Raw genomic sequence first — 57671 nt, forward strand, 5'->3', positions numbered from 1 at the left:
GTCTTTAATTTTGATCTTCCTAATGTACCTGAAACTTATGTGCACAGGATTGGCCGAACAGGTCGTGCAGGAAACGACGGGGTTGCCATCTCCTTTTGTGCCGCCGATGAGCGCAAAGAACTTAAGGATATAGAAAAACTAGCTTCCATAAAGATCCCGGTAATTGATGAACATCCATTTCCCATGGACCTGAACGCACAACCTGCACCTGCTGCCCCTCAACAGAGAAACAGGAATAATAACAGGAACAGAGGAAGACGATAGTTTTTAAGTGGTCAGTGATCAGTGGTCAGTGATCAGAAAATGTTTTATATAATTAAAGAGTCTATTCCACAGGAATGGACTCTTTTTTTGATCCTAACTTTTACTACTAACTTCGTCCTTCTGGTTTCGTACTTCGGTTTACCTGGCCAGGTATCCTCCATCAATGGGGTAATAACTTCCTGTAGCGAATGAGGCTTTATCGCTGCCCAGCCAAAGGATCAATTCTGCGACCTCATTGCTTCTTCCCAGGCGACCTATAGGGTGCAGGGAGACCAAATGTTTTTTGATCTCGTCATCAAGTTGATCCAGAAGAGGAGTATCTATAAATCCGGGACCCACAGCATTTATTCTGATACCCTGAGAAGAATATTCCATGGCTGCTGTTTTTGTCATCCCAACCACGGCATGTTTGGCTGCTACATATCCTGCAGAGCCCTCAAAACCCACACTACCCAGGATAGATGCAATATTGACGATACTTCCATGTCCATGTTTCAGCATCGCCTCGATTTGATATTTCATGCCATAGAAAACGCTATGCATATTGATATCGATCACTCTATGCCAGCCTTCCAGGGACATTTCAGAAATTTTATTGGCTTCTCCGCCAATTCCGGCGTTGTTTACAGCAATATCCAGTTTTCCATAGGTTTTAACGGCATAATCGACAAGTGATTTGTTTTCGGCTGCCGAGGCAACATCTGCCTTAAAGAAGCTGGCGGTGCCGCCGGCTTTTTGGATCCGTTTAACGACTTCCTCCCCTGTTTGAGTATTTATATCTGATACTACCACTTTAGCTCCTTCTTTTCCAAAAAGAAGCGCTGCGGCCTCTCCAATTCCTGAGGCAGCACCTGTAATAATGACTACTTTATCTTTCATAATTAAAATATTTGCCCCTGTAAATTACCACAAAAGGAAATTTTCAAATATGACTAAAATCAGCTTAAACAGGAAATTGAATCTTTTTTGTTATTTTAGAAGGATATGAAAAGGAAGATTTCAGGAGTCACTATAGAGCTGCGAAAGGGAGATATCACCCGTCAGAAAGATTGCGAGGCAGTGGTCAATGCTGCCAATGCCCGGTTGCAAACCGGCGGCGGAGTGGCAGGAGCTATCCATAAAGCTGCGGGTCCACAGTTGGAAAAAGAAGCAGTGCCGCTGGGACCTCTTGAACCGGGAGAAGCAGTAATTACCGGAGCTTTTGAGCTTCCGAATAGATACGTGATCCACTGCCTGGGACCTGTTTACGGAAAAGACAAACCTGAAGCCGAATTACTCGCAAACTGTTATTCCAATGCGCTCGATCTTGCTGAAGAGCATCGCCTTCCCTCTATAGCTTTTCCTGCTATTTCCACCGGAATTTTTGGCTATCCCATAGAAGAGGCTGCCAGGGTTGCTATTACAACCATCATCGGGAAAATTACCGAAATAAAGCACCTCAAAAATATAGTTTTTGTGCTCTACAGCAGCAAAGATCTTGAAGTATACGAAAAGATCCTTGAACAGATCCTTCAGGGTAAAGAGTATTTGGGCTGATACTGTTGCCTGTTCCCGGTTGCCGGTTCTGAGTTCTCAGTTGATGGTTCTCCGTTGTCGGTTATCCGTCATTAGTAAGTACGGTTATTCTGATGAACCTTTAACCTTGAACTTTAGACCTTGAACCTTAAACTTTAAACCTTAACAATCATTTTTCCCACATTTCTGCCTTCAAAGAGCCCAATAAAAGCTTCAGGAAGTTTTTCAAAGCCATCTGCAATGGTTTCATCATATTCCAGGTTATCTTCCTGTAACCAGGCAGAAAGTTGCTGTAATGCCCTTCCGAAGTCCTTTACGTGATCCCTTACCAGAAATCCCTGCATCAAAGCAGTATTTTTTATAAGAAGACCTTCCGGCCGTGGTCCTGTTGGCACTTCGGTTTCATTATATAGAGAGATTGCACCACAGTTAATAATGCGGGCATCTTTATTTATATTCTGTAAAACAGCATCGAGGATCTCTCCCCCAACATTATCAAAATATACATCCACCCCGTCGGTACAAATTTCCCTGATGGCCTGAGCCATATCATCGGTCTTATTGTAATTGATTCCTTTGTCAAAACCGAATTTATCTTCGATATGATCAATTTTCTCATCGCTACCGGCAATTCCTACCACCATACATCCCTTAATCTTACCTATCTGCCCGACAATGCTTCCCACAGCCCCGGCAGCTCCCGAAACAACAAGCGTCTCTCCTGCCCTTAGTTTTCCGATCTTCTCAAGCCCCAGGTAAGCGGTAAGTCCCGTCAATCCCAGCACTCCAAGAAAAGCCGGTAATGGCGCCAGGTCACGGTCCACCCTATTCAAGCCAGTACCGTTGGAGATTTGTAACTCTTTCCATTTTAGCATTCCCGAAACAAATTCTCCTTTTTTGAAGTTGTGATTATGAGATTCCAACACTTCGGCCACGACCATAGATTCTACCGGTTGATTGAGTTCAAATGGCGGAATATAGGATTTTTCATTCCGCATTCTTCCGCGGAGATAAGGATCTACAGAAATATAAAGAGATTTAAGAAGAAGCTCACCTTCTTTTGGTTTTGGATCTTCTTCCTCAAGGAGTTCAAAATCAGATTTTGACGGTTTTCCTGCAGGACGATTTTTAAAAAGTATTGTTCTTGACATAACTGGTTTTGGTTTCCCTTAAGTTACACCTTCCGCAGAAATTCTGCAAACGGTTTTCCGAAACGCCCAGACAAAAAAAACCTCCTTAGTTTCCTAAGGAGGTTTTCATATTTAAAAGAATGACAGGATTATGATTTCCCTTCCATTCTGTCTTTAAGAGCCTGAAGCTCGGCATTCACATCACCAATAGTGGTTTTGTCCTGTGCCTGTTGAGCTGCTGCTTTCTTTTGAGCCTGCTTAACGATCTGCTGCTCTTCTTCCTTGTGAATGGCAGTGTGAGATGCTACCACTCTCTTGAATTCTTTGTTGAACTCAATGATCTGGAATTCTGCAGTTTCTCCCTGCTTCAATTTGCTTCCGTCTTCTTTTTCAAGGTGACGTTGCGGAACGAATGCAGTGATATCTTCGTTAAAGTCGATAGTCGCACCTTTGTCAACGATCTCTGTAATTGCAGCTGTGTGAGTAGTTCCTACAGCGAAGTCAGTTTCGTATTTATCCCATGGGTTAGATTCGGTTTGCTTATGACCAAGACTTAATTTACGGCCTTCAACATCAAGTTCAAGAACTACTACCTCAAGTTTATCACCTACGTTAGTAAATTCTGATGGATGCTTGATCTTCTTAGTCCATGAAAGGTCTGAGATATAAATAAGTCCGTCGATACCTTCTTCTAACTCAACGAATACTCCGAAGTTAGTGAAGTTACGAACGATACCGGTATGTCTTGAACCAACAGGATACTTAGAAGTGATATCAGTCCATGGATCTGGAGTCAATTGCTTGATACCAAGAGACATTTTTCTGTCTTCACGATCTAAAGTAAGGATTTGTGCTTCAACCTCATCTCCAACGTTTACGAAGTCCTGAGCTGAGCGCAGGTGAGTACTCCATGACATTTCAGAAACGTGGATAAGACCTTCAACACCTTCAGCAACTTCGATAAATGCACCGTAATCTGCGATTACAACTACTTTACCTTTTACTTTGTCACCAACTTTAAGGTTCTCGTCAAGAGCTTCCCATGGGTGTTTGCTAAGTTGCTTAAGACCTAACTGAATTCTTGTTTTAGCCTCATCAAAGTCAAGGATAACAACGTTCAGTTTTTGATCAAGTTCAACGATCTCATTTGGATGGTTGATTCTTGACCAGCTAAGATCGGTAATGTGGATAAGTCCATCAACACCTCCAAGGTCAACGAATACACCGTAAGAAGTGATGTTCTTAACAGTACCTTCAAGTACCTGACCTTTTTCAAGCTGCCCGATAATTTCTTTTTTCTGCTCTTCGATATCTGCTTCGATAAGCGCTTTGTGAGAAACAACAACGTTCTTGAATTCGTGGTTGATCTTAACCACTTTGAATTCCATTGTTTTTCCAACATATGCATCGTAATCCCTGATTGGTTTCACATCGATCTGTGAACCAGGAAGGAAAGCTTCAATTCCAAATACGTCTACGATCATACCACCTTTTGTACGGCACTTCACATATCCATTCACGATAAGGCTTTCATCATGTGCTTTGTTCACACGATCCCATGCTTTGATCACACGAGCCTTACGGTGAGAAAGGATCAACTGTCCTGTAGCATCTTCGCGTACATCGATCAATACTTCTACCTCATCTCCTACTTTAAGATCGGGGTTGTAACGGAACTCGTTAAGAGAAATTACACCTTCACTTTTCGCATTAATGTCGATGATCGCATCACGATCTGTCAGGTTGATCACTGTTCCGGTAACTACTTCATCATGTAAAGTGTCAACGAAATTTTCTGCTACAAGCTTCTCAAATTCTTCCAGCTTTTGATCGTCGATAGGATCAATTCCTTCTTCGTAGTTGTGCCAGTTGAATTCCTTTAAGAATTGCTCAGGATCTTGTTGCTGTACAGCCGCATCAGGTTGAGAGGCTGTCTCCATACCTGCTACTGGTTGAATTTCAGCGTTTTCAGAACCCTGAACTTCTTGATTTTTGTTTTCTTCAGCCATTGCTGATAATTAATTTGTATCCTGTATTCTTCCGGAAGATGTTTGCAATAAAAGAACACAGAAGTGTTTATAATATTGATTTTCAACCCTTTTAGTCTTCCGACCTATTGCTAAAAGGAGCGCAAAAATACAACTATTTTATTCAATTGTCAATAAACAATAAACAATTATCAGAAAAATGGTTGTCAGAAGTTGGCTGTTGCAGGTTGCAGGTTGCAAGTCGAAATGAAGGCGATGTCGGTCTAATTATTTTTATTTCTGAAGACTGAACCCTGTGAACTGGACTTTTAGTTCTGTCAGGCTGAGCCGGCGATAGCCGAATAGTCGAAGCCGGTTCGAATGTTCGATGTCCGATTTTTGTTGCCACTGAAGCCTGGAATTTTTCCCGCTGATCTCGCAGATAAGCGCAGATTTTCAAATCTTAATGTCAAATCTTCAAATCAGGAAAATTGGAATTTGGTGCTTGTGATTTGGAATTTGCAAATTGCTAATTGTTTATTGCTTCTTTGAAAAGCTCCAGGATCTTTTCGAACTGGCCGGCAAGGGTAAGGTGGGAATTATCTATTTCTTTAGCGTCTTCGGCTTTTACCAGGGGAGAGTCTTTTCTTGTGGTGTCTAAAAGGTCTCTTTCCTCCACATTTTCCAGCACCTCTTCAAAAGTGACATTTTCACCTCTCTCCTTTAGTTCTAAATAACGCCTTTGCGCACGTTCGTCGGCAGTGGCAGTCATAAATATTTTGAGTTCGGCATCAGGGAAAACGACAGTACCTATGTCCCGGCCGTCCATCACAATACCTTTGCCTTTACCCATTTCCTGTTGTTGTGCTACAAGCATCTCCCGAACTTCGGGAATTGCGGCTACCTTACTTACAAACTGTGAAACCTGCATTTGTCTTATCTCCTGCTCCACGTTCTCGTCATTGAGATACATTTCGCCAAAACCTTTGTCGGGATTGAAGATAAATTTCAGGGAAATGAGAGGCAATTCAGCAATAAGAGCATGAGGATCAAAATGACCTTCAGCAATAAATTCCCGTCTTAGCGCATAAAGTGTAACGGCCCTGTACATGGCTCCGGTATCTACATATACATAACCCAGTTCCTTTGCCAGCTGCTTGGCTACGGTACTTTTACCGGTTGATGAAAATCCGTCTATCGCTATGGTTATTCTTTTTGCCATGTAAATCCTTTCTGGTGTAGGAGTGCAAAAATAAGGAATCAAGTTGCACTTTACAGAACATACACCCAATAAAAAACCCCGGAAGGTTTTTCCGGGGTCTTTGTCTGTTATTCTACAATTATAGTTTCTTCGGATTCTTTACCTTTTCATCCAGGAGGGCCAGTTTTATGACTTCTCCCATTTCCTTCACATAGTGGAAGGTAAGACCTTTAAGGTACTCCTCCTTGATCTCTTCTATATCGCGTTTATTCTCTTCACACAAAATGATCTCTTTCACATGAGCACGTTTTGCAGCCAGGATCTTTTCTTTGATCCCGCCAACAGGCAGTACTTTTCCACGCAGGGTGATCTCCCCCGTCATTGCGATATTCTTTTTCACTTTTCTCTGTGTGAAAAGAGAAACCAGAGAAGTCAACATCGTGATCCCGGCACTTGGCCCGTCTTTAGGAGTAGCACCTTCGGGCACGTGAATGTGCACATTGTACTTTTCCATGATCTCCGGATCTATACCTAATTCTTCGGCATTACCTTTTATATACTCAAGAGCAATGGTGGCCGATTCTTTCATCACCTTTCCAAGGTTCCCGGTAATATTAAGAGAGCCCTTACCTTTTGAAAGTATGGATTCGATAAAGAGGATATCACCTCCCACCGATGTCCAGGCAAGTCCTGTTACCACTCCGGCAGTTTCATTGTCCTCATATTTATCCCTTTCCATTTTTGGACTTCCAAGGACTTCTAAAATATCTGCCTCTTTGATCTTAATATTGTATTTCTCCTCCATCGCAATATTTTTGGCAGCATAACGCACCATTTTTGCGATCTGCTTCTCGAGGCTACGTACTCCCGATTCACGGGTATACCCTTCAACAATTTTCTCAAGTTGCTTCTTACCTATTTTAAGATGCTCTTTGGTCAACCCGTGCTCTTTTAATTGCTTCGGAAGCAGATGTTGTCTGGCAATCTCCACTTTCTCTTCAATGGTATAACCGTTCACATTTATGATCTCCATCCTGTCTCTCAAGGCAGGCTGAATAGGGCTAAGGTTATTTGCCGTGGCAATAAACATCACCTTTGAGAGGTCGTAAGGCATTTCCAGGAAGTTATCGTGGAATTCACTGTTTTGTTCGGGATCCAACACCTCCAGTAAAGCTGAGGAAGGATCTCCCGAATGCCCTATACTCAATTTATCTATCTCATCCAGAACAAACACAGGATTACTGGTGCCTGCTTTCTTTATAGACTGAATAATCCTGCCGGGCATAGCCCCTATATAGGTTTTTCTGTGCCCTCTTATTTCGGCCTCATCTCTTAATCCTCCAAGGGAAACCCTAACATATTCCCTTCCTAAAGCTTCGGCAATAGAACGACCAAGACTGGTCTTACCAACTCCCGGAGGTCCGTACAAACACAGGATAGGTGACTTCATATCATTCCTGATCTTAAGTACAGCCAAATATTCAATGATCCTTTCCTTCACATCTTCAAGACCGTAGTGATCTCGATCCAGAATCCTTTGTGCGCGTTTTAGATCGAATTTATCCTTGCTGAATTCATCCCATGGCAATTCCAGGAAAAGGTCCAGGTAATTTCGCTGTATGGAATATTCGGCCACCTGCGGATTCATTCGCTGCATCTTGGCCAGTTCCTTATTGAAATGTTCCTTAATCTTCTCGTCCCATTTCTTTTTCTTGGCCCGGGCCCGCATCTCCTCTACTTCTCCTTCATGAGATACCCCTCCGAGTTCTTCCTGAATGGTCTTCATTTGCTGGTGTAAGAAATACTCCCGCTGTTGCTGACTCATATCGCTTTGTACCCTGCTCTGAATATCATTTTTGAGTTCCAGCTTGTGGTACTCCATATTCATAAATTTCAAGGTGGCAAGCGCACGGTCCTTTAAATCATTTGTTTCCAATAATTTCTGTTTTTCATCAACAGAAAGATTCATGTTGGAAGACACGAAATTGATAAGGAAGGAAGGACTTTCAATATTCTGAATTGCAAAAGAAGCTTCCGAAGGAATATTAGGACTATTCTTAATGATCTGTAAAGCCAGATCTTTTATGGATTCAATGATCGCGCTGAATTCATCATTATCCTTTGCAGGACGTGCTTCCGGCACCTCAATGATCTTCGCCTTTAAAAAAGGCTTTTCGGAAATCACCTCATTGATCTCGAAGCGTTTCTTCCCCTGAATAATAACAGTAGTGTTTCCATCTGGCATTTTAAGCACCCTAAGGATTCTCGCAACGACTCCAATCTTATTGATATCAGTCGCGGTAGGATTTTCAACTTTTTCATCCTTTTGAGAGACCACCCCAATAACTTTACTGCCGTTATTGGCTTCGTTGATCAACTTTATGGAAGCATCACGCCCGGCGGTAATAGGAATAACCACCCCGGGGAATAAAACGGTATTCCGCAGAGGGAGGATAGGTAAAACTTCGGGTAAATCTTCCTTGTTTATTTCTTCTTCATCTTCCGGAGTCATTAAGGGAATTAATTCTGCATCTTCATCGATTCCCTGAAATGACAGACTGTCAAGATCTGTATATTTTGTTCTGCCCATATCTAATTTTAAGTCAAACTGTCACTGCAGTTATTATATCTTTATATTTAAAGCTGCTTAACAGCACCTATTTATATTGAAAACTAAGCAGTTAATGCTTAATCTACGTGCATTATTTCAATTGTTATGCCAACGTACTCAAAAAAATTTAAAGAAATTTTTCTCCAAACTGTAACAATTTACCTTTCCACTAATCTTTACTATAAAGCATTAATATTTTGACACTAACCACCACACATATTGATGAGCTTTTGGAAAAATGCCGCAAAGGTGACGAGCGGGCCCAGATGAAAGTTTACAATAAATACAGTAAGGCCATGTATAACGTTGCCTTTCGTATAGTGAAAGATTCGGCAGAAGCCGAAGACATCATGCAGGAGTGCTTTCTAAAGGCTTTTAAAAATCTTGATTCTTTTGAAGGTACCTCCACCTTCGGGGCATGGATTAAAAAGATCGTTGTGAACCAAAGTATAAGCGTATACAACAGGAATACGAAATACCAGGAAGTACAGTACCACGACGAGTTTAAACATGCAGTTGAAGAAGACGGCGGAATAGCTTCTGAAGAAGAAGGGCAGAATCCAAAAGTAAAAATGATCTTAAAGACCATGCAAACCTTAAAAGAAAATTATCGCGTGGCCTTAACCCTACATTTAATAGAGGGCTATGATTATGAAGAAATATGTGAGATCCTGAATATTACCTACGCTAACTGCAGAACAACCATTTCAAGGGCTAAAGAAAGCCTGCGCACCAAATTACTGAGCTATGAAAACTGATAACGATTTAAAAGACCTTTTTGAAGGGCTGGATTTCGATATCGCAGAACCTTCAGCAGAACACGAAGAACGGTTTCGCGAAAAACTGAGAAAGCAACAGCCACAAAAAAAACGGGCAAGCCATAATGGATTGATAAACCTGTGGATGCCGGGGCTTGCGATAGCAGCAAGTTTCCTTGTTGCCTTCCTGCTGTTCCAGGGCAACTTTGCCAATCCCTTTTCACAACAACAGGAGCTGGCAAATGTTTCTCCCGAAATGAAACAAACACAGGATTTTTATTCTTCAGTTATAAAAAGAGAACTGGCAGCTCTTGAAGATGAGAAATCTCCCGAAACTGAAGCTGTAATTACCGATGCTCTTAAACAGCTGGAGATCCTGGAAAGTGATTATGAAAATCTGGAAAAAGACCTTGGCAAGAGCGGCCAGGATAAGCGGGTGATCTATGCGATGATCACCAATTTTCAAAAAAGAATTGAGCTGCTACAAACAGTTTTAGAAAAAGTAGAAACTATAAACACCCTAAATAACAACAGTCATGAAAACAATACTATATAAAGCATTTATCTTCTTTTTACTAGTGCCGGCAGTAGCCTGCGCAGAAGGTGAGTTCAAAGGTAAATACACCAAGCAAAAACGCGTCAAAAAAGAATTCCGTGTAGGTGCCAATGACCTGCTAAGGATCGACAACAGCTATGGAAATATCGATATGGTCACCTGGGATCAAAACCGGGTGGAGATCGAGGTGATCGTAAAAACCAATGGCAACGATGAGGAAAAAGTAGAAAAACGCCTGCAGGAGATTGACGTGGCTTTTGACCAGAGCAGCGGAGTTGTATCAGCAAAGACCATTTTGGAAAAGAATTCCAGCAATTCCTTCTGGAGCATGCTCTTTGGCGGAAGCAGCAGCAATGTAAATATGGAGATCAATTACCGGATCAAAGCACCAGTGACCAACAGAGTTGACCTTTCCAATGACTACGGAAGCATTAATCTTGATAATCTTAAAGGAGACGCTAAGATCTCCTGTGACTACGGAAAGATCATGATTGGAGAGCTTCACGGAAATAACAATGAACTGGATTTCGACTACACCCGAAACAGTAATATTGGCTATGTAAAACGTGCAAAGATCAACGCAGATTATTCTGATTTCACTATTGAAGATGCGGGTACGCTTGATATCAATGCAGATTACACAGATTCTAATATCCTTAAGGTTGAAAACATAAGCTTTAACAATGATTATGGATCCCTAAAAGTGGAAAGGCTTAAAAATATCAAAGGCGAAGGGGATTATCTGGGTATTAAGCTTGGGTTAGTCTATGGTTCTTTGGATATCAATATGGACTATGGCTCCCTTAGCATTCAGAAGATCATGCCAAGCTTTAAGGAAATGAACATTAACAGTGATTACACCGGAATTAAAATTGGGTATGACAGGGAGGCAGCTTTTGGTTTTGAAGTAAATACCTCCTACGGCGGCGTCAATGGCATAGATAATTCTAACTTTACAGTAAACAGAAGGAACCAGAGCAGCGGTGATAATTATTACGCAGGCTACCATCTTTCAGAAAATACAGGGGGCCGAATAAGAATAGATTCAAGCTACGGCAGTGTAACTTTTGTAGACTAAAAAATAATACATCAATCATTCAAACTAAAAGATCATGAAAAAATTATTCACTACCCTCCTTCTTACCTTTATTAGTATAACGGCCTCCCAGGCACAATGGTGGCAGGGAACCAAGGAGATCAATGGCAACGGAAATGTTATTACCCAAACCAGGAACGTTTCAGATTATGATGCTGTAGATCTTACCGGCTCAATGGACGTGATCCTGATAAAAGGCCGCGAAGGAAATATTAAAGTTGAAGCTGAAGAAAATCTGCAGCAACATATTACTACCGAAGTCAGTGGTGGAAAACTGAAGATCTCTGTTGAAAAAGGTTATTCCCTTAACCCATCCCGAAACAGTGATATCATCATCACGGTTCCCTTTACAGATCTTGATGCTGTTAGCCTAACAGGTTCGGGAGACATAAGATCTTCAGATATGATCACTACAAAAGATTTTTCCCTTAGCGTTACAGGTTCCGGAAATATAAAACTACCCGTACAGGCAGAAAACACTTCTGCAAGCATTACAGGCTCCGGAGACATAGATCTAAAGGGAAGCTCTACAGAGTTCAATTGTAAGGTAACCGGTTCCGGCGACATCAGTGCCTTTGATTTTAAAGCTCAACATGTCAGGGTAACTGTAACAGGTTCCGGTGACGTCCAGGTATATGCTTCAGAATCCTTAAAAGCGAGCACTCCGGGTTCGGGAGATATTGAATATCGTGGAAATCCTAAAAAAGAAGACTTCAGGACTATGGGATCCGGTTCTATCAGCAAGAATTAGATTATTTACAGAAAGTAAGTTCAGCGGCTAAAAAACCTTCATCTCAGGGTGTCAAAAAGGGTATTTTTAGGCCGCTTTTCTTTTTGCAAGTTTTCCAGTGCGGGGAACCTTCAGCAATAGAAAGACCCCTACCAGAAAAAAGGCGGTAAGGAATAAAATGGAGAAACGTATACTTCCGAAGATCTGCGTCACCATTCCGTAGAGCATCATTCCTATAACGATTCCGATTTTTTCAGAAACATCATAAAAACTGAAGTAACTCGTGGTATCTAAAGTGCCTTCGGGAAGCATTTTTGAATAGGTGGAGCGCGACAGGGTCTGGATTCCGCCCATCACCAGGCCCACCAGCCCTGCGGCTACATAAAACTGCATGGGAGTCTTCACGAAAAAGGCATAAATACAGATCCCGATCCAGAAAATGTTTACAAGGATAAGCGTCTGAATATTTCCCATTTTTGAGGAGAGACGGGAAGTAATTGTTGCTCCCGCCACTGCTACCAGCTGAATCAGAAGAATACTTACAATTAATCCTTTAGTGGCATCCTGCCCCGTCCAGTTCACTTCTTCTATTCCGAAATAGGTAGCGATCAACATCACCGTTTGTACTGCCATGCTGTAGACAAAAAAGGCGGTAAGATACTTTTTGAGCTGCGGATTATTCTCAAAGGATCTCCAGATCATTTTAAGTTCTTTAAAACCGTTGAACATGACATCTTTTGTGAGCTTCTGCTTTTTGTTACCCCTTGGCAGATAGTAATAGGTGATCTGGCTGAAGCCTATCCACCATATTCCCGTGAGCACAAAAGAGAGCCGGGTAGGTATGGCTTCACTTTCAAATCCAAACCATTCATAATTAAGAACCATCAACAGGCACAGGATAAGCAGGATCACACTGCCAATGTAACCCAGGGAAAAACCTTTTGCGCTTACCTTATCCTGTTGTTCGGGGAAAGCGATATCGGGGAGGTAAGAATTGTAAAAAACCAGACTTGCCCAAAAGCCCACCAGGGCCAGGAAATAACAGGTGAGCCCAAAAATTAGATTTTCAAGATTAAACCAGTATAACCCAATGCAGGAAAGAGCGCCGAGGTAACAAAAGAATTTTAAAAAATTCTTTTTATTGCCTACGTAATCGGCAATACCCGAAAGAAAAGGACTCATTATCGCTACTACCAGAAATGCGAGGGCCGTTACATAACTAATAAGAGAATCATTATTAAAATCTATCCCGAAAAGCGTTACCGTATCCTGAATGACCTTTCCCGCATCATTTTTGACAACGGTAAGAGCAGCGTAAAAAATAGGAAAGATCGTGGAGGCGATAACGAGGCTGTAAACAGAATTTGCCCAATCATAAAAAGCCCAGGCATTAAGCAGTTTTTTACTTCCTTTTGGGAGGTGGCGCATAGCGTAAAAATTAAAAGAGCTGCCAAAATTGGCAGCTCCTAAAATTACAGTTTATTTCGAATTATTTTACTGGAAGGAGGTTACTCCATATTTACGGGCTTCAGCTTTTGCCTCGGGAGCCCACTTTTCTATGTTATTGATCCTGGTTTGAGGATTAGGGTGAGTACTAAGGAATTCCGGCGGAGCTTGTCCTCCACTGTTTTGTTGCATTCTTCTCCACAGGTTTGCAGCTTCGGCAGGATCATATCCCGCAATAGCCATTAAGGTCAACCCGATTCTATCGGCTTCGGATTCATGGCTTCTACTAAAAGGTAGCATACCGCCTAGATTGGTACCTAAACCATAAGCCTGGGCAATGATCTGCTGAGTGCTTTCACTTCTTCCACCTACGGCAGCTCCTACTACGGCACCACCTACCTGTTGTAACTGAGCGGCACTCATACGTTGGGCTCCGTGATCGGCTACAGCGTGAGCCACCTCATGGGCCATGATGGCCGCCACCCCGGTTTCATTTTTAGCAATTGGCATGATCCCGGTATAAAATGCAATTTTTCCACCCGGCATAGCCCAGGCATTTACCTGTTCATCATCTTTAATAAGTGAGAACTCCCAGTCATATCCCTGTAGATATCCCTGATATCCATTGGCATCAAGGAATCTTTCTGCAGCCACGGCAATTTTTCTCCCAACATTCTCTATCATCCTGGCATCTGCAGTTCCTCTTTCTACTTTACTCTGAGCCAATACCTGATCATATTGTTCAAAGGAAGCAGGAAAAATCTGGGAATTTGATACAAAGTTTAAATTTTTTTCTCCGGTAAAAGGATTTGTCTTACATCCTGCCAACAGCAGAAGAAAACTGATCACTATAGTTATTTGTCTAAGTTTCATAATTATGGGATTTTTGTTAAAGTTACTAAATCACTCCCGCTCCACTTGAAGCTTTAAAGTAGGTTTAACAAAATACCTGCCAAAATGATAACTGAAGGAAAAAGGCTTCACTTGAAATGATCCATATTTGTAACTTGCAGCTTTATAAATTCCATGACTCAACAAAAGAAAGATAAGACTCCGGTACAACGGCTGCTGGTGCCTTCGTACATATTAGCAACAGGAAAAATACTAACGGCAGTCTCCCCCTTTTTGGCAAGTAGATTTGCCGCAAAACTTTTTCTTACACCCTTTAAATATAAACTTCCAAAAAGGGAAAAAAAGATGGACAGGGAGAGCAAACAAACTTCCCTAATGCTGCCCCATTATCAAAGAGAGATCGTTGTTTATGAATATGGAGACTCCCCCAGAAAAATATTATTAGCCCATGGCTGGAGCGGCCGCGGCACTCAACTTGCAGTAATGGCCGAGGAGCTCTTAAAGGCCGGCTTTAGTGTGGTAAGCTTTGATGCCCCTGCCCATGGAAAGGCTCCGGGAAAAATGTCTATGATGCCACACTTTATTGAGGCCATAGAGGTCATAGAGAAGCAATACGGTCCTTTTGAAGCTGTCATTGGACATTCCCTGGGAGGAATGTCTGCTCTTAAAGCCATTTCTAACGGGCTGCCTGTTCAAAAGCTTGTGATCATTGGCACCGCCAATAGTGTTACCCAAATTACTCAGGAATTTGCACGCAACATGAAAATGAATAACAAAGTAGCTGCAAAAATGAAGAGCTATTTTGATGAAAAATTTGAGGTGGACATGGATACCCTCTCTGGAGCTGTTTCTGCAGAAGGTGTAAAGGTACCTACTTTAGTGATCCATGATGAAGATGATGTGGATGTGCATATAAGCTCTGCCCACGAAATCGACGAAAAACTGGAAAACAGTGAACTCTTTACTACGGAAGGATTAGGACATCGACGCATTTTAGGGAATCCTGAAGTAATTAATAAAATCATTCAATTTCTTTCGGTATAGTTCTTGTACTTTTCTTCGGAAACAATAACATGAGAAGAATACTTCTGGCAATATTTTCAATTCTGGTTCTAAGCTGTGAGGGAAAAGCACAGGATTCAAAAAAAGCAAAGACATATCCCGTTTCTAAAACTGAAGCAGAATGGAAAGCAGAACTGAGTCCGGCACAATTCCAGGTACTTCGAAAAAAAGGAACGGAAAGAGCATTTTCCAGTAAATTAAACAAGATAGAAGAACCCGGAACCTTTGTTTGTGCAGCCTGCGGAAATGAGCTGTATGAGACCAAACATAAATTCGATAGCGGTACCGGCTGGCCAAGTTTTGACCGTCCCATTTCTGAAAAGAATGTTGATTACAGACCCGATCGTACGGGAGGTTATCCAGCCACCGAAGTGGTATGTGCCCAATGCGGCGGACACCTGGGACACGTATTTAATGACGGCCCTAAAGCAACTACAGGAAAACGTCATTGTATCAATGGAGTAGCCATGGAATTCATTCCCAAAGCGGATTAGTCCCACGGCTGAGACCAAAGTTTACCAATAGTTTAAGAAGGGAAACCTCTTCTATTATTTAATTTTAAAAGAAAAATAAAAAATGGTCAAAAAATTTCCCTTTGAACGATCTGAGTCTGAATGGCGAAAGGAACTTTCTGAAGAACAATACCGGGTACTGCGGGAAAAAGGTACAGAAGCTCCACATTCAGGAAAATATAATTTGCATTTCCAGGACGGGGAATATCATTGTGCCGCCTGCCATGCGAAGCTTTTTGAAAGCGATCAGAAATTTGAGAGCAACTGCGGCTGGCCAAGCTTTGATGACGCCATAGAAGGCACTATAGAATATGTGCAGGACAGGAGTTTTGGAATGATACGTACCGAGATCCTCTGCGCCAATTGCGGGAGTCACCTGGGTCATGTCTTTGATGACGGCCCAACAGAAACCGGACAACGCTACTGCGTAAATTCGGCCAGTATAGAATTTGAATCAAAATCTAAATAAACATGAAAAAATTATCCTTATTATTCGCCTTTATAGCATTTACCTTAACTTCCTGCTCCAGTGATGAGCCGGGCCCACCGGGACCTCCGGGTGAACCGGGAGTGAATATTCTCGGCCAGACCTTCGAATTTGAAGATGTAGATTTCGCTTACTTTGAAGATGGGAATTTCTATGCCACAGTCATAACCATTCCGTCAGAAATTGAGGTCTTCGAATCTGATGCCATCCTGGTCTATCGTCGCGAAGTCGTTGACGGAACCGAAACCTGGAGCATGATCCCTCAAAACTTTTTTTTAGAGGAAGGAACCATTCAGTATGTATTCAACCATACTGCCGATGATATCGAACTGTTGATCGATGGTAATTTTGATCTTTCAACCCTCGATGGCGCATTTACCCAAAACCAGTTCTTCAGGTTTATCGTAGTGCCTTCAGACTTTGCTCTGGATACCGGAGTGGATGTTTCAGATTATGAGGCTGTGATGGAAGTTCTGGAATAGGATCAACATAAAACATTAAAAAAAAATTCCTTTTTCCCGCCGGGAGAAAGGAATTTTTTATTTCTACTCTTCCAAAAAGGTGATTTTATGAAGGATTTCCTGAAGTCTTATACTTTAGGTTTCAGGTTAATTTCCGTAAATTCGCTGTCTTAATTTCAGTTACAAAAATTTCCGAATAATGAGTAAATACGATGTTATAGTTTTAGGAAGTGGTCCCGGGGGCTACGTGACTGCCATTCGTGCGTCACAGTTAGGTTTTAAGACCGCTGTTATAGAAAAAGAAAGCCTTGGTGGCGTTTGCCTTAACTGGGGATGTATTCCCACTAAAGCCCTTCTTAAAAGTGCACAGGTTTTTGAATACCTCAACCACGCCCAGGATTACGGACTAAAAGTAGAAAAAGCCGATAAGGATTTTGGAGCAGTGATCAAGCGCAGCCGCGGAGTAGCAGATGCTATGAGCAAAGGTGTGCAGTTCCTTATGAAAAAGAACAAGATCGATGTTATTAATGGTTTCGGAAAACTGAAGCAAGGCAAGAAAGTCGAAGTTACAGATAAGGACGATAAGAAAACAGAATATTCTGCAGATCATATTATTATCGCAACAGGGGCACGTTCAAGAGAACTTCCTAACCTGCCACAGGACGGAAAGAAAGTAATTGGTTATCGCCAGGCAATGAGCCTTGAGAAGCAGCCAAAATCCATGATCGTAGTAGGATCGGGTGCGATTGGGGTAGAGTTCGCTCATTTCTATAAAACCATGGGGACTGATGTTACCATAGTAGAATTCCTTCCAAACCTGGTGCCGCTTGAAGACGAAGAGATCTCAAAGCAATTTGAGCGCAACTTTAAAAAAGCAGGAATTAAGGTAATGACCAGTTCTTCTGTAGAAAGTGTTGACACTTCAGGAGACCTTGTTAAGGCTAAAGTGAAAACTAAAAAAGGAGAAGAAACCCTTGAGGCCGAAGTTGTTCTTTCAGCCGTTGGAATTAAATCTAACCTTGAAAATATTGGTCTTGAAGAATTAGGCATAAAGACAGATAAGGACAAGATCTTAGTGAGCGAATACTACGAAACCAATGTTAAGGGTATCTATGCAATTGGAGATGTGGTTGCAGGGCCTGCGCTTGCTCACGTTGCTTCTGCGGAAGGGATTACTTGTGTAGAAAAGATCAAGGGAATGCATGTAGAACCAATTGACTACGGAAACATCCCCGGATGTACTTATGCTTCTCCTGAAATTGCTTCAGTGGGAATGACCGAAAAACAAGCTAAGGAAGCAGGATATGAGCTGAAGGTTGGGAAATTTCCATTCTCAGCTTCCGGAAAAGCCAAAGCTGCCGGTACCCCTGATGGATTTGTAAAAGTGATCTTTGACGCGAAGTACGGAGAATGGTTGGGCTGCCACATGATTGGAGCCGGCGTAACCGATATGATCGCTGAAGCCGTTCTTGGACGCAAATTGGAAACCACAGGCCATGAAGTACTAAAAGCTATCCACCCACACCCAACAATGAGTGAAGCGGTAATGGAAGCAGTAGCCGATGCTTATGGGGAAGTGATCCATTTATAGGTATTTTTTAGAGACTAGAACCTAGAGTCTAGAGACTGGACCAAAAATAGAACCCTTCGAAAAATTTTCGAAGGGTTTTTATTTAGGTTCTACTTAGGTCGCTAAAAAGATGTTTTAAAAAGTCTAGGTTCTAGTTTCTAGACTCTAGATTCTTCCTATTCTTTATTCCTTAAACCTTCGATGTAGCTTCCATACATATCTTTGAACTGCATGCCCTGTGCAAAACGGAATTTATTTAGCTTCTTATATTCAACCAGTCCCCAAAGCACGAACTCCTTGAGGAAATATTTATCCTCTTCAGAGACCTTTGGCTGATATTTGTTTACTAATTTATCCAGTGCAGGAATGGAATCCAAAGCTTCTTTATATTCAGCATCGGGTGTTTCATCTAAAAGTTCAAATCCGCTTTCGGAGAAGAACCACTCCACGATATCGGCGTAGGGATCTTCGGCATCGGGTTTCTGAAGCTTTTCGATCTTCGGGAACATGGTGGGGAATAAAGTTTTTACAGCTTCTCCAATAAGTTCCTGTGCAACTACGGCACTTCCCTCCTGCTCTCCCTCATATACCAGTTCGATCTTTCCGGTGATAGAAGGAATAACACCGAGAAAATCTCCGAACCTTAGAAGCGTCTTGTTTTCGTCATTTTTGACAGCCCTGCGTTCGGCCGTACTCATAAGGTTTTCATAGGCGGTAATGCCAAGTCGGGCGCTGATCCCGCTGCGGGCATCGATATATTCATGATCGCGGGCTTCAAAGCTTATCTGTTCCAGCAGGTCTTTTGCCAGCTCGGGCACGTGCACCATTTCTGTTTGCTGTGGATCCAGTTTGGCCTCCTGCTGGGTGATCGCTTTGGCAGTGTCAAGGTCTATCGGGTAATGAGTGAGGATCTGGGAACCGATACGATCTTTTAGCGGAGTAACTATACTTCCACGGTTGGTATAATCTTCGGGATTTGCAGTAAACACAAACTGCATGTCCAGCGGCAACCTCAGCTTAAATCCGCGGATCTGGATATCTCCTTCCTGCAGGATATTGAAAAGTGCCACCTGAATTCTCGCCTGTAGATCGGGAAGTTCATTGATCACAAAGATGCTACGGTTTGCCCGCGGGATCATTCCGTAGTGGATCACCCGGTCATCGGCGTAGCTCAGTTTTAGGTTCGCTGCCTTTATTGGATCAACATCCCCAATGATATCAGCTACGGTCACATCCGGGGTGGCAAGTTTTTCAAAAAAACGTTCCTTGCGATGCACCCAGGAAATAGGAGTCTCATCTCCCTGCTCCTCCAGAAGTTCCCTGGAATATCGGGAAATAGGATTAAAAGGATCATCATTGATCTCTGAACCTTCTACTACCGGTATCCACTCATCCAGCAGGTTGACCATCATTCTGGCCAGCCTGGTTTTTGCCTGACCCCGGAGCCCGAGTAAATTAATATTGTGTTTGGAGAGAATAGCACGCTCCAGTTCAGGAATAACGGTATTTTCATATCCGTAGATCCCCTCAAAGGTAGGTTCGTTATTCTTAATTTTTTTCAGCAGATTTTGTCTTAATTCATCTTTTATACTTCTGCTTTTATAATCTGCGGCTTTTAATGCACCGAAAGTTCTTATTTCTTGTACGTTCATATCTTCAGTAAAAATTATTTTGTTCAAAAGGCATTTTTAGCCCCTCCTATCCTTTGATCCTTTTCTTGCGGTTGGTTTCGTAATCTTCAAAAATCATTTCCCCGAGACCTTTTAGCCCGGTAAAGAAGGCCTTCCCCTGATTCGCCTGGGTAAATTCCCTTACAAACCTCTCCAGGTAAGGATCACTGGCGATCATAAAGGTGGTAATTGGAATATGAAGCTTTCGCGCCTGGCTGGCCGCATTATAGCATTTCTCTACGATGTAGGGATCCAAACCTACGCTGTTCATATAGTAATCGCCGTCGCGTTCCCTGATGCAGCTGGGTTTCCCGTCGGTGATCATAAAGATCTGTTTATTAGTATTCCTCTTCCGCCGCAAAAGATCCATAGCCAGTTCTAGTCCGGCGACGGTATTAGTGTGGTACGGGCCAACCTGCAGATAAGGCAAATCACTTATTTCAATCCTCCAGGCGTCATTTCCAAAGACCAGAATATCCAGAGTATCTTTTGGATAGCGGGTGGTAATAAGCTCGGCCAGAGCCATGGCTACTTTTTTTGCCGGCGTGATTCGATCTTCTCCATAGAGGATCATACTGTGGCTAATGTCGATCATAAGTACGGTACTCATCTGGCTCTTATGATGAGTTTCCTCCACCACCAGGTCATCTTCGGTCATTCGAAAATCATCGGCTCCGTGCTGGATCTGTGCATTCCGAAGGGATTCGGTCATGGAGATCTTGTCCAGGGAATCACCGAAATGATAATCCCTAAATTCTCCTGTATGCTCATCCCCCAGTCCCACTTGTTTGGTATTGTGATTTCCGGAGCGACTTTTACGCAATTTTCCGAAGATCTGGTCGAGGGCCTGCTGCCTGATAGCTCTTTCGGTCTTGGCAGTAATTGCCATTCCGCCATTACCGTCGGGATCTATTTCCTCGCGGATGTAACCTTTCTTCTTCAGGTCCTCGATGAAGTCATCAATGGTGTAATTCTCGTCGGTAAGTTGGTATTCCACATCCAGCTGTCGCAGCCATTCTATGGCCTCATCAAAATCTCCCGAAGTATGGGTGATGAGCTCTTTGAAGATCTCAAACAATTTATCAAAAGGAGGAATATCCTCTGCCTCATATCTTTTGAAAACAAATCCTTTTCTAACATTATTCCTTTCCATGCCCTAATTTAATAGATAGGATCTATTTGTAACAGGACACGGGAATAAATTTGTGTTAATTGGTTAAAGTATTGAGATATAAGATATGAGAATTGAGACGGAAAATCCATTGTCAAATCAATTTTGAATTTTGAATCCTGAATTTTGAATTAAAATAGGTCGCAGTAATAAAACCTCGTATCCCATGCTTCCGGCTCTTTTTTGAAGCAGTTATCGTCCTGCTTTTTTACCGGAGCAAAAGAGCGTTCTACAATTTCCCCTTTTTGGAAGGTCACGGAATCTGAGAATATTGGTCCGTCGAAAACAAAAGTGTGGAATTCCCCATTTTCGCCGGCAGGATCTACTCCTTCGGGCAAGTCATTAAGGAAATCTTCATCTATGATCCTTCCGCAGAAAGATTTGTCCAAGACAGCGGCGTTGATACTAACAGTAATGGCTTTAAATCCTGCCGAAAGGAATTCCTGCATCAATTGAGCAGTATCTTTTTGCCACAGCGGAAACACCCCTTCAATTTCCACTTTTTGAAGCTGCTGTAAGCGATACTGCTTCAAGTCTTCAAGAAAGATATCTCCAAAGATGCTGTGGGTAAAACCCTCCTCCTTCAGCTGTAGGGTCTCCTTCTCCATGATCTTGTTGTAGTCGCTAAGCGGTACATTTCCGGCGAGGGAAATTAAATGCAAGGAGATTCCAATGCTATCAGCTTGCTTCAGCAGTAGCTCCTTCCGAAGCCCATGCATAGAAACCCTGTCATTTTCAGAATTAATTGTGGTGACTAACTTTTCAACATTGAATTCCTTTTGCTGCTGCAGAAGATAAAGTGCATAGGCTGCGTCTTTTCCGGAACTCCAGTTTAAAAAGGCTTTTTTCATAGTCAAGGGAAGAATTGTATTATTCTTAAGGTCAAAATTTATATCCTGCAGACAATTGAAAAACACGGTTTTTCAATTCCTGAAATTCCCATGCCGGATTAAGACCCCAAATATATCGCGCCTGAAAGAAAAGATTTCCCGGAAACCTGTAACCTGCACCCAAAGCGCCGGCAAATTCAAGAGTTTCAATATCCTGAATCTCTTTCTTTTCACCTCCATGCTCTTCTTTAGAAACAACATTTATCCCCACCTGCGGCCCGACTTCAAAAGAAAAGCCTTCCACAATATAAATTTTACCCATAAGAGGAAGACTTACGTAATCCAGCTTAAAAGTCCTGTCACCGGAAGCTGTCGCTCCCTGACTGGAGTAGAGCAATTCCGGCTGAACAGAAAACCTTTTTGACACAGGAAGTTCTGCAACGAGACCTACAAGAAATCCTGTACGACTATCCAAATTTTCAAAACCATCTCCCTCAAGAGTGGCGAAATTGAGACCTGCCTTAGCTCCAAATTCAAATTCCTGAGCGGTTACCGTCCCCGCAATTAAAAGGATCACGGCAAAGAATATTTTTTTCATAAATGCAGGATTATTGGGGTGAGAGAAAACTTTGAACCGCCAGCTCATAACTTTGAAGTCCAAAGCCAAGAATTACACCTTTTGCATTGGGGGCGATAAAAGATTTATGACGAAACTCCTCCCGTGCCGAGGTATTGGAAATATGCACTTCCACTACCGGAGTGGCAATGGCCTTTACCGCATCGCCGATCCCAATTGATGTATGGGTATAAGCTGCGGCGTTAAGAATGATGCCGTCAAAATTCTTATCGGCTGACTGAAGTTTGTCTATTATCTCCCCTTCTATATTAGATTGAAAATATTCAAGCTTTTCATTTTGAAACTTATGCTTCAGGTTTTGAAAATAATCTTCAAAGGTTTGATTTCCGTAGGTATCGGGTTCACGGCTACCAAGAAGATTAAGGTTAGGGCCGTTAATGATCAATAATTTCATAAAGTAAAAATAGAAAAAATTCTTCCCGGAAAATTTTCAACTTCTTAAAAACTGAATTCCAGCCCCAGATTTATAGAATTAACTTCAATTCCATCTGCACTAATGCCCGAATAAGAACCAACAAAAGTCAGACCCAGGAAGCCGAAGCCGATTTTGGGACGGTAGAAGAATCCGCCGTCGTTCCCTTCGTTAAGTCCAAGCGCATAACCAATATCCATTCCGGCAAAAACAGGCCCCATGTCTATCCTTCCGGAACCCGCCATTGGTATGTAGGAGGCATCATTACCTTCCCAGGAAAGATCTCCTTCTTTCCCGGAATCTTCGAAATAGTGCATGTATCCCACCAAAGCTCCAAATTCGACCAGGCCTGCGATACCCACCATATAAGAAAGATTTGCCCCGGCATTATAACTGTATGCCTCATTCATATCTCCCACTGGCAGTCCTGCGTGTGCTCCCAGTTTAAAATCGGTGGTTTGAGCAGAAACAGTGACTGCACTAAAAAGAAATAGGATACAAAGTAAATTTTTCATGATCTGGTTTTTATCGCTCTTACTAAGCTACCAAAATTTTAGGGATCACACGGGTTTCCCCGTTTTACTTCAATTATACATTTTTTAAAAGAGCCATCTGGCTCCAGCCGAACAATAAAAAAAAGGCGATCCGCAGGGACCGCCTTTTCATTGCAATTATTGGTTGGTTAAAATAGTTGGTTAGAACAGGAGTCCAACTCCTGCCTGGATTACAGAGTTCTTGGCTTCAACACCTTCAACATCATAAATGTCGGTCATCCCGGCATTATAACGTCCATAAAGGAAGAACTTGTTGAACTTGTAGGAAGCACCTAATCCTAAACTCAGGTCAAAATCATTCCTGTTGTTGTCGTAACGTTCGATTTCGGTACTTCCAAAATCAATGGCTTCTTCCACGACAAATCCAAACTGTGGTCCTGCTTCAAGAGCTAAACCATCAAAAACATAAAATTTAGCCATTACAGGCACAGTAATGTAATCTAACTGGTGCTCAACGTCATTATTGTCCTCTCTTCTTACGAGATCAAAGCCCTGTGCAGAATACAACACCTCAGGTTGCACTGAGAACCTGTCACTTACAGGAACTTCAGCCAACAAACCTAAATGGTATCCTGTTCTGGCACTTTCATCTTTAAAATCAGAAAATCCGTCTCCTGAAAAAGTTGAGAAGTTCACCCCTCCTTTAACTCCAAAATAAACGAATTCCTGTGCAGCTACAAACGTGGTACTAAAAACCATTGCTGCGATAAACAAAATTGACTTCTTCATAACTTCTTTGTTTTAAAGTTCAGGACAAATGTAGGAGCGTAAGTGTTAAGAAAATAAAAGTTTCTATTAAATAATTAATAAATGAAGCCTTTAAACCCCCTATCTTTAGCGGGTGAACTGGAAAAACGCACTTAAAGACTACCGAAGTTACCTAAAAATCGAAAGAGGCCTTTCCGAAAATACCATTACCAATTATTCCCTTGATGTGGAGAAATTGATGAAATGGCTTGAGGAACACGAGATCTCTGTTTCCCCTGTTTCTATTTCTGAAGAAGTAGTGCAGCAATTTATTTATTCCCTGGCTAAAAAGGTCAATTCCCGATCCCAGGCGAGAATAATATCTGGTCTTCGCGGATTTTTCAGCTACCTGGTCTTCGAAGATTACCGAAAGACAAATCCCCTGGAGCTTATCGAATCGCCAAAGACGGGCCGCAAACTTCCTGATACCCTTTCCACAGAAGAAATAGACTCACTTATTGCTGCCATTGATCTAAGTAAACCTGAAGGAGAACGTAACCGCGCCATCCTGGAAACGCTTTATGGCTGCGGATTAAGGGTTTCAGAATTGATCGACCTGCGCCTTAGCGACCTGTTCTTTGCTGAAGGATTTATCAAGGTTACGGGAAAAGGCAGTAAATCCAGGTTTGTCCCCATTGCTGAAGCCACTCAAAAATACATCAACCTTTACCGGGAGCAGATAAGAATTCACCAGGATATTCAAAAAGGGCATGAGGACACCCTCTTTCTTAACCGCCGTGGCAGGAAACTTACCCGTGCAATGATCTTTACTATAATTAGACAGCTTTCTGAAGCTTCGGGGTTAAAAAAGAAAATTAGTCCGCACACCTTTAGACATTCCTTTGCCACCCATCTTCTGGAAAACGGGGCCGACCTAAGAGCTATTCAGCAAATGCTGGGGCACGAAAGCATTACCACTACCGAGATATACGTTCACCTTGACCGTTCTCACCTGCGAAAGGTGATGGAGGAGTTTCATCCGAGACGTTAAAGATTCAAAATTCAATATTCAGGATTCAGGATTAGGCGAGGTATATGTCTTTAACCCAGGCTTGAGCAGTTTCCCGGGTGAAACCCGTGCTTTGGAATTTGGCGCCTGGAATTTGGTACCTGGAATTTGGTGCTTGGAATTTGGTGCTTGGAATTTGGTGCTTGGAATTTAGTGCTTGGAATTTGGTGCTTAATTAAATGCTAAACCTCCTTATTTCCTTGTCTGTGCTTCTTTTCCTGCTTAATTTAATGCATAAATTAATAAACATGGAAACACTAAAATTCAGGAATGGGGATGAGATGCCGGCGATTGGCCTGGGCACCTGGAAATCGGAAAAAGGAAAAGTAGGAGAAGCGGTAAAGATTGCTCTAAATAATGGTTACCGACATATTGATTGTGCGGCAACTTACGGGAATGAAGCTGAAATAGGTTCGGCTTTTACTGCTGTATTTTCAGAAGGGAAAATTAAGCGGGAAGAGGTATGGGTCACTTCTAAACTATGGAATGACTCCCATAGAAAGGAACACGTAATTCCTGCATTAAAACAAACCCTAAAAGACCTGCAACTTGACTACCTGGACCTTTATCTAATTCATTGGCCGGTGGCGTTTAAACACGGCGTAGGTTTCCCGCAGAGCGATGATGACTATCTTTCCCTTGAAGAAGTGCCCATACTGGAAACCTGGAATGAGATGATCGAGGCAAAAAGACAGGGTCTGGTGAAGCATATTGGAGTTTCCAATTTCAGCATCAAAAAACTAAAAGATCTAATGGCTCAATCCAATGAAGCTCCCGAAATGAATCAGGTAGAACTACACCCATTTTTGCAGCAACATGAGCTGCTGGAGTTTTGTAAAGAAAATAATATCCACGCCACGGCCTATTCACCCTTGGGAAGTGGAGACCGCAGTGCGCAGATGAAAGCAGAGAATGAACCTTCTTTACTGGAAGAACCCGCAATTGTAGAGGTCGCCAAAAAACATAATGCTTCCCCTGCCCAGGTCCTTATTAAGTGGGCAGTAGCCAGAGGAACAGCAGTTATTCCCAAATCGACCACAGAGAAGCATATCATTGCTAATCTTGAAAGCATAAAATTGAATCTGGACGAAGAAGATCTTAAGAAGATTGCAGAAATTAAACGTAATTTTAGGTATGTAACGGGGGAATTCTTTGTTACTCCCGGTAATTCTTACCATAATATATATGATCTGTAAACAACACCTCTCAAAAATTGCTTTTTTTGCGCTCCTTTCTGTAACTGTTTCCGGCTGCCGCGATGATTCAGAAAATCCCGAAGCTGTACATTCTGAAATGGAAATGAAATCTTCAATGGTTGATTCCTTAACCATGGAACTCCAACAGCAACAAAAGTTGAATGATTCGCTGCAGCAAGCTGTGGAGACTAACTTTTACGCTAATGATTATTCTGTCTTCTTCGGAAAGGAATATGAAGACATCGATGAGCCCGAAACTTATATTTCTGAAGCTTTAAAAAAGCAAAAAGATCTTATTCCGTTAAAATCTGTGCTTGGAGGCAATATGGAATTTCGACAGGTACAGGTGATCTCTGAAGAGTGGGTACTGGCGATCTATGATGATGGGCACGTGCAGGGAAAATCCATTTTTGCCTATGAGCTTCAGGAGGACGGAGAGGTGAAATTTACTGAAGTTGCCACTAAACTTCCTGAATAAAAAAAACTTCCAGAAATGCCATTTCAGGAACGTTATAGTTTTTATAAACTACTTCTTTTCCGAGGCAATTTTGGTATCTTGAGAACGAATATTTTAAGCAAAAAACGAAGAATATGAAGACAAACATTCAATTTGTACACGCAGACTCAAAAATCTCGGCAGAACAACTTGTTCAGAGAAAATTAGATAAACTTGAAAATAAATACGACTGGATCATCTCTGCAGATGTAATGTTCAAAGAAGAGAAATCTACCAACGGCAATGGAAAGACCTGTGCGATCGAACTGAGCCTGCCCGGCCCAAAGATCCACGCCTCGTCAAACGGAGAAAGTTTTGAAGCCGCCGCAGCCGAAACGGTAAAAGACCTGGAAAAGCAACTAAAAAAACGTAAAGCCGAAATGCAAAGCCATTAAAAAGGGCTAAGGTTTAAGGAATAAGTATTATCTAAAAAAGAGCTGCCGGAAAAATTTCCGGCAGCTCTTTTTATATCTATTTAGTCTTGGTTCTAGTCTCGTGACTCCTGGTTCTTTCGGATTAAGCTACTCTCTTGATCCTGGCTCCAATTGCCTGCAGGCGCTCTTCAATATTTTCGTAACCTCTGTCTATCTGTTCAATATTATGAATAATAGAAGTTCCATTAGCTGAAAGGGCTGCAATCAATAAGGAAATACCGGCTCTAATGTCCGGAGACACCATGGTAGTGGCTTTTAACTGAGACTGGAAATCATGGCCAATAACAGTAGCTCTGTGCGGATCACAAAGAATGATCTTCGCTCCCATGTCTATTAATTTATCCACGAAGAAAAGTCGGCTTTCGAACATCTTTTGATGAATGAGCACATCTCCTTTTGCCTGAGTCGCAACCACGAGCATAATGCTCAAAAGATCGGGTGTAAACCCGGGCCATGGAGCATCGCTGATGCTCATAATAGAGCCATCAATAAAGCTTTGCACTTCATAACCATCTGTGTGGGCAGGAATAAAAATATCATCTCCCCTTTTTTCCAGCTGGATACCCAATTTCCTAAAGGTGGTTGGAATAATACCTAAATGCTCCCAGCCTACATTCTTGATGGTGATCTCACTCTTGGTCATGGCGGCAAGGCCAATCCAGGAACCGATCTCGATCATATCGGGAAGGATGGTATGGGTACATCCACCTAAGGATTCCACGCCTTCTATCTCCAAAAGGTTGGATCCTACTCCTGTAATTTTTGCTCCCATGCTGTTGAGCATGTTGCAAAGTTGCTGCAGGTAAGGTTCGCAGGCTGCATTGTAAATGGTTGTTTTTCCTTTTGCAAGGACAGCCGCCATAACAATGTTTGCGGTTCCGGTTACTGAAGCTTCCTCAAGCAACATGTAAGTACCCTTGAGTCCGTTTGGCGCTTCCACTCCGTAGAACCTTTCTTCTTTGTTGTAGCGAAAATCTGCTCCCAGATTAATAAAACCTTCAAAATGTGTATCCAGCCTTCTGCGGCCAATCTTATCTCCCCCGGGACGCGGAATATAGCCATGGCCAAATCTGGCCAGCATAGGTCCCACGATCATGATAGATCCACGTAGCCCGCTGCCCTCTTCCTTGAATTTCTCACTTTTAAGATAGTCAAGGTCCAGCTCATCGGCCTGGAAGGTATAGGAGCCTTTTTTAAGCTTTTCAACCTTGACACCTAGTTGCCTGAGCAGGTGAATAAGTTTATTGACATCCAGGATGTCCGGAATATTATTGATTGTAACTTTTTCGGGAGTAAGCAATACCGCGCAAAGAATTTGCAGGGCTTCATTCTTTGCTCCCTGGGGTTGTATTTCCCCTTTTAAAGCATGCCCTCCCTCAATTTGAAAAGATCCCATAGAGAATTTTGAAATTAATGACGTTTACGGCTGCGTGCTCTGTTATGCATTTTTTTGGCCGGTTTTTTTGAAGCAAATTTCTTATTGCTTCTCAAAAGTTCTGAAGCTTCACTCAAGTCTTCATCGGTATGCTTCAGGTTGATCTTGCCGCCGCTAAGCTCCCTTAAATGTTCAAAAATCACCTTGTCATCAACAGAGTCCTTATTCCAGCTTAGATAAGATTTTTTCATGTGATTGGCGATGGTATAAACAAGGCCTTCTTTTTCGGGACCTTCTTCAAACTTATTCGCTTCATCGATCATGCGTTTGATATTGTTTCCGTAGAAACGATACTTCGGAAAGTTTTGCGGATAGGTCATTCGCTCGGGCCGCTCTTCCAGCATTTCCCTGGAAGGTTTTGGAAAAGGGCTTTCCACATCAAGTTTAAAATCGCTAATGATAAACAACTGGTCCCAGAGTTTATGCTGAAAGTCGGGCACATCCCGAAGATGAGGGTTAAGGTTACCCATTACCGAAATTATAGCTTTCGCCACTTTATTCCGCTCTTCATCATCCCCGATTTCAACGGCATATTCTACCATTTTTTGAATATGTCTTCCATATTCGGGAATAATGAGTTTACTCCTTTCGGAGTTATATTCTAATTCGTTTGTCAAAATGAATAATATTAGGTGATAATATACTGCAGAAGTTTATCGACTGCAAATTAAAAAAATAATTCAGGAAAAACGCGGCACTATTAAATTATCCTGCAATTATTTACAGGGAGATCACCCCTTCAACTTTTTCTCCTACTTCTTTATACTTCTCAATGACCGCATCTGGGTTTCTCATTTTTACGTTTACAGAAACGCTGGTATAATTACCCTTTTTTGACTGCCTGGTATTGATCACTGCACCCATGTTGTCAAAAATATTCTCCACCTGCACTATCTTTTCACGTTCTGTGGGGACAATGAATTTATAAAGGTAAATAGAAGGCCAAATTGCAGTATCCTGTAGTTGTGATTTTAATTTCCTGTAGAATTCTTCCGGATCTTTAGCTTCACTCATAACTTTCTTACTTCATGATTCCTGCAAATATACATTTTAGAATCTATTTTTTAAATCGGATGCAAATCGCGAAATTTGCCGCGTGAATACCAAAAAAATTGTAATAACCGGCGGTCCCGGTACAGGTAAGACTTCTGTCATTCAAGCCCTGGAAGATCATGGCTACTACTGCTTCCATGAAGTCTCCAGGGAGATCATCAAAGAGGCAAAAAAGAAAGGGATCGATCAATTGTTCCTTGAAGATCCCTTGCTCTTTAGCGAACTGTTGCTTGAAGGCAGGATCAAACAACATCGTGATGCGGGAGAATCCACCTCAGATCTGGTCTTTCTTGACCGCGGAGTTCCCGATGTGGTGGCATACATGAATTATTTCGGAAATGATTATCCCCCGGTGTTCAATCGCGTATGTAGGGAGTATGTTTATGAACAGGTTTTTATTTTACCTCCCTGGAAACAGATCTATACCGATGATAGTGAGCGATACGAAACCTATGAACAGGCCGTAGAAATACATGACGCCCTTGCCCGCAGTTACACAGAACATGGATACGAGCCGGTGGAAGTGCCGCAGGGTACGGTTGCTCAACGTACGTCCTTTATATTAAGTCATCTTGTCTAGGCCAGAAGACATATTAAAAAAGTACTGGGGGTTTGATGAATTTCGCCCATTACAAAAGGAGATCATACAGGAATTGCTGGAGAATAAAGATGTGATCGCCCTTATGCCTACAGGCGGTGGAAAGTCTCTTTGTTTCCAGGTCCCGGGACTTATCAAACCCGGAATTTGCATTGTCATCTCTCCTCTTGTGGCTCTCATGGAGGACCAGGTGAAAGCTCTGCAGGCCAAAAACATAAAGGCTATGGCACTCCCCGGCGGGATCCCTTTTAAGGAGGTAGATACCATGCTTGACAACTGCATCTACGGAAACTATAAATTTCTCTATCTCTCCCCCGAACGTTTACAGCAGGAGCTGGTCCAGGAAAGGATTCGACAGATGCACGTGAACCTAATTGCGGTTGACGAGGCCCATTGTATTTCTCAATGGGGTCATGATTTTAGGCCCGCATACAGGAATATTGCCCTGTTGCGGGAAATAAAACCTGAAGTAAATGTTGTGGGATTAACCGCCACGGCAACGCTTCCGGTGGTGAAAGATATTGCAGCACAACTGGAACTAAAGGATGTCAGGATTCTTCAAAAATCCTTCCGCAGAGATAACCTCGCACATATTGTAAGAGAAGCCGAAGACAAGAATTACTACCTGGAACAGCTGTTAAGAGAGCATGAAGAATCGGCGATCATTTATGTACGCACCAGGAAAGGGACTATTGAACTGGAACAATATCTCTCCAAAAAAGACATTTTAGCCACCTCTTTTCACGGCGGACTGCCAAAAGCCGAAAAATCAAAACGCCTCCAACAGTGGCTAAAGGAAGAGAAAAGGGTAATGGTGGCGACCAGCGCCTTTGGAATGGGGATTGACAAAGCTAACGTGCGCACAGTGGTTCACATGAACCTGCCCGAAAGCCTTGAAAGCTATTTTCAGGAAGCAGGTAGGGCCGGGAGAGATGGGAAATCTTCAAAAGCGGTAGTATTGACCAACAAGAGTGATATTCCGCTGCTTAAAAATCAGTTTTTAGCCACCCTTCCCGGGGTTGATGTAGTGCGGCTGGTTTATAAGAAGCTTAATTCCTATTTCAGGATCGCTTATGGAGAGGGAGAAGGTGAAAGTTTTTATTTCAATTTCTACCAGTTCTGCCAAAAATATGAATTGAACACCCTGCTCGCTTTTAACGCCATGCAAATGCTGGACCGGGCGAGTGTTTTAACCCTGTCTGAGCAATTTCAGAAGAAGACTCGGGTTCAGTTTTTAACTTCCGGAAAACAAATCACCTATTACCTTGAGGCAAACCCCCAGTTTGATGCAGTGGTTAAAGCTATCCTACGAACCTACGGCGGAGCCTTTGACAGTATGGTGGAGATCAATCTCCAGATCATCTCGGGCAAAGCCGGAACCAATCAGCCTGAAGTTGTAAAACTCTTGCAGCAGCTCCACAAAGAAGGAATAGCCGAATTTGAACACGACCAGCATGATACCAGGATCACATTTTTGGTCCCCCGGGAAGATGATATCACTATTAATCCGCTGGTGCCTTATATTAAACTTCAGGAGAAGTCAAAAAAGGAGAAGATCGAACAGGTGCTGGCATATGTCGAAAATGACAGGGTCTGCAAAAGTGAGCAACTCCTCCGATATTTCGGAGAAAGGGACACAGAACCCTGCGGAATATGCTCTGTATGTCAACCTCTTACTACCAAAGTGGATCGGGAAGGCATGAAAAAGATCTATTTTGCGATCGTTGGATTGTTGGAAGAACGGGAACATTCTTCAAGGGAAATGACCGAAAAATTGCCTTTCCCCGAAGCACATATTATTAAGGTGATTCAAATTTTGGTTGAAAAAGGCGCTCTTGCAACTACACCTGCCAATAAATATAAATTAAGTCATTTATGAGAGATTTGAGGATCGTTTTTATGGGAACACCAGATTTTGCGGTGTTTACGCTAAAGACTATAGTTGAAGCCGGGTTTAAGGTGGTGGGAGTGATCACCGCCCCCGACAAACCTGCCGGAAGAGGAAGAAAGCTTCAGGAGTCGGCCGTCAAAAAATATGCAATGGAGCAGGGCCTGAAAGTGCTGCAACCTGTTAATTTAAAATCTGAAGCATTTTTAGAAGAGCTTAGAGCTCTTCAGGCGAATTTGCAGGTAGTAGTGGCATTCAGAATGTTACCGGAGGTGGTTTGGAAAATGCCGGAATACGGAACTTTCAATCTCCACGCCTCTTTGCTTCCACAGTACCGGGGAGCAGCACCTATTAACTGGGCTATCATAAATGGAGAAAAAGAAACCGGGGTTTCCACTTTCTTTATTGATGAAAAGATCGATACGGGAGAAATGATCCTGCAGGAAAAGGTAAATATTGACCGGGATGAGAATGCGGGAAGTCTTCATGACAAATTAATGACCACGGGGGCCAGCCTGGTTGTAAAGACTCTAAAAGCTCTTGAGGAGGGACCGGTAGAAACTATCCCTCAAAAAGATGCCGGAGAATTAAAATCTGCTCACAAACTTACCCGCGAGAATACCCGGATAGACTGGGAGCAATCTCTGGAAACTATATATAACCATATAAGAGGTCTCAGTCCCTTTCCTACTGCCTGGACCATGCTCACCAATTTGGGAGAGGAAGTAATGCTGAAGATCTACGATTGCGAACCGGAATTTTCCGACCACACAGAGGTGCCGGGGAAAATAATTTTAGAAGATAAAAAGGTAAAAGTATCGGTGAAAAACGGCTTTTTGCTGCTGAAAGAAATCCAGCTTCCGGGAAAACGAAAAATGGCCATTAAGGATCTTCTTAACGGCTATAATTTTTCTCCTGCGGCAAAAGTTGTGTAAACCCTTGTCAATGCTGAAAGGAACGTATTTTTGAAAAAATCAACTAAGGTTATCAACAATTTGCCGAAGTTATTAACAATTACCTGCTTTTCCCTTGATATTACTTGCATGGGAAAGATTTCCATATAAATTTGTAGAGCAAATTAATAAAAGTTTAACCAACAACTATTTAAAACTCGAATTATGAACAAAACAGATTTAATCGATTCAATGGCAGAAAACGCAGGAATTTCTAAAGCAGCTGCAAAAAAAGCTTTGGAGTCTTTCCTTGAAAACATTGAAAAATCCCTTAAGAAAGGTGACCGTGTTTCATTAGTAGGATTTGGATCCTGGTCAGTTTCTAAAAGAGCTGCAAGAGAAGGAAGAAACCCTCAAACCGGAAAAACTATTAAGATCGGTGCTAAGAATGTTGTAAAATTCAAAGCAGGAGCAGATCTTCAGAAGGCTGTGAACTAATTCTCACAAAACCTAAGAAAATATTAAACTCTCCCCTTTGGGAGAGTTTTTTTGTTAAATAAATTAATACGGCATTTGAAGCTGAACAATAATTTTTTAGTTTTAATAGAAAGATCGCAGAAACTCATGAAAATATGACTACACTAAAACCTGCCAAAGGATTACTGTTAATTGCCGAGCCTGCCATCACGGGGGATCTTTCATTTAATCGCTCTGTGGTCTTGATCGCAGATCATACCAAAAGCGGCTCCATTGGTTTTATCCTGAACAAAGAACTGGATTTCACCCTGCGCGACCTCCTGCCCGAAATTAAAGGTAACTTCAAAGTCTATAACGGCGGACCGGTGGAGCAGGATAACCTCTACTTCATTCATAAAGTACCGGATCTTATTCCCGACAGTATTGAAATAGCCAGCGGCATTTACTGGGGTGGAAATTTTGAAGTCGTGAAAGGTTTGATCAATGAAAATCTTATTAGCGCAAATGAGATCAAATTCTTCCTTGGGTATTCCGGATGGGATTGTGAACAGTTAAATGAAGAACTCAATGCACATTCCTGGATCGTTGCCGAAAATCATGACCATAAAGACATTTTGAACAGGAAGCCGAGAACCTTCTGGAAAGATAAGATGATGCAGCTGGGGGGCAATTACATGATATGGTCTAACGCTCCCGAAAATCCATCCTACAACTAACTTAGCCGGGCTAAAGTATTTAATCTCCCCAGCAAAGTTTTGGCAACTTCGTTGCTGTATTCCTTTTTCCGGTATTTACTCACCGGTTGAATTCCTACTCCAACATTTGTTATAAAAATTTCATCTGCCTTCTGAAGCTCAAAGGGAGAGACCGAAGCCTCTTCTATTTGGTAATCGGGAAGCTTTTTAACGATCTCCAGGATCTTTCCGCGGGTAATACCTTTTAGACAGCCATCGGTCAATGGCGGCGTCTTAATAACCTTATCCTTTACCAGGAAAATATTGCCATTTAAAGCTTCCACAACATTCTTTTGTTCATTGATGAGGAAACAATTATCATATTCATTCTCTTTAGCGTAGATACTTCCTAAAATGTTTATAGCCCTGTTATTTGTCTTTAAAGTAGAAAGAAGCCCTGCGGTGACGTAATGGTCCTTAAAAAGCTCTAGTTCGTAAAATTGCTCATTGAGCAGGTAGAAAGCATCGGGAAGTGCCGAAGCTGTGATCAGGTAATCTATTTCATTAGTGGCAGGAGCGTACAAACCGCCTTCTTTTCTATACACGGTGAATTTTACCCTTGCAGCCGATCCGGAAAGTCCATTTTCCTCCACAAGTTGTTGAATTTCGCTTTCAAGAAATTCAGGAGAAAAATTAAGCGGGATCTCCATTCTCATGATGCGCATGGAAGCCATAAGCCTAAAATAATGATCCTCCCAAAAAATGATCCTGCCATTAATTACTCTTAGGGTCTCAAAAAGTGCATCTCCATATGCAAACCCCCTGTTAGTAATTGAAAGAGCAGCCTCTTCTTTTTCTCTAATTTCTCCGTTTATATTAACCATAAAAAAACCCGTTTAAAAACGGGCAAAGTTAGTATTTAATAAAGGAATTATTAAACAGATCCCAATACTTGTTTGAGATCTGACATCATGTTTTCCCATAGCATTTTCCCTTCTTCAATTTCATCTTCATCGGCAAAATCGGTCACCATGATAGACACATCTTTGGTGATCTCATCTACCTGAATTCGCAATTCGAAGTAATAAGGTGTATCCTCATCAGCTAACCAGCGAAATTTTATTCTTTCTCCGGTTTTTTTACTCACCAGTTTTGCCTTCTCTTCACTGCCATTCCAGATAAATGTGAAAAGTTCTCCACGGGAGTTCACATTATCTGCATACCATTCACTTAGACCCGAGGGTGTTGCAATATAATTGTATAATAAGGAAGGGGAAGCCTGGATTGGAAATTCCATTTCATACTTGATCTTATCGTCCATTCTTCGGTTTTGATTAGTTTCGGGCAATATAAATATTAATTATTAACCTAAAAAGAAATCAAATTAAATAATTCCCAAAAGATAGTTTGTGGCAAGACAAATTGTTTTTATATTTGCACCCGCTAAAAGAAAGCAAGGGCTTTGCAGCCGCTATCTTTGGAGTATTTGGCGAGGTAGCTCAGTTGGTTAGAGCGTCGGATTCATAACCCGGAGGTCACGAGTTCAAATCTCGTTCTCGCTACAAGAAAAAACCCCTTGAAAAAAGGGGTTTTTTTATGCCTTATTTTAAATAAATTCTTCTTCATCTGCTTTTCCGAAAAAGAAACTACATTAGATTTTGAAGCCGTCTCCAATTCTTTTATTTTTAAGGAAAAAGAAAAATGCCTGCTTCCCCGCCCTCGAAAATCATATGGACCATTGGCCATTCTACCCGCTCTATTCAGGAATTTCTGGATCTCCTCAAGGCTCACCAAATTGAGGTATTGGCAGATGTAAGGCGATACCCAGGCTCCCACAAATTCCCTCACTTCAGCAAAGAAAATCTGGAACAATCATTACCCAAAGACGGCATTGAATATCTGCACTTTGAAAAGCTTGGCGGCCGTAGAAAAGGGGATCCGGATTCCAAAAATTCTGCCTGGCGGCTTCCGTCTTTCAGAGCTTATGCAGATTATATGGAAACTGAAGAATTTGCCGAAGCAGCAAAAGAGTTGCAGGAATCAGCCGCAAAAAAAAGAGTCGTATATATGTGTTCAGAAGCCGTATGGTGGAGTTGCCATCGCGCTTTAGTTTCAGATTATCTAAAGATTAGAGGTTGGGAAGTGCGGCATATCATGGGACCGGGGAAAACCACAGAACATCCTTACACAAAACCGGCTAAAATTATTGATGACCAATTACATTACAGCAAATTATAAAACTGATCTACTTATGCAGCACCAAAATAGGTAATTGATTCGCTACCTGGGAATAAAGACCCTGTTTGGTATGTAAGAGTTCTCCACAAATATTAATATTACGTCCCAGCAAAATGATCAAGTCAAAATTCTTTTGTAGCACCTCCAACTTCTCCCTGGAAAAAGCCCGGGATTTTTCAAGCTTTGTAATATTAACCCGCCTGTTAGATATCTCTTCAACAAGATGGTCATATAATATTGGTGTTAGCTGTACAGATTGTCCGTTTATCACTTCCACCACGGTTAGCGACGCATTTTCGGCAATACCGGGTTGTTTTAACATCGAAAGATTCTCCTTATTAACTTCAATTCCCGAATCTATAGGGAAAATCATTCTGTGAGGTTCACGATACCTGGTGTTTTCTGAAACTGCAAGAATATTGCACCTTATCTTGGTGATCACCTCAAAGGTGTGATTTCCAATTATAGTGTTGGGAGAATGGCCTTTGTTGGCTGCACCCATCACAATGAGATCGATCTTCTTCTCTTCAACAAACTTCCTGGCAGCGCCCACCAGATTATCCTCGGAATAGATAACCGAAAATTTATGATCCGGATTTTTAGTAAGTGCTTTTAATTCTTCAACCCGCGCGTTAAGTTTCCCAAGAGCCAGCTGCCGTGTATGTTGATGCGCACTTTCCGGCTCATTTGGATGAAAAAGCCTGATGTTAAGCAGGTGAAAATGGACGGGAATACTGCTTAAAAACTGTACAGCATAACTACCGGCATTTTTTGCCACCTCAGAAAGATCTGTAAGTACTAATACATTCATGGTCTGAATTAAACGTACAATAGTAAAAGGATTTAAAATGACGAAAAATGATTAAGATCATTTTATCCAAATTAAACTTCTCTATCAAACAAAAGATTTTTTATAGTTTTAAAACCTCTAACCAAAATTTATGAGTGAAAAAACCCTGAGGTTTATAGGAGGACACCTCATAGGACCTCTCAGCGCAACTATACCCCTGGCCACTTTGCGTGTCTCCTCTAGTAAGCTGGTCATCAGGTCATTTTTTGCTGCTGCCGAATTAAAAGCGTCAGAAGTCACAGCACTTAAAGAGGTAATTTTCATACCCTTTCTGGGACAGGGCATAAAGATCATTCATAACCAACCTCAGCTGCCAAAGACCATTATCTTCTGGAGCCTTAAAAATCCGGAAAAATTGATCCAAGCTATTAATGATAAAGGGTTTGTTCCAGAAGGGGTCCAATAAAATATGTTTCTGAAATGGGTTCAAAAATGGCATTTCTGAAACCTCTTCTTGCTGAAAATTTCTCTGCACAATTTTAATTTTCGGAAGCTTCCTTGTATCTTCAGGAAAAACACCGGAAATGAAAAAGATACAGCTCGGAAACACAGATCTGCATACCCCGCCAATCATTTTCGGTGGAAATGTCTTTGGCTGGACGCTCGATAAAACCGAATCCTTCAAAATGCTGGACAAGCTTCTTGACAAAGGATTCAGTTTTATTGATACTGCCGACTCCTATTCGCATTGGGCTCCCGGAAACCGCGGGGGAGAAAGCGAAACCATCATTGGTAACTGGATGAAAGATAGTGGTGTAAGAAAACAGGTCACAATTGCTACCAAAGTAGGTTCCAATCCCGGGAAAGAAGGCAGGGACGTCTCTAAAGATTATATCATAAAAGCGGCTGAAGACTCCCTGAGACGATTAAGAACAGAAACCATTGATCTTTATTTTACTCACTGGGACAATGAAAATACTCCCGTAGAGGAAACGCTGGCGGCTTATGAGCAGTTGCTAAAACAGGGGAAGATAAGGAACATTGGTGCCTCTAATCTCTCTCCCGGCCGAATTAGGGAGTCCATGAAAGCTTCCGAAGAAAACGGGCTGCCAGGATACCAGGTGTTGCAACCTGAATATAACCTGGTTGAAAGAGAAAAATTCGAGAAAGAATACCTGCCCCTGGTGAAAGAATTTAACCTTGCAGTTACACCTTATTTTGCCCTGGCCAGTGGATTTCTTACAGGAAAATATCGTAGGGCAGAAGATCTTAGAGGTGACAGAAAAGAAATGGTCAAAAAATATTTTAACGACAAAGGCCTTAGGCTTTTAAAAATACAGGATGAGATCGCAAAAGAACACCAGGTATCCAATGCGGCAGTTGCTTTAGCCTGGCTCATGCAAAGACCAGGAATTACTGCCCCTATAGCAAGTGCGACAAAAGAGAGCCATTTGGTTGCTTTTGAAGAAGCAGTCAACATTGAACTCTCAAGTGAAGAAATGAAAAACCTGGATTTATAGAACAGGGATTTTTTGGGTAAAAATAGTTTACCCACGCTCAAATTTAGAATGGAGTTTTATACTGAGTCGTTAGCTGAGGCTAACAAGACCATTGATAAGCTGTTGACTATGTTCCCGGTATTCTTCCAGAAGATTTTGAGAAGTGAAAGTGATAAATTGTACCGTTCCCGAAGAATTAGAAAAAAAGTAGCCGGCATAGGCGATCTTCATTCCATCCATAGTCCCGAACAGTTCAAGGTATAGTACCTTTTGGCCGTTTACCATGCGATATTCCTGTTTAACAACATGAACATCAGGTGCGATTTGCCGCGCATTTTGCAGGGCAATATTTTTCATGGTTTCCAGTGGCACCTCGATCTTTTCGGTGATGATCACCCCATACAGGTCCTCCCCTTTTAAAGCAACCTCATATTCTGCATCGGGATTGTCCTGTGGTTCTCCAAAAGACCAGAGCTTTGGATCTAACCAAAACCCCACATTTACCCGTTTGCTCTTAAGAAGAAAAGAAGCAGTTTCACTTTTTGAAAATTCCATGGAATTAGTAGGAATGTTTACTGCGGCAGCTTCTTCTTTATTTACGTAGGTATAAGTACCATCGCTGTTGAGCATGACTTCCTGCCCCGTATCGGTTATAGCCCTGGTCTGGGCATAAATACATAGTGGGAAGCTTAGAATTAGGAATAAAAGAGAATAAGTTTTCATTACTGGCTTGGGTTAGAATTACTAAATTAACATTATTTTAGTAAATCACAAGCCGGTTCGAGGAAGAAGATCCTTTCTGTTATTCCAGTTTATCTTTCAAATCTTCGAAAGACACCGCAGCCTGTTCTCCGGTCTTCATATTCTTTAAGGTAAACATCTTGTTATCAATTTCTTCGGCTCCTGCCAGGATCACAAATGGCACTTCCCGTTTATTGGCGTGGTTCATTTGTTTTTTCATCTTAGCTTCTTCGGGATAAAGTTCGACAGCAACTCCCGCAGCCCGTAATTCCTTTATAGCCTTTAAACAGTACAGGCTTTCTTTTTCCCCAAAATTGATAAAAAGTGCCTTTATATTTCCGGTTACGGTTTCCGGGAAAAGGTCAAGTTCTTCCAACACCAGATATATCCTGTCCAGGCCAAAAGAAATACCCACCCCGCTCATGCCGCTCATCCCAAAAATTCCGGTGAGGTCATCATATCTTCCGCCGCCACCAATAGATCCCATGGCCACTCCTTTTGGGGCTGCCACTTCAAAAATAGCCCCGGTATAATAGTTAAGTCCGCGGGCAAGGGTCACATCAAGGTCAAGAGTGGCAGTATTTAGCTTCAGCTCATCAATGGCGCTGTTAATGAATTCCAACTCCTCAATCCCTTTACGGCCAATTTCTGAAGTTTCTAAAATTTGTTTTAATACCTCTGTTTTTTCTGAAAAGTTTCCTTTGAGTCCAAAGACCTTCTGAATCTTCTGAATAGCTTCCGAAGAAATTCCCTTCTCCTGCATTTCCTTTTTTACACCCTCTTCCCCAATTTTATCAAGTTTATCAAGGGCAACTGTGAAATCGATAAGCTTATCCGACTCACCAATGACTTCAGCAAAGCCGGAAAGCACTTTCCTGTTGTTGATCTTGATGGTAACCCCATTAAGACCAAGGGCAGTAAAAACAGCATCATAAAGCTGCACGAACTCCACCTCCTGCCACAGGCTGTCACTGCCTACAACATCGGCATCACATTGAAAGAATTCTCTAAAACGACCTTTTTGAGGCCTGTCTGCACGCCACACCTGCTGGATCTGGTATCTCTTAAAAGGGAATTCAATTTCATTCCTGTGCTGGACAACATATCTCGCAAAAGGCACGGTAAGATCGTAACGCAGGGCTTTTTCACTAATGGAAGCAGTAAGTTTATTACTATCCTTTTCAGCATAAGCCTGCTCATTTGCCTTCTGTAAAAAATCTCCAGAATTAAGGATCTTAAAAATAAGCCTGTCGCCTTCCTCGCCATACTTCCCCATAAGGGTTTCACTATTTTCAAAACTTGGAGTTTCAATAGGCTGAAATCCGAATTTTTCAAACTGTCCCCTGATACTGTTGATGATATAATTTCTTTTAGCCACTTCGGCGGGAGAGAAGTCGCGGGTACCTTTGGGAATGGAAGGTTTTTGTGCCATTTTTGGATCTGTTTCTTTAGAGCGCAAATATCTGAAAAATTAAAAGAATGCCTGCAACAGACTGCGATCTCAATTTTTCTGTAACAACCGTACAGCAAATGCGTCTAACTCCTAAACTGAAACCTTCTAATGTTTCCACTTTTTAAAGAAAATGTTCGTATTGCCTTTTTCTCTATAAGGAGCCAGGTACTGCGTACGGTGCTTACGGTAATGATCATCGCTATTGGGATCACTGCCCTGGTTGGAATTCTAAGTGCTATTGCCGCGCTGGAAAATACCATCACGAGTGATTTTGCTTCTATGGGTTCCAATACTTTTAATTTGCAACGCTATGACTCCCAAATAAGGATCAACGGCGGAGAGCGGGAAAAGGTAAATCCGGTTATCGGCTATAGAGAAGTAAAGGATTTTAAAGAAAACTACGAATTTCCTCAAACCAAGGTCTCCATCTCTTTTACAGGCACCTCGGGAGCTGAGATAAAACATGAGAGCGATAAGACTGACCCTGAAGCCAGTGTGCTGGGAGTGAATGAAAATTATATATCTAACTCCGGACTAAATGTGGAAAAAGGTCGGGATTTCAGCATTTTTGATATTGAGAACAATAACAATGTGGCAATTGTTGGCGCAGATATTACTAACGGACTGCTGGAAGGAAGAGATCCCCTGGACAAAGTGATTTCTGTAAGGGGAGTAAAATTCCGAATTATTGGAACTCTTGAGTCCAAAGGTTCTACCTTCGGAAATAATCAGGATCTAAGGGTACTCATCCCCATTCAGGTTGCCAGGTCAATCTTTACACAACCGGAGATCAACTACAACATCAGCGTGCGGGTAGAAAATAAGGAAATGCTGGAGGGGGCTCAGGATGAGGCTATCATGACTTTTAGAAATATTCGCGGACTTAGCCCTGTAGAAGAAAATAATTTTGGTCTTGCAAAAAGCGATGACCTCATCAACCGTATCTTTTCCATCACCCAATATCTCAATATTGCGGCATGGGTGATCTCCATAATTACCATTTTTGGATCTTCCATAGCTTTAATGAACATCATGCTGGTATCTGTGAGTGAACGCACCCGGGAAATTGGGGTTAGAAAGGCTCTTGGAGCCAAGAAAAACACCATTGCTATGCAGTTTTTCATGGAAACTCTCATTATTGGCCAGCTGGGCGGGCTCCTCGGGATTTTCTTCGGAGTCTTGATTGGCTTTGGAGTATCAAAAGCTGTAGGTTTTGATTTTACAACTCCGTGGATGGCTGTGCTCTGGGCAACAGGGATCACTTTGGTAGTAGCCGTACTCGCCGGAAGTTATCCCGCCGCAAAAGCTGCAAAACAGGATCCTATTGAGTCGCTGAGATACGAATAAAGTGAGCAGTATTCAGTGCTCAGTATTCAGTACTCTTTAGCTCAAGGTTTAAGGGCTAAAGTTTAAAGGTTCAGGTTTTCGAGTGCGGGTTGCATCTGAAGTGATCCGAGGGATCTGACGAATCTGCGAAATCTGTGGGAAAAATTATACGGGTTAAGTCATTCTAAAAGTCTCTTTCCATTGGCCAAAAAGAAAAAATTGGTGAATTCGTGGCAAAAAAGTTTCTGCACAAAAAAACCACCTAAAGAGGTGGCTTTTAATAAAGTATTTTCCGGAAAATCTTAGAACATCTCTCTTCCTGAGAAATGGAATGCTCCTTCAATTTTCGCATTTTCGTCGCTATCACTTCCGTGAACAGCATTTTCACCTACAGAAGTCGCGTATTTCTTTCTGATAGTACCTTCAGCAGCGTCTTCAGGATTTGTAGCTCCGATTAAAGTTCTAAAATCTTCAACTGCATTCTCTTTTTCAAGGATAGCAGCAACGATAGGTCCGCGGCTCATGAATTCAACCAGTTCGCCATAGAAAGGACGCTCAGCGTGTACTTCATAGAATTTTTCGGCATCGCGACGGGTCATTTGCGTAAGCTTCATCGCAACAATTCTAAATCCTGAAGCAGTGATCTGCTCTAAAATAGCGCCAATGTGTCCATTCTCAACTGCATCGGGCTTAATCATGGTGAAAGTTCTGTTTCCTGCCATTATATCAATTTTTAATTTGGCTGCAAAAATAGTCAAAACAATCCCATTTCCAAGCCTGTAGCTTTTATTTATGGCTTCAGAAGCTATAAAATCACAGCAAAAATACCTTTTTTGGAACCCCATTTAAGGTTTCCTTAAGTATGAAATTATCAATATCTTCGCGTCATATGACAAATGAAGAAATCTCGAAGGTCAAAGAGTTACTAAAGCCGTCGAAGAAAATAGTAATTGTGCCGCATAAAGGCCCCGACGGAGATGCAATGGGTTCCACCCTCGCGTTAAAGATCCTGCTGGAGGAACAGGGACATTTTGTGCATCTTATTGCTCCTAATGATTATCCGGATTTTTTGAAGTGGATGCCTTACCAGGAAGAAGTTCTTATCTATGATAAGGAGCCTCAAAAATGCGATCCCATTATTGCTGAAGCCGAAGTGATCTTTACCCTGGATTTCAACCATCTCTCCCGCGCCGGAGAAATGTATGAGCCGCTGCAAGCTGCAAAGGCCAAATTCATCATGATTGATCATCACCAGCAGCCGGATGATTATGCCGAAATCACCTATAGCGATGTGACCATGTGTTCCACCTGTCAAATGGTGTATCATTTCATTGTAAACATTGGACTAAAGGAAAAAATAACACCCCAGATCGCTACTTGCCTTTATACCGGGATCATGACCGATACCGGATCCTTCAGGTATCGCTCTACTACCAGTCTCACCCACCGCGTAATCGCCGACCTTATTGAGAAAGGTGCAGACAATACTACCATTCATGAAAATGTTTTTGACACCAGCTCATACGGGCAGCTGCAATTGCTGGGTTGTGCCCTGCAGAATTTAAGAGTTGTGGAAGGTTTACGAACCGCTTATATTACTCTTACCCAGGAAGAACTGGACAGGCATAATTTTAAAAAGGGGGACACAGAAGGTTTTGTGAATTACGGGCTTTCCCTGCAGGGAATTGTTTTCGCTGCAATCTTTATTGAAAATGAAGCCGAAAAAATTGTAAAGATCTCCCTGCGATCAAAAGGGACATTTTCTGTGAATGATTTTGCCAGGCGTTATTTTAGCGGAGGTGGCCATATCAATGCCGCAGGAGGAAAAAGCGATCTCTCTCTGCAAGAGACAGTTGATAAATTTATTAGTATCTTGCCCAATTATAAAACAAGTCTGGCACTATGAAAGTAAAGATCGTAATGCTGCTGGCGGGCCTGCTGCTGTTTTCCTGCAAATCTCCCGAAGCCAGGAGGCCGGTGACCCAAAAATCGGGTTCCTATATCAATGAAGCCGTAGAGCGTAACAGGAAGATCGTTGCCGAAGAAGAGGCACAAATACAAAGGATCATTAAAAACGATTCCACCCGGGAGTATATTTCCTCTCCTAACGGGTTCTGGTATTTCTACAATGTTAAAGACACTACCTCTACAAAAACCCCACAATTTGGAGATGTGGTAGAATTCGACTATTCCCTGCAAACCCTCGACGGCCAAAATATTTATACAGATGAGGAGATCACTCCCCGTACCTACACCATGGATAAGGAGCAACTTTTCAGCGGACTTAGACAGGGACTCAAAATAATGAAAGAAGGAGAAACGGTGACTTTTCTGTTTCCTTCTCATAAAGCATTCGGATATTATGGCGATAAAAAGCGAATAGGTAAAGATGTACCTGTGATCTCTAAGGTTACGCTCATGAATATTTCCGAAGAAACCGAAGAAAATAACAACCAAAACAATTAGATCCACAAATGAAGAAAATCAGTTTTTTAATTTTATCCAGCATCTTTTTTGCTTTTACTGCCTGTAATGAAGAATATCCGGACCTTGAAGACGGAATGTACGCCGAAATAAAGACCAACTACGGTACCGTACTGGCAGAACTATATTATAAAGCTACTCCAATGACCGTGGCGAGCTTTGTTTCTCTTGCTGAAGGAAAAAGCACTATGGTCGAAGAGCAGTACAGAGATAAACCTTTTTATGACGGACTAGTCTTCCACCGTGTGATCAAGGATTTTATGATCCAGGGTGGTGATCCCCAGGGAACCGGAAGTGGTGGCCCGGGCTACAAATTCCCTAACGAGATCGTGGATACGCTTAGACATGATTCTAAAGGAATTCTTTCTATGGCCAATTCGGGTCCTAACACTAATGGAAGTCAGTTCTTCATTACTTTAAAAGAAACCCCATGGCTTGACGGCATGCATACAGTTTTTGGAAAAGTGGTCCAGGGACAGGAAGTAGTTGATAAAATAGGTGAGGTGGAAACAGGACCGGGAGATAGACCTGTAGAAGAGGTCGTGATCCAGGAAGTGAAAATTGTAAGAAAAGGAGACGAAGCCAAAAACTTCGATGCCCCTAAGGTGCTTATTCAGAAACTACAGGACTTCAAATTAGAAGCAGAAGGCAGGGAGAAGAAAATGAATGCTCAAAGAGAGGCAAACAAACAGCGCTACGAAGGGCTGAAGGCTGATGCCAAAGAGCTTGAAAATGGACTAAAAATGACCATTTTAGAAGAAGGAGATGGTCCACAACCTACTTCCAGCGATACAGTACTTGTAAATTACCAGGGGTATTTAGCTTCAGGAGACATCTTTGATACTAATATTGAGAAAGTTGCCGAGGGAGCAGGAATTCTTAACCCAAGAAGACAGGAAATGGGCGGCTATTCTCCCATGCCAGTGCAGTATAGTCCGGAAGCACAAATGATTCCGGGATTCAAACAAGGAATTCAACAAATGCAGGTTGGAGATAAAGCTGTACTGTTTATTCCTTCTCATTTAGGATATGGAGAAAGAGGTTATCCCCCGGTAATTCCACCATCTGCAGATCTTATTTTTGAGGTCGAACTGGTAGGAATCCAGGAGTAAGTTCAGATTTTTCAAAAACAAGAGGCCTGTCAAAAAGTGATTTTTGACAGGCCTTTGTTTTTAAATCTTTTCAGGATTATTTCTTCTCCGGAATGTTCTTCAATACTTCTAGCACGAACTTCCAGTATTTCTGAGCAGAAGAGATGCTCGCTCTTTCATCTGGCGAATGGGCACCTCTAATGGTGGGTCCAAAGGAGATCATGTCCATTTCGGGATAGTTCTTCCCGAGGATTCCGCATTCGAGTCCGGCGTGACAGGCGGCGATGTCGGGTTTATCTTCATTCATTTTTTGATATAGCTCGTCAAGAACTTTTAGAATTGGAGAATCCATGTTAGGTGCCCAACCGGGATAAGCTCCCGAAAGTTCCACTTCAAAACCAGCAAGTTCAAAACCTGAACGTATGCTGTTGGCCAGATCTGTTTTTGAGGACTCTACTGAAGAACGGGTTAAACAAAGCACTTCAATTTTTCCATTTTTGACAGTTACCCTGGCCAAGTTGTTTGATGTTTCAACCAGTCCATCAATATCGGGACTCATCCTGTACACGCCGTTAGGAACAGCATAAAGTGCTTTCACCAAAAGCTCCTGCACTCCCAGCCCCATTACTTTTTCGGGGGCTTCAGTTTCGGAGATCTCAATATGCAGCTTTGGCTCCAGAGACTTGTATTCCTGTTGAATTTGCTGGATCAATTTTCCCATTTCCGAAGAAAAATCTTCTTTCTGGATCTTATCGACCACAACTACAGCCTCACTTTCCCGCGGAATAGCATTTCGAAGTCCGCCGCCGTTGATCTCTGCGATCCTCATTCCGAAGTTTTCAAAGCCACCAAACAGGATACGGTTCATCATTTTATTGGCATTACCCAGGCCTTTTATAATATCCATTCCTGAATGCCCCCCCTGCAGGCCTTTAACAACTATCTTATAAGCTACAGTATCGGCAGGCACCTCTTCTTCTTTATAGGTACGGGTGGCGGTAATATCTACTCCCCCGGCGCAACCTATTCCAATTTCATTATCTTCTTCGGTATCCAGGTTGAGCAGGATATCTCCCTTTAAAATACCCGGTTTCAGGCCCATGGCACCGGTCATTCCTGTTTCTTCATCAATGGTAAAAAGAGCTTCAAGGGCAGGGTGTTCTATTTCCTTACTTTCAAGGATGGCCATCATTGTGGCGACTCCAAGACCGTTGTCGGCTCCCAGGGTTGTACCTCTGGCCCGAACCCAATCCCCATCCACATACATATCTATTCCCTGTTGGTCAAAATTGAAATTGGAATCATTATTTTTTTGATGGACCATGTCTAAATGCGACTGCAGCACAACGGCTTTTTTATGCTCCATTCCGGGAGTAGCAGGTTTCCTTATGATCACGTTCCCTACTTCATCCACTTCGGTCTCCAGCCCAAGATTGTTCCCAAAGTTCTTCATGAACTCTATCACTCTTTCTTCCTTTTTGGAAGGTCTGGGTACAGCATTAAGATCGGCAAATTTATTCCAGAGTGGCTTTGGTTCCAAAGCCCTTATTTCTTCATTCATATTATTGGTTTTAAGTTGGAGAACAAAGATAGGAAGAAATCAGGGTTTACTTTCTTTACCATGAATTCACGGGTATTTTTAAAGTTGACCGTAGAAAGTGGGCAGAGAACAGCAGACAGAAGACTGTAAAGAAATTATTTTTGCCACGAATTCACGACTGATCTTTCTCTTTCAGTTTTATCACCTCTCCCACCCCGTCAGCCGCGACGGACAACCTCCGGAGGAAGGGAAGGAAACGAGGTACAATAAATAATTCGTGATTTCGTGGCCAACTATCACTTATTTCACTACTTAATTCCCACTCCTCAATACTATCACCTAAAAATCCTATTTTTGAGTGGTGAATAAAAAAGCTGCTTTAATCCTTGCCCTGTTCCTGCCGGTTCAGCTTATCCTCATCAGGATCCTGAGCGGGTACCCGCATTTTGTGGAGCAGTGGTACAGCAACGGGGTCTATCCCTTCACCTCTGCCCTGCTGCGAAGAGGCCTTGGATTATTACCTTTTTCATTGGGAGACATCTTATACACCCTACTGGGGATCATGATCATAAGGTGGTTTGCACTCAGGGTACAGCAAAGATTTAGGGAGCCCAAACGATGGATCATCAATGGGATCGCTTCTCTTTCCCTCATCTACTTCTGTTTCAATCTTTTTTGGGGTTTTAATTATTACCGGCTTCCGTTGCACCAGTCTCTTGAAATAGAAGACGATTACACTACCGAAGAATTGATCAACCTCACCCGGGACCTTATTAAAACCTCCAATGAACTTCATTTAGAACTTGCGGAAAATGATTCGGTTAAAGTAGAAATGCCTCATTCTAAAAAAGAACTGCTGGAATTGTCAATTGCGGGTTATTATAATCTTGAAGAGAATTTTCCCGAGTTGGATTATAATATTCCAAGCCTTAAAAGATCTCTCTACAGTCTTCCCCTCACCTATATGGGTTTTAACGGGTATTTGAATCCGCTGACCAATGAAGGGCAGGTGAATACTTTGATTGTACCTTACAAAATTCCCACTACAGCCAGTCACGAAATTGGACATCAACTCGGTTTTGCAAAAGAAAACGAAGCTAATTTCCTTGCCTGCCTCACCACCATGAATCATGAGGATCCTTATTTCAGATATTCCGGGTACACTTTTGCATTGAGTTATTGCCTTAGTGAACTATACCGGAGAGATGAAATTCTGGCAGAAGAATTACTCGGGGAAGTCAACTTCGGTATAAAGGAAAATTACAGGGAGGTACAGGAGTTTTGGGCAAATCATGCCAATCCCTTTGAACCTTTGTTCATGTATACTTACAATACATTTTTAGTAGCCAATAATCAGCCCGGGGGGATGCGCAGTTATAGTTATGTGGTAGCACTCCTGGTGAATTATCACAAGAGCAGGGGGAAATTGTAAGGCATTGCCATTCTCGATTTTTTTATAACTTACCTGCTTGAAATTTTTTACCCAATCCTAAATTACTTTATGAAATTAAAAATTTTACTAGGCTTGCTGCTTTGTGTCGTAACCGGGCTGCAGGCGCAGGAGTATTTTCCTAAAAATGATGCCGTCAAGGCCGGGGTGAATACCAACTTCACCGTTTTCAAAAATGCCAATATCTATGTTGATCCTTCCAATTATATCACCGGTGGAATGCTGGCGGTGCGTGAGGGTAAAGTGACTGCTGTAGGCAAGAACATCAAGATTCCCGCTAATGCTGTGGTGATCGACCTTAAAGGAAAAACTATTTATCCTTCCTTCATTGACCTCTACACTAACTTCGGAATTGAGGCACCAAAGGCAGAGAACAATTCCAACCGTGGAAATCCCCAGTATGATGCTACCCGGGAAGGATATTACTGGAATGATCATATCAGACCTGAAACCACAGCCCTGGAGAGTTTTAAATATAACGATACTGAAGCTGAAGAACTTCGGAAGCTGGGCTTTGGGGTGGTAAATACTCATATGCCCGACGGAATTATTCGTGGTACAGGAATGCTGGTCGCCCTTAATTCTGAAGGCACTCTGGGAGATCGCATCCTGGATGAAGAATCTGCTCAATACTTCTCTTTTGATAAAAGTGCCAAATCGCGTCAGGTCTATCCTTCTTCAAAAATGGGAGCCATGGCACTGCTGAGACAGACCTATCTTGATGCCGACTGGTACTCAAAAGGCAAGGCAGATAATAAAGACCTTGCCCTGGAAGCCTTCAATGAGAATAAAGGTCTCCTGCAGATCTTTAAAACAGATAATCTTCTGGATGAATTGCGTGCCGATAAGGTGGGGGATGAATTTGGAGTGCAATACGCGATAGTCGGTAGTGGGAACGAATTCGAAAGGCTTGACGCCATTAAAGCCACCAATGCTCCTTTCATTGTACCGGTAGATTTTCCCGAACCATATGATATGGAAGATCCATACATCGCAGCATATGCGACTTTGGGAGACATGAAAGAATGGAACCAGGCTCCGGCTAATCTCAGGATGATGGCGCAATCAAATATCCCTTTTGCGATCACCTCTAAGGATGCAAAAAAGAATTTCCGGGAAAATATTTTAAAAGCTGTAGAATACGGACTTGACAAAAACACAGCTCTTGCTGCACTTACTACTGTTCCTGCAAAACTTATAGGTCAGGAGAACAGCCTGGGATCTTTAAAAGAAGGAGCATGGGCGAATTTTATTATCACATCTGGTGATTACTTTGATAAGGAAACTACCATTTATGAAAATTGGGTGCAGGGAAAAAGATCGGTGATCGAAGATATTGACCTGGTGAACCTCAACGGCACCTATGATGTAAAGGTTGGCGGTAATTCTTATGAGATGAAGGTTACAGGAGAAGCCGGCAAGCCTAAGGCTGAAGTGAAACTCAACAACAATAAGATTGGATCCAAAATAAATTATAAGAATAACTGGGTGAATATCCTGCTTTCAGCTCCAGATACCACTAAAGCCGAATATACCCGCCTTAGTGCCAAAATTCCTGAAGACGCAAAAAGCTTCAGCGGAAAAGCCATTTTAGGAGATGGTAGTGAAACTTCTTTCACTGCAACAAGAACTGCGGAAGCTTCAGCAGATAAAAAAGATAAAAAACCTGAGCATCCGGAAATATTGCCGGTAACTTTTCCAAATATGGCTTATGGCTTCGAAAGTCTTCCGAAGCAGGAAAACATACTATTCAAAAATGCCACGGTGTGGACTAACGAGGAACAGGGAATTGTGCAAAATACCGATGTGCTGGTGCGCAACGGAAAGATAGCCGAAATAGGAAAAGATCTTAATGCCCGCGGAGCTAAGGTAGTCGACGCTACAGGGAAACACCTTACCTCGGGGATCATAGATGAGCATTCTCATTTAGCGGCTTCAGCGATCAATGAAGCAGGCCACAACTCTTCTGCCGAAGTACGTATGGAAGATGTTGTAGACCCAGATGATATTGGCGTTTACCGCAACCTGGCAGGGGGTGTCACCACCATGCAGTTGCTGCACGGATCTGCCAATCCTATTGGAGGGCAGTCGGCAATTCTAAAAATGAAATGGGGAGCTTCGCCTCAGGAAATGGTCTTAGACAATTCTCCAAAATTCATCAAATTTGCTTTGGGTGAGAATGTGAAGCAGGCGAACTGGGACAGTAATGTAAGATTTCCGCAAACACGAATGGGTGTGGAACAGGTTTTCATAGATTACTTTACCCGCGCCCGTGAATATGAAGCGCAGAAGAACAGCGGAAAGCCTTACAGAAAGGATCTTGAAATGGAAACCCTGCTGGAGATCCTCAATGGTGAAAGACACATCACCGCCCACTCCTACGTGCAAAGCGAGATCAATATGCTTATGGAAGTTGCAGAACAACTTGGCTTTAAGATCAATACTTTTACCCACATTCTTGAAGGCTATAAACTAGCCGACCAAATGGCTGAACATGGCGCCGGAGGTTCTACTTTCTCTGACTGGTGGGCATATAAGTATGAAGTCAAGGACGCGATCCCTCAAAATGCTGCCATTATGCATAATGCCGGAGTAACAGTTGCTATCAACAGTGACGACGCCGAAATGAGCCGGAGATTGAATCAGGAAGCAGCCAAAAGTGTCAAGTACGGTGACATTTCTGAAGAGGAAGCCTGGAAATTTGTAACGCTGAATCCGGCGAAACTGCTTCACATCGATGATCGTGTGGGTAGTATCAAAGAGGGTAAGGATGCAGATCTTGTACTATGGAATGCCCATCCTCTTTCGGTATATGCAAAACCGGAAAAGACAATGATCGAAGGGGTTGTTTATTTTGACCTGGAGCGCGATAAAAAATTACGCGGGGAAGTGGAAAAGCAAAAAAACCTGCTCACCACTCAAATGCTGAAGGCCAAGAACAATGGTTTAAAGACTCAGCCGGTCAAAGATTCCAAAAAAGAAGAAATGCACTGTGACACCCTATAATTATATGAGTATGAAAAATTTAAAACAATATATCCTGCCGGTCCTGCTTTTTATTTCAGGTTCTGCATTCGCACAACAAACTCCGGCGCCAGAGCAGTCCCGGCCTGTCACCATTGTAGGGGCAACGGCTCATATTGGGAACGGGGAAGTAATCGAGAATAGCCTTATCATTTTTCAGAATGGAAAAATAACTACGGTGAGCGACGCAAATTCCAGCGACCGCCAATATCCCGGAACTGTAATAGATGCAAAAGGAAAACACGTCTATCCAGGATTTATCGCACCGAATTCAAGTTTGGGTCTGGTGGAAATCGATGCCGTACGACAATCTGATGACGAAGATGAGCTGGGAGAATTGCTTCCGCATGTAAGAAGTATCATTGCGTACAACGCCGAAAGTCAGGTAGTGGAAAGTATGCGACCAAACGGAGTGCTTGTGGGACAGATCGCTCCCCGCGGGGGAAGAATTTCCGGAACATCTTCCATCGTGCAGTTTGATGCATGGAACTGGGAAGATGCAGTTTTAAAGGAAGACGACGGAATCCATGTGAACTGGCCAAACAGTGTTCGCAGAGGTCGCTGGTGGGAAGGTGAAGACCGCGGGATCAAAGCGAATGCTGACTACCAGGAAAATGTAAGAACCCTTTCGGATTTCTTCAGGAATGCAAAAGCCTATCTGGCAGGATCTCAGGAACAGGCTAATTTGCCTTTCCAGGCCATGAAGAAGGTGTTTACCGGAGACCAAAAGGTGTATGTTCATGCCAACGGCGAGAAGGAGATCATTGACATCCTTACATTTAAAAAAGAACATAATCTCAATAACCTGGTGTTGGTAGGAGGATATGATGCTTTAAAAGTGGTAGACGAATTAAAAGCAGCAAATGTTCCGGTGCTTGTAGGCAGGGTTCACAGTACACCTAACCTGGAAGACAATCATTACGACCTTCCTTATAAACTGGCTCATTTGCTTCAGCAGGAAGGCCTTCTGGTAGCACTGGAGACCAGCGGCAGCATGGAAAGAATGAACAGCAGGAATTTGCCCTTTTATGCAGGTACAGTAACCGGTTATGGTGCCAATAAGGAAGACGCATTAAAAATGATTACCCTTAATACAGCAAAGATTTTAGGAGTCGATGACAGCCTTGGAAGTCTTGAAGCCGGGAAAGACGCGACCCTCTTTATAAGTGAAGGTGACGCGTTGGATATGCGCACCAATAAAGTTTCACAAGCTTTTATCCGGGGCCGTGAAATTAGTCTGGAAAGCCACCAAACCGAACTCGCAAAAAGGTATTCAGATAAATTTGAACAGCAGGAAAAAAAATAATTTCCAAAAATGTCATTTTAGAGACTGCCTGAAAAATAATTTTCAGGCAGTTTTTTTATACTTTGAAATCTTCTGAATTAAGAACTACCTGAGTGGATGGCAGCACCGGTTTCGGGTCATCTTCGGCAGTGATAAAAACTCTCATTGGCTCATATGGGGTGCTGGTATTTAGTTCCCCGTTATTCTTCCTGTTGATGTCGAGATTCCCAATGTTGATCGTGCCGTGCTGTTTAGTCACCATCCACACCACGTAATGCCTTCGGGCGGGAGTCAATCGTTCGGGTCCTGCAAGATTACTCACTTCCAGTTCGATCCCATAATTGTTATTGTCATCCCTGTCCACCTTTAGTACCGCCTCTGCAGCAGGCACCACCTGGGAAACAGGAAAAACCACTTTTTTGGAGCAGGCGCTCACAAGGATTGCGGCAAAAATAAAACTCAGGATCCTGAAGGAATCTTTCATTTTTAAAAAGTTCTTTTTGTTGTTTTTCTTTTCCATAAACTTGTTTTCCTGTTAATTTACCTCTTTTTTCTCAATAATCGAAAAATAGTAGGGGAAGGCCTGCCTTCCTCCTCTTCACTACTTTAACTTTTCTATCTTTGTTTCATGCAAAAATTCATTAGCAGCCTTCAGAATCCTAATGTGAAGAGGATCCTACAATTACAGGAGAAAGCCCGGGCGCGAAAAAAAGAAAATGCCTTTGTAGTAGAAGGTGTTCGGGAAATACATCTGGCAATCAAGGGAGGATATAAACTGAAGGAGCTTTATTATAATCCGGAGCTCTTTCCTGCTGAAAAAGCGGAAAATTTGATCCCTTTTCCTGCTGATTTGACCGAGCTCTCTCCCGAAGTTTATGAAAAAATCGCTTACCGCGGAAGCACCGAAGGTGTTACAGGCATTTTTGAAGCTAAAGAACTTTCTCTGGAAAATGTTCAGCTTAAAAACGAAAATCCGCTGATCCTTATCGCCGAAGCACCCGAAAAACCCGGAAATATAGGTGCACTTCTACGTACGGCTGATGCTGCCGCGGTAGATGCCGTGTTCATTGCCAATCCCAGGACCGATCTTTTTAATCCCAACATCATTCGCAGCAGCGTGGGCTGTGTTTTTACCACTCAGCTGGCCACGGGTACAACTTCCGAAATTATTGCCTTTCTAAAGCAGCATAAAATTGCCATTTTTGGAGCCGCTTTACAGGCATCCGTTCCTTACGACAGCATAGATTTTACCCAGGCCGCAGCCATAGTAGTTGGAACAGAGGCTACCGGCCTTAGTGAGGAATGGCGTGAAAATTCCACTCAAAACATCGTTATCCCCATGGCAGGAGAGATCGATTCCATGAATGTTTCGGTCGCTGCGGGAATTCTTGTTTTTGAGGCCAAAAGACAAAGGCGCTCAAGCGCAATTTCTGGTTCAAAATTCAAGATTCATAATTAAAAATTTAAAATCTGGCACTTGGTGTCCCATCTGAATTTACGCACTTCGAGGAATCTTTAAGTTTTTAGCCTGAACCTTTGGTTATTCTCTGTTCACTTTCCTTTTCCCTCTGTTTGGGATATGGTGCTTGTAATTTGGAATTTCAATTTATATTAGCTCAAAACTCACAGACATTGACTGCAAATACTCTCTTCTACATTATACTGGCCATTATCATAATTGATTTCTTGGTAGATCAACTACTGGATGCGTTAAATGCCCAACATTATAACGACCCTGTACCGGATTCCCTAGCCGATGTTTTTAATGAAGAAGAATATAAGAAGAGTCAGCAGTACAAGATGACCAACTATAGGTTTGGAATACTGTCTTCGACCTTTTCACTCATTGTTTTGCTGCTGTTCCTGTTTTTGGATGGATTCGATTTTGTAGATCAAATAGCAAGATCGGTTTCAGATAATGCTATTGTGATTGCCCTTGTCTTTTTTGGGATCATCATGCTGGGAAGTGACCTTTTGTCGCTTCCGTTTTCATGGTACCACACTTTTGTGATTGAAGAGAAATTCGGTTTTAATAAAACCACCCCAAAAACTTTCATTTTAGACAAGCTAAAAGGCTGGGGAATGATGATCGTGCTCGGCGGCGGAATCCTTGCGCTAATTGTGTGGTTCTACCAAATCGCGGGTGAAGATTTTTGGTGGTATGCCTGGATCCTGGTTGCGGTATTCAGCATTTTCCTGAATATGTTCTATGCGCGACTCATAGTTCCTTTGTTTAATAAGCAAACTCCGCTTACCGAAGGTTCTTTGAGAGAAAGCATCGAAGCCTACGCACAAAAAGAAGGTTTTACCCTGGAAAAGATCTTTGTCATTGACGGCTCCAAAAGAAGTACCAAGGCCAATGCCTATTTTTCGGGCTTCGGAAATGAAAAAAGGGTGACGCTATACGATACCCTGATCAATGACCTGGAGGAAGAAGAGATCGTGGCGGTACTGGCGCACGAGGTAGGCCACTACAAGAAAAACCATATCATCATCAACCTCATCATCAGCATTCTTACTACCGGCTTCACATTATGGCTACTGTCGCTCTTTATTGGTAATCCATTGCTTTCCGCAGCATTAGGTGTGGAACAACCGGGCTTCCATATAGGACTGGTTGCTTTTGGTATCCTGTACAGCCCGATTTCAGAAGTAACCGGGATCATCATGAACTATTTGTCCAGGAAATTTGAATACCAGGCAGATAACTTTGCGAAAAATACGTATAAGGCACAGCCTTTGATCAATGGGTTGAAGAAGCTGTCAAAGAACAGCCTTAGCAATCTCACCCCGCATTCTGCTTATGTGTTTGTACATTATTCACATCCGCCGCTGTACAAGCGTTTCCGCAATTTGCAGGGATAAATGTATTGCCTGTTTTTAATCTTAATCGTACTTTTATTCTCATGATGACGGAAGCCGCTATTGAAAAAGAAAACAAGGACATTGCCCAGCAGTATAAAGAACTGCTGCGCATAAGTTACCAAACGCTTTCTGAAGAAGACAAGAAATTGATAAGGCAGGCCTTTGATGTGGCAGTTGATGCCCATAAGGACCAGCGCCGCAAATCGGGTGAAGCTTATATTTTTCACCCCATTGCTGTGGCCAAGATCGTAGCTTCAGAAATAGGTTTGGATGCGACTTCTATTGCAGCTGCCCTACTTCATGACGTTGTAGAGGATACCACTTATTCCTTGGAGGATATCAAAAGATTATTTGGCGATACTGTTGCGCGTATCGTTGATGGCCTTACAAAGATTTCCCATTTAGAGCATGATAAGGACGTATCCCTGCAGGCAGAGAACTTTAGAAAAATGCTGCTTACCCTCAACGACGATGTGCGGGTGATCATCATTAAGATCGCAGACCGGTTGCATAACATGCAGACCATGGACTCCATGCGTACAGATAAGCAGGAGAAGATCGCTTCAGAAACCCTTTACATTTATGCACCCCTCGCCCATAGGATAGGGCTCTATAATATTAAAACTGAACTGGAAGATCTCGGTTTAAAATATACCGAACCCGAAGTTTATAACGAGATCCTTCAGAAAATTCGCGAAAGCAAAGAAGAGCAGGATAAATACATTGGAGAATTTACGCAGGTGATCAAAGACTCTCTGGATAGGGAGCAAATGCAGTATACCATAAAGGGAAGGCCAAAATCCATTTATTCTATCCGTCGCAAGATGAAGAACCAGAATGTTGGTTTTGACGAGGTGTACGATAAATTTGCTGTGAGGATCATCTATAAATCTGAACCTTCAAACGAAAAGTTCCTTGCCTGGAAGATCTATTCTATAGTTACAGATCACTTCAGGCCGAATCCAACCAGGCTTAGAGATTGGATCTCGTCCCCAAAATCCACGGGTTACGAAGCTCTCCATATCACTGTAATGGGTCCAAAAGGACGTTGGGTAGAAGTGCAAATACGAAGTGAACGCATGAATGAGATCGCAGAAAAAGGTTATGCGGCCCACTATAAGTACAAACAAGGCAATGGCGAGGACGGTCTGGAAGAATGGGTAAATAAACTTCAGGAGGCCCTGGAAAATTCGGAGGTTAATGCGGTGGACTTTGTGGAGCAGTTCAAGCTGAACCTTTATTCTAAAGAGATCTTTGTATTTACTCCGCAGGGGGAATTAAAATCTCTTCCTAAAGGAGCTACTCCACTGGATTTTGCTTTCAGCATTCATACCGAGGTCGGTTTAAGAACACGGGGAGCCAGGCTCAACGGAAAACTTGTCCCCTTAAGCACTACCCTGAACAGTGGAGACCAGGTGGAGATCATCACTTCAGAAAAAGCAAAACCCAATTCCAACTGGCTGGACTATGCCACCACGGCAAGAGCGAGGGCA

General features: G+C 42.4%; 57 protein-coding genes, 1 tRNA gene and 1 pseudogene (2 of these 59 cut by a window edge). 34 read left to right on the forward strand and 25 right to left on the reverse strand.

All coding sequences use genetic code 11. The features are described from left to right. A protein-coding gene (locus CRO16_RS13935; RefSeq protein WP_097057003.1) for a DEAD/DEAH box helicase crosses the window boundary here: on the forward strand, positions 1–264 show its 3' end. Its footprint begins 939 nt before the window's first position; the window shows 264 of its 1203 coding nt (coding positions 940–1203); the start codon falls outside the window, past its left edge; its stop codon occupies positions 262–264. 138 nt (positions 265–402) lie between these two features. Here CRO16_RS13935 and CRO16_RS13940 read toward each other — a convergent pair whose 3' ends face one another. Next, the gene (locus CRO16_RS13940; RefSeq protein WP_179670552.1) at positions 403–1143 is read right to left on the reverse strand and encodes an SDR family NAD(P)-dependent oxidoreductase; all 741 of its coding nucleotides are present in this window, start codon (positions 1141–1143) and stop codon (positions 403–405) included. A gap of 105 nt (positions 1144–1248) precedes the next feature. Here CRO16_RS13940 and CRO16_RS13945 point away from each other — a divergent pair, with 105 nt between their 5' ends. Then, complete coding sequence (locus CRO16_RS13945; protein WP_097057005.1) at positions 1249–1800, forward strand: macro domain-containing protein; 552 nt, start codon at positions 1249–1251, stop codon at positions 1798–1800. Between the two features lie 134 nt (positions 1801–1934). Here CRO16_RS13945 and CRO16_RS13950 read toward each other — a convergent pair whose 3' ends face one another. From CRO16_RS13950 to lon, 4 genes are all read right to left on the reverse strand, one after another. Continuing rightward, entirely contained in the window at positions 1935–2930 is a 996-nt protein-coding gene (locus CRO16_RS13950; RefSeq protein ID WP_097057006.1) for an NADP-dependent oxidoreductase, read from the reverse strand. Positions 2931–3058: 128 nt separating this feature from the next. Then, positions 3059–4918 carry a 30S ribosomal protein S1 gene (gene rpsA, locus CRO16_RS13955; protein ID WP_097057007.1) on the reverse strand — a complete coding sequence of 620 codons (1860 nt, stop codon included), beginning with the start codon at positions 4916–4918 and terminating at the stop codon, positions 3059–3061. A 487-nt stretch (positions 4919–5405) separates the two neighbouring features. Continuing rightward, on the reverse strand, positions 5406–6098 hold the full coding sequence (gene cmk / locus CRO16_RS13960; RefSeq protein ID WP_097057008.1) for a (d)CMP kinase: 693 nt from the start codon (positions 6096–6098) through the stop codon (positions 5406–5408). 118 nt (positions 6099–6216) lie between these two features. Further along, complete coding sequence (gene lon / locus CRO16_RS13965) at positions 6217–8667, reverse strand: endopeptidase La (RefSeq protein ID WP_097057009.1); 2451 nt, start codon at positions 8665–8667, stop codon at positions 6217–6219. 218 nt (positions 8668–8885) lie between these two features. Here lon and CRO16_RS13970 point away from each other — a divergent pair, with 218 nt between their 5' ends. From CRO16_RS13970 to CRO16_RS13985, 4 genes are read left to right on the forward strand one after another with little or no spacing between them, the layout of a single operon-like run. After that, positions 8886–9446 (forward strand): RNA polymerase sigma factor, encoded by a 561-nt coding sequence (locus tag CRO16_RS13970; protein WP_097057010.1) that lies wholly within the window; start codon positions 8886–8888, stop codon positions 9444–9446. Then, positions 9436–10002, forward strand: a complete 567-nt coding sequence (locus tag CRO16_RS13975; RefSeq protein ID WP_097057011.1) for a hypothetical protein — start codon at positions 9436–9438, stop codon at positions 10000–10002. Before CRO16_RS13970 ends, CRO16_RS13975 begins: the two co-directional genes overlap by 11 nt. After that, a complete protein-coding gene (locus CRO16_RS13980; RefSeq protein ID WP_097057012.1) occupies positions 9983–11080 on the forward strand; it encodes a hypothetical protein in 1098 nt (365 codons plus the stop codon). The genes CRO16_RS13975 and CRO16_RS13980 overlap by 20 nt, the downstream gene beginning before the upstream one ends. Before the next feature lie 34 nt (positions 11081–11114). Continuing rightward, complete coding sequence (locus CRO16_RS13985) at positions 11115–11849, forward strand: head GIN domain-containing protein (RefSeq protein ID WP_097057013.1); 735 nt, start codon at positions 11115–11117, stop codon at positions 11847–11849. Between the two features lie 66 nt (positions 11850–11915). Here the strand turns inward: CRO16_RS13985 and CRO16_RS13990 are convergent, their stop codons facing one another. Both CRO16_RS13990 and CRO16_RS13995 read right to left on the reverse strand, forming a co-directional pair. Next, a complete protein-coding gene (locus CRO16_RS13990) occupies positions 11916–13256 on the reverse strand; it encodes an MFS transporter (RefSeq protein WP_097057014.1) in 1341 nt (446 codons plus the stop codon). 66 nt (positions 13257–13322) lie between these two features. Then, positions 13323–14147 carry a M48 family metallopeptidase gene (locus tag CRO16_RS13995; RefSeq protein WP_097057015.1) on the reverse strand — a complete coding sequence of 275 codons (825 nt, stop codon included), beginning with the start codon at positions 14145–14147 and terminating at the stop codon, positions 13323–13325. 153 nt (positions 14148–14300) lie between these two features. Between CRO16_RS13995 and CRO16_RS14000 the strand changes: the two genes are divergently transcribed. The 5 genes from CRO16_RS14000 to lpdA all read left to right on the forward strand — a co-directional run bounded on the left by CRO16_RS14000 (position 14301) and on the right by lpdA (position 18239). After that, positions 14301–15170, forward strand: coding sequence for an alpha/beta fold hydrolase (locus tag CRO16_RS14000; protein ID WP_097057016.1), 870 nt, complete (start codon positions 14301–14303; stop codon positions 15168–15170). Between the two features lie 29 nt (positions 15171–15199). Beyond that, positions 15200–15682 (forward strand): peptide-methionine (R)-S-oxide reductase MsrB, encoded by a 483-nt coding sequence (msrB, locus tag CRO16_RS14005; protein WP_097057017.1) that lies wholly within the window; start codon positions 15200–15202, stop codon positions 15680–15682. Positions 15683–15764: 82 nt separating this feature from the next. Then, positions 15765–16169 (forward strand): peptide-methionine (R)-S-oxide reductase MsrB, encoded by a 405-nt coding sequence (msrB, locus tag CRO16_RS14010; RefSeq protein ID WP_097057018.1) that lies wholly within the window; start codon positions 15765–15767, stop codon positions 16167–16169. A 2-nt stretch (positions 16170–16171) separates the two neighbouring features. Further along, on the forward strand, positions 16172–16669 hold the full coding sequence (locus tag CRO16_RS14015) for a dihydrolipoamide dehydrogenase (RefSeq protein ID WP_097057019.1): 498 nt from the start codon (positions 16172–16174) through the stop codon (positions 16667–16669). A 178-nt stretch (positions 16670–16847) separates the two neighbouring features. Next, complete coding sequence (gene lpdA, locus CRO16_RS14020; RefSeq protein ID WP_097057020.1) at positions 16848–18239, forward strand: dihydrolipoyl dehydrogenase; 1392 nt, start codon at positions 16848–16850, stop codon at positions 18237–18239. A 155-nt stretch (positions 18240–18394) separates the two neighbouring features. Here lpdA and CRO16_RS14025 read toward each other — a convergent pair whose 3' ends face one another. The 7 genes from CRO16_RS14025 to CRO16_RS14055 all read right to left on the reverse strand — a co-directional run bounded on the left by CRO16_RS14025 (position 18395) and on the right by CRO16_RS14055 (position 24221). After that, on the reverse strand, positions 18395–19870 hold the full coding sequence (locus CRO16_RS14025; RefSeq protein ID WP_097057021.1) for a sigma 54-interacting transcriptional regulator: 1476 nt from the start codon (positions 19868–19870) through the stop codon (positions 18395–18397). A gap of 46 nt (positions 19871–19916) precedes the next feature. After that, positions 19917–21041 carry a vWA domain-containing protein gene (locus CRO16_RS14030; protein WP_097057022.1) on the reverse strand — a complete coding sequence of 375 codons (1125 nt, stop codon included), beginning with the start codon at positions 21039–21041 and terminating at the stop codon, positions 19917–19919. 149 nt (positions 21042–21190) lie between these two features. After that, positions 21191–21910 carry a Dph6-related ATP pyrophosphatase gene (locus tag CRO16_RS14035; protein WP_097057023.1) on the reverse strand — a complete coding sequence of 240 codons (720 nt, stop codon included), beginning with the start codon at positions 21908–21910 and terminating at the stop codon, positions 21191–21193. A gap of 31 nt (positions 21911–21941) precedes the next feature. Beyond that, positions 21942–22487 (reverse strand): porin family protein, encoded by a 546-nt coding sequence (locus CRO16_RS14040; protein WP_179670553.1) that lies wholly within the window; start codon positions 22485–22487, stop codon positions 21942–21944. 10 nt (positions 22488–22497) lie between these two features. Continuing rightward, positions 22498–22920 carry a type II 3-dehydroquinate dehydratase gene (gene aroQ, locus CRO16_RS14045; RefSeq protein WP_097057025.1) on the reverse strand — a complete coding sequence of 141 codons (423 nt, stop codon included), beginning with the start codon at positions 22918–22920 and terminating at the stop codon, positions 22498–22500. Between the two features lie 44 nt (positions 22921–22964). Further along, entirely contained in the window at positions 22965–23453 is a 489-nt protein-coding gene (locus tag CRO16_RS14050; protein ID WP_097057026.1) for a hypothetical protein, read from the reverse strand. Between the two features lie 180 nt (positions 23454–23633). Further along, positions 23634–24221, reverse strand: a complete 588-nt coding sequence (locus tag CRO16_RS14055; protein WP_097057027.1) for a porin family protein — start codon at positions 24219–24221, stop codon at positions 23634–23636. A gap of 112 nt (positions 24222–24333) precedes the next feature. Here CRO16_RS14055 and xerD point away from each other — a divergent pair, with 112 nt between their 5' ends. The 4 genes from xerD (at position 24334) to CRO16_RS14075 (ending at position 27335) form a co-directional block, all read left to right on the forward strand. Further along, a complete protein-coding gene (gene xerD / locus CRO16_RS14060) occupies positions 24334–25230 on the forward strand; it encodes a site-specific tyrosine recombinase XerD (RefSeq protein WP_097057028.1) in 897 nt (298 codons plus the stop codon). 266 nt (positions 25231–25496) lie between these two features. Next, positions 25497–26444 carry an aldo/keto reductase gene (locus CRO16_RS14065; RefSeq protein WP_097057152.1) on the forward strand — a complete coding sequence of 316 codons (948 nt, stop codon included), beginning with the start codon at positions 25497–25499 and terminating at the stop codon, positions 26442–26444. Next, a complete protein-coding gene (locus tag CRO16_RS14070) occupies positions 26434–26922 on the forward strand; it encodes a hypothetical protein (protein ID WP_097057029.1) in 489 nt (162 codons plus the stop codon). Before CRO16_RS14065 ends, CRO16_RS14070 begins: the two co-directional genes overlap by 11 nt. Positions 26923–27035: 113 nt before the next feature. Then, entirely contained in the window at positions 27036–27335 is a 300-nt protein-coding gene (locus tag CRO16_RS14075; RefSeq protein ID WP_097057030.1) for an HPF/RaiA family ribosome-associated protein, read from the forward strand. 121 nt (positions 27336–27456) lie between these two features. On the opposite strand, the gene murA is transcribed toward CRO16_RS14075, so the two are convergent. The 3 genes from murA to CRO16_RS14090 all read right to left on the reverse strand — a co-directional run bounded on the left by murA (position 27457) and on the right by CRO16_RS14090 (position 29823). Beyond that, positions 27457–28770 (reverse strand): UDP-N-acetylglucosamine 1-carboxyvinyltransferase, encoded by a 1314-nt coding sequence (gene murA, locus CRO16_RS14080; RefSeq protein WP_097057031.1) that lies wholly within the window; start codon positions 28768–28770, stop codon positions 27457–27459. A 14-nt stretch (positions 28771–28784) separates the two neighbouring features. After that, positions 28785–29426, reverse strand: a complete 642-nt coding sequence (locus tag CRO16_RS14085; protein WP_097057032.1) for a DUF4290 domain-containing protein — start codon at positions 29424–29426, stop codon at positions 28785–28787. Positions 29427–29529: 103 nt separating this feature from the next. Next, positions 29530–29823 carry a DUF493 family protein gene (locus tag CRO16_RS14090; protein WP_097057033.1) on the reverse strand — a complete coding sequence of 98 codons (294 nt, stop codon included), beginning with the start codon at positions 29821–29823 and terminating at the stop codon, positions 29530–29532. Between the two features lie 82 nt (positions 29824–29905). On the opposite strand from CRO16_RS14090, the gene CRO16_RS14095 reads away from it, so the two are divergent. From CRO16_RS14095 to CRO16_RS14115, 5 genes and pseudogenes are all read left to right on the forward strand, one after another. Further along, positions 29906–30442, forward strand: a complete 537-nt coding sequence (locus CRO16_RS14095; RefSeq protein WP_097057034.1) for an RNase adapter RapZ — start codon at positions 29906–29908, stop codon at positions 30440–30442. Then, on the forward strand, positions 30435–32339 hold the full coding sequence (locus CRO16_RS14100) for a RecQ family ATP-dependent DNA helicase (protein ID WP_097057035.1): 1905 nt from the start codon (positions 30435–30437) through the stop codon (positions 32337–32339). The genes CRO16_RS14095 and CRO16_RS14100 overlap by 8 nt, the downstream gene beginning before the upstream one ends. Next, entirely contained in the window at positions 32336–33283 is a 948-nt protein-coding gene (gene fmt, locus CRO16_RS14105; RefSeq protein ID WP_097057036.1) for a methionyl-tRNA formyltransferase, read from the forward strand. The genes CRO16_RS14100 and fmt overlap by 4 nt, the downstream gene beginning before the upstream one ends. A 171-nt stretch (positions 33284–33454) precedes the next feature. Continuing rightward, positions 33455–33739, forward strand: a pseudogene (locus CRO16_RS14110) (HU family DNA-binding protein); the annotation flags it as partial. Positions 33740–33873: 134 nt separating this feature from the next. Then, on the forward strand, positions 33874–34434 hold the full coding sequence (locus CRO16_RS14115) for a YqgE/AlgH family protein (RefSeq protein ID WP_097057038.1): 561 nt from the start codon (positions 33874–33876) through the stop codon (positions 34432–34434). On the opposite strand, the gene CRO16_RS14120 is transcribed toward CRO16_RS14115, so the two are convergent. Next, complete coding sequence (locus CRO16_RS14120) at positions 34431–35276, reverse strand: aminotransferase class IV (RefSeq protein WP_097057039.1); 846 nt, start codon at positions 35274–35276, stop codon at positions 34431–34433. The two genes, CRO16_RS14115 and CRO16_RS14120, sit on opposite strands and share 4 nt — an antisense overlap. 50 nt (positions 35277–35326) lie before the next feature. Further along, positions 35327–35713 (reverse strand): START-like domain-containing protein, encoded by a 387-nt coding sequence (locus CRO16_RS14125; protein ID WP_097057040.1) that lies wholly within the window; start codon positions 35711–35713, stop codon positions 35327–35329. 167 nt (positions 35714–35880) lie between these two features. Between CRO16_RS14125 and CRO16_RS14130 the strand changes: the two genes are divergently transcribed. Further along, a tRNA-Met gene (locus tag CRO16_RS14130) sits at positions 35881–35954 on the forward strand. Positions 35955–36093: 139 nt separating this feature from the next. Next, complete coding sequence (locus CRO16_RS14135) at positions 36094–36630, forward strand: DUF488 domain-containing protein (RefSeq protein ID WP_097057041.1); 537 nt, start codon at positions 36094–36096, stop codon at positions 36628–36630. Between the two features lie 7 nt (positions 36631–36637). On the opposite strand, the gene CRO16_RS14140 is transcribed toward CRO16_RS14135, so the two are convergent. Then, positions 36638–37441: a universal stress protein gene (locus CRO16_RS14140; protein ID WP_097057042.1), complete on the reverse strand. Its 804-nt coding sequence runs from the start codon at positions 37439–37441 to the stop codon at positions 36638–36640. 130 nt (positions 37442–37571) lie between these two features. Between CRO16_RS14140 and CRO16_RS14145 the strand changes: the two genes are divergently transcribed. Further along, entirely contained in the window at positions 37572–37886 is a 315-nt protein-coding gene (locus CRO16_RS14145; protein WP_097057043.1) for a hypothetical protein, read from the forward strand. Between the two features lie 118 nt (positions 37887–38004). After that, positions 38005–38940 carry an aldo/keto reductase gene (locus CRO16_RS14150; protein ID WP_097057044.1) on the forward strand — a complete coding sequence of 312 codons (936 nt, stop codon included), beginning with the start codon at positions 38005–38007 and terminating at the stop codon, positions 38938–38940. 69 nt (positions 38941–39009) lie between these two features. Here CRO16_RS14150 and CRO16_RS14155 read toward each other — a convergent pair whose 3' ends face one another. Together CRO16_RS14155 and hisS are read right to left on the reverse strand one after the other, a co-directional pair. Then, positions 39010–39642: a hypothetical protein gene (locus CRO16_RS14155; RefSeq protein WP_097057045.1), complete on the reverse strand. Its 633-nt coding sequence runs from the start codon at positions 39640–39642 to the stop codon at positions 39010–39012. A 79-nt stretch (positions 39643–39721) separates the two neighbouring features. Further along, positions 39722–41092 (reverse strand): histidine--tRNA ligase, encoded by a 1371-nt coding sequence (hisS, locus tag CRO16_RS14160; RefSeq protein WP_097057046.1) that lies wholly within the window; start codon positions 41090–41092, stop codon positions 39722–39724. Positions 41093–41221: 129 nt separating this feature from the next. Between hisS and CRO16_RS14165 the strand changes: the two genes are divergently transcribed. Continuing rightward, positions 41222–42460, forward strand: a complete 1239-nt coding sequence (locus CRO16_RS14165) for an ABC transporter permease (protein ID WP_097057047.1) — start codon at positions 41222–41224, stop codon at positions 42458–42460. 281 nt (positions 42461–42741) lie between these two features. Here CRO16_RS14165 and CRO16_RS14170 read toward each other — a convergent pair whose 3' ends face one another. Further along, positions 42742–43161 carry a nucleoside-diphosphate kinase gene (locus CRO16_RS14170; protein ID WP_097057153.1) on the reverse strand — a complete coding sequence of 140 codons (420 nt, stop codon included), beginning with the start codon at positions 43159–43161 and terminating at the stop codon, positions 42742–42744. A gap of 167 nt (positions 43162–43328) precedes the next feature. On the opposite strand from CRO16_RS14170, the gene CRO16_RS14175 reads away from it, so the two are divergent. Genes CRO16_RS14175 through CRO16_RS14185 form a run of 3 tightly spaced genes read left to right on the forward strand, consistent with a single transcriptional unit; the run spans position 43329 to position 46035 of the window. Next, positions 43329–44345, forward strand: coding sequence for a DHH family phosphoesterase (locus tag CRO16_RS14175; RefSeq protein WP_097057048.1), 1017 nt, complete (start codon positions 43329–43331; stop codon positions 44343–44345). Beyond that, complete coding sequence (gldI, locus tag CRO16_RS14180) at positions 44342–44905, forward strand: gliding motility-associated peptidyl-prolyl isomerase GldI (protein ID WP_097057049.1); 564 nt, start codon at positions 44342–44344, stop codon at positions 44903–44905. Before CRO16_RS14175 ends, gldI begins: the two co-directional genes overlap by 4 nt. Positions 44906–44913: 8 nt before the next feature. Next, positions 44914–46035, forward strand: coding sequence for a peptidylprolyl isomerase (locus tag CRO16_RS14185; protein ID WP_097057050.1), 1122 nt, complete (start codon positions 44914–44916; stop codon positions 46033–46035). 76 nt (positions 46036–46111) lie between these two features. On the opposite strand, the gene CRO16_RS14190 is transcribed toward CRO16_RS14185, so the two are convergent. After that, positions 46112–47575 (reverse strand): aminoacyl-histidine dipeptidase, encoded by a 1464-nt coding sequence (locus tag CRO16_RS14190; RefSeq protein WP_097057051.1) that lies wholly within the window; start codon positions 47573–47575, stop codon positions 46112–46114. A 340-nt stretch (positions 47576–47915) separates the two neighbouring features. Between CRO16_RS14190 and CRO16_RS14195 the strand changes: the two genes are divergently transcribed. From CRO16_RS14195 to CRO16_RS14205, 3 genes are all read left to right on the forward strand, one after another. Next, positions 47916–48986, forward strand: coding sequence for a DUF3810 domain-containing protein (locus CRO16_RS14195; protein WP_097057154.1), 1071 nt, complete (start codon positions 47916–47918; stop codon positions 48984–48986). A gap of 69 nt (positions 48987–49055) precedes the next feature. Continuing rightward, a complete protein-coding gene (locus CRO16_RS14200) occupies positions 49056–52010 on the forward strand; it encodes an amidohydrolase family protein (RefSeq protein WP_097057052.1) in 2955 nt (984 codons plus the stop codon). Positions 52011–52020: 10 nt separating this feature from the next. Next, positions 52021–53334, forward strand: coding sequence for an amidohydrolase family protein (locus CRO16_RS14205; RefSeq protein WP_097057053.1), 1314 nt, complete (start codon positions 52021–52023; stop codon positions 53332–53334). 55 nt (positions 53335–53389) lie between these two features. On the opposite strand, the gene CRO16_RS14210 is transcribed toward CRO16_RS14205, so the two are convergent. Then, positions 53390–53833, reverse strand: coding sequence for a hypothetical protein (locus tag CRO16_RS14210; protein WP_097057054.1), 444 nt, complete (start codon positions 53831–53833; stop codon positions 53390–53392). A gap of 108 nt (positions 53834–53941) precedes the next feature. On the opposite strand from CRO16_RS14210, the gene CRO16_RS14215 reads away from it, so the two are divergent. The 3 genes from CRO16_RS14215 to CRO16_RS14225 form a co-directional block, all read left to right on the forward strand. After that, the gene (locus CRO16_RS14215; RefSeq protein WP_097057055.1) at positions 53942–54772 is read left to right on the forward strand and encodes a TrmH family RNA methyltransferase; all 831 of its coding nucleotides are present in this window, start codon (positions 53942–53944) and stop codon (positions 54770–54772) included. Positions 54773–54945: 173 nt separating this feature from the next. Beyond that, entirely contained in the window at positions 54946–56178 is a 1233-nt protein-coding gene (locus tag CRO16_RS14220) for a M48 family metallopeptidase (RefSeq protein ID WP_097057155.1), read from the forward strand. 44 nt (positions 56179–56222) lie between these two features. Beyond that, on the forward strand, positions 56223–57671 hold the 5' portion of the coding sequence (locus tag CRO16_RS14225; protein ID WP_097057056.1) for a RelA/SpoT family protein. It continues 753 nt past the right edge of the window; 1449 of the gene's 2202 nt are visible here — the first part of the coding sequence; its start codon is at positions 56223–56225; its stop codon lies beyond the right edge, outside the window.

Origin of the sequence: Salinimicrobium sediminis (assembly GCF_900215295.1) — a bacterium.
Classification (GTDB): domain Bacteria; phylum Bacteroidota; class Bacteroidia; order Flavobacteriales; family Flavobacteriaceae; genus Salinimicrobium; species Salinimicrobium sediminis.

Coding starts and splice junctions, on each gene's coding strand:
- CRO16_RS14030 (WP_097057022.1), bottom strand. CDS start 21,041: ATGGAAAGGAATAATGTTAGAAAAGGATTTGTTTTCAAAAGATATGAG.
- CRO16_RS13980 (WP_097057012.1), top strand. CDS start 9,983: ATGAAAACAATACTATATAAAGCATTTATCTTCTTTTTACTAGTGCCG.
- CRO16_RS14070 (WP_097057029.1), top strand. CDS start 26,434: ATGATCTGTAAACAACACCTCTCAAAAATTGCTTTTTTTGCGCTCCTT.
- CRO16_RS14135 (WP_097057041.1), top strand. CDS start 36,094: ATGCCTGCTTCCCCGCCCTCGAAAATCATATGGACCATTGGCCATTCT.
- CRO16_RS14165 (WP_097057047.1), top strand. CDS start 41,222: ATGTTTCCACTTTTTAAAGAAAATGTTCGTATTGCCTTTTTCTCTATA.
- aroQ (WP_097057025.1), bottom strand. CDS start 22,920: ATGAAATTATTGATCATTAACGGCCCTAACCTTAATCTTCTTGGTAGC.
- fmt (WP_097057036.1), top strand. CDS start 32,336: ATGAGAGATTTGAGGATCGTTTTTATGGGAACACCAGATTTTGCGGTG.
- CRO16_RS14210 (WP_097057054.1), bottom strand. CDS start 53,833: ATGGAAAAGAAAAACAACAAAAAGAACTTTTTAAAAATGAAAGATTCC.
- CRO16_RS14190 (WP_097057051.1), bottom strand. CDS start 47,575: ATGAATGAAGAAATAAGGGCTTTGGAACCAAAGCCACTCTGGAATAAA.
- CRO16_RS14055 (WP_097057027.1), bottom strand. CDS start 24,221: ATGAAGAAGTCAATTTTGTTTATCGCAGCAATGGTTTTTAGTACCACG.
- CRO16_RS13990 (WP_097057014.1), bottom strand. CDS start 13,256: ATGCGCCACCTCCCAAAAGGAAGTAAAAAACTGCTTAATGCCTGGGCT.
- gldI (WP_097057049.1), top strand. CDS start 44,342: ATGAAAGTAAAGATCGTAATGCTGCTGGCGGGCCTGCTGCTGTTTTCC.
- CRO16_RS14075 (WP_097057030.1), top strand. CDS start 27,036: ATGAAGACAAACATTCAATTTGTACACGCAGACTCAAAAATCTCGGCA.
- CRO16_RS14185 (WP_097057050.1), top strand. CDS start 44,914: ATGAAGAAAATCAGTTTTTTAATTTTATCCAGCATCTTTTTTGCTTTT.
- CRO16_RS14215 (WP_097057055.1), top strand. CDS start 53,942: ATGCAAAAATTCATTAGCAGCCTTCAGAATCCTAATGTGAAGAGGATC.
- CRO16_RS14175 (WP_097057048.1), top strand. CDS start 43,329: ATGACAAATGAAGAAATCTCGAAGGTCAAAGAGTTACTAAAGCCGTCG.
- CRO16_RS14015 (WP_097057019.1), top strand. CDS start 16,172: ATGAAAAAATTATCCTTATTATTCGCCTTTATAGCATTTACCTTAACT.
- CRO16_RS14150 (WP_097057044.1), top strand. CDS start 38,005: ATGAAAAAGATACAGCTCGGAAACACAGATCTGCATACCCCGCCAATC.
- CRO16_RS13995 (WP_097057015.1), bottom strand. CDS start 14,147: ATGAAACTTAGACAAATAACTATAGTGATCAGTTTTCTTCTGCTGTTG.
- msrB (WP_097057017.1), top strand. CDS start 15,200: ATGAGAAGAATACTTCTGGCAATATTTTCAATTCTGGTTCTAAGCTGT.
- CRO16_RS14155 (WP_097057045.1), bottom strand. CDS start 39,642: ATGAAAACTTATTCTCTTTTATTCCTAATTCTAAGCTTCCCACTATGT.
- CRO16_RS13975 (WP_097057011.1), top strand. CDS start 9,436: ATGAAAACTGATAACGATTTAAAAGACCTTTTTGAAGGGCTGGATTTC.
- CRO16_RS14140 (WP_097057042.1), bottom strand. CDS start 37,441: ATGAATGTATTAGTACTTACAGATCTTTCTGAGGTGGCAAAAAATGCC.
- CRO16_RS14090 (WP_097057033.1), bottom strand. CDS start 29,823: ATGAGTGAAGCTAAAGATCCGGAAGAATTCTACAGGAAATTAAAATCA.
- rpsA (WP_097057007.1), bottom strand. CDS start 4,918: ATGGCTGAAGAAAACAAAAATCAAGAAGTTCAGGGTTCTGAAAACGCT.
- CRO16_RS14000 (WP_097057016.1), top strand. CDS start 14,301: ATGACTCAACAAAAGAAAGATAAGACTCCGGTACAACGGCTGCTGGTG.
- cmk (WP_097057008.1), bottom strand. CDS start 6,098: ATGGCAAAAAGAATAACCATAGCGATAGACGGATTTTCATCAACCGGT.
- CRO16_RS14205 (WP_097057053.1), top strand. CDS start 52,021: ATGAAAAATTTAAAACAATATATCCTGCCGGTCCTGCTTTTTATTTCA.
- CRO16_RS14170 (WP_097057153.1), bottom strand. CDS start 43,161: ATGGCAGGAAACAGAACTTTCACCATGATTAAGCCCGATGCAGTTGAG.
- CRO16_RS14040 (WP_179670553.1), bottom strand. CDS start 22,487: ATGAAAAAAATATTCTTTGCCGTGATCCTTTTAATTGCGGGGACGGTA.
- CRO16_RS13985 (WP_097057013.1), top strand. CDS start 11,115: ATGAAAAAATTATTCACTACCCTCCTTCTTACCTTTATTAGTATAACG.
- CRO16_RS14120 (WP_097057039.1), bottom strand. CDS start 35,276: ATGGTTAATATAAACGGAGAAATTAGAGAAAAAGAAGAGGCTGCTCTT.
- CRO16_RS13950 (WP_097057006.1), bottom strand. CDS start 2,930: ATGTCAAGAACAATACTTTTTAAAAATCGTCCTGCAGGAAAACCGTCA.
- hisS (WP_097057046.1), bottom strand. CDS start 41,092: ATGGCACAAAAACCTTCCATTCCCAAAGGTACCCGCGACTTCTCTCCC.
- lpdA (WP_097057020.1), top strand. CDS start 16,848: ATGAGTAAATACGATGTTATAGTTTTAGGAAGTGGTCCCGGGGGCTAC.
- CRO16_RS14025 (WP_097057021.1), bottom strand. CDS start 19,870: ATGAACGTACAAGAAATAAGAACTTTCGGTGCATTAAAAGCCGCAGAT.
- CRO16_RS14125 (WP_097057040.1), bottom strand. CDS start 35,713: ATGGACGATAAGATCAAGTATGAAATGGAATTTCCAATCCAGGCTTCC.
- CRO16_RS14145 (WP_097057043.1), top strand. CDS start 37,572: ATGAGTGAAAAAACCCTGAGGTTTATAGGAGGACACCTCATAGGACCT.
- murA (WP_097057031.1), bottom strand. CDS start 28,770: ATGGGATCTTTTCAAATTGAGGGAGGGCATGCTTTAAAAGGGGAAATA.
- CRO16_RS13945 (WP_097057005.1), top strand. CDS start 1,249: ATGAAAAGGAAGATTTCAGGAGTCACTATAGAGCTGCGAAAGGGAGAT.
- CRO16_RS13940 (WP_179670552.1), bottom strand. CDS start 1,143: ATGAAAGATAAAGTAGTCATTATTACAGGTGCTGCCTCAGGAATTGGA.
- CRO16_RS14200 (WP_097057052.1), top strand. CDS start 49,056: ATGAAATTAAAAATTTTACTAGGCTTGCTGCTTTGTGTCGTAACCGGG.
- CRO16_RS14115 (WP_097057038.1), top strand. CDS start 33,874: ATGACTACACTAAAACCTGCCAAAGGATTACTGTTAATTGCCGAGCCT.
- msrB (WP_097057018.1), top strand. CDS start 15,765: ATGGTCAAAAAATTTCCCTTTGAACGATCTGAGTCTGAATGGCGAAAG.
- lon (WP_097057009.1), bottom strand. CDS start 8,667: ATGGGCAGAACAAAATATACAGATCTTGACAGTCTGTCATTTCAGGGA.
- CRO16_RS14050 (WP_097057026.1), bottom strand. CDS start 23,453: ATGAAAAATTTACTTTGTATCCTATTTCTTTTTAGTGCAGTCACTGTT.
- CRO16_RS14035 (WP_097057023.1), bottom strand. CDS start 21,910: ATGAAAAAAGCCTTTTTAAACTGGAGTTCCGGAAAAGACGCAGCCTAT.
- CRO16_RS14065 (WP_097057152.1), top strand. CDS start 25,497: ATGGAAACACTAAAATTCAGGAATGGGGATGAGATGCCGGCGATTGGC.